Source organism: Streptomyces sp. LMG1-1-1.1 (genome assembly GCF_040815545.1).
Lineage (GTDB): Bacteria > Actinomycetota > Actinomycetes > Streptomycetales > Streptomycetaceae > Streptomyces.
Genome location: NZ_JBFPNH010000028.1, coordinates 55,812 through 112,635, shown reverse-complemented (window position 1 = coordinate 112,635; position 56,824 = coordinate 55,812). Strand labels below are relative to the sequence as shown.

General features: G+C 72.6%; 49 protein-coding genes and 2 tRNA genes (2 of these 51 only partly in view). 42 read left to right on the top strand and 9 right to left on the bottom strand.

Annotation, left to right across the window (positions count from 1 at the left end; all coding sequences use genetic code 11):
• The 4 genes from MRBLMG1_RS16860 to galE all read left to right on the top strand — a co-directional run.
• On the top strand, positions 1-1,417 hold the 3' portion of the coding sequence (locus tag MRBLMG1_RS16860) for a glycosyltransferase (protein WP_367824833.1). 221 nt of this gene lie to the left of the window's left edge; the window shows 1,417 of its 1,638 coding nt (coding positions 222-1,638); its start codon lies off the left edge, out of view; it ends in the stop codon at positions 1,415-1,417.
• A 205-nt stretch (positions 1,418-1,622) separates the two neighbouring features.
• Positions 1,623-4,406, top strand: a complete 2,784-nt coding sequence (locus tag MRBLMG1_RS16855; protein ID WP_367824832.1) for a bifunctional glycosyltransferase/CDP-glycerol:glycerophosphate glycerophosphotransferase — start codon at positions 1,623-1,625, stop codon at positions 4,404-4,406.
• The gene (locus MRBLMG1_RS16850) at positions 4,399-5,556 is read left to right on the top strand and encodes a glycosyltransferase (RefSeq protein WP_367824831.1); all 1,158 of its coding nucleotides are present in this window, start codon (positions 4,399-4,401) and stop codon (positions 5,554-5,556) included. The genes MRBLMG1_RS16855 and MRBLMG1_RS16850 overlap by 8 nt, the downstream gene beginning before the upstream one ends.
• A gap of 133 nt (positions 5,557-5,689) precedes the next feature.
• Positions 5,690-6,682, top strand: a complete 993-nt coding sequence (gene galE, locus MRBLMG1_RS16845; protein ID WP_367824830.1) for a UDP-glucose 4-epimerase GalE — start codon at positions 5,690-5,692, stop codon at positions 6,680-6,682.
• 120 nt (positions 6,683-6,802) lie between these two features.
• Here the strand turns inward: galE and MRBLMG1_RS16840 are convergent, their stop codons facing one another.
• Positions 6,803-8,356 (bottom strand): hypothetical protein, encoded by a 1,554-nt coding sequence (locus MRBLMG1_RS16840; protein ID WP_367824829.1) that lies wholly within the window; start codon positions 8,354-8,356, stop codon positions 6,803-6,805.
• Positions 8,357-8,607: 251 nt separating this feature from the next.
• Here MRBLMG1_RS16840 and MRBLMG1_RS16835 point away from each other — a divergent pair, with 251 nt between their 5' ends.
• From MRBLMG1_RS16835 to MRBLMG1_RS16805, 7 genes are all read left to right on the top strand, one after another.
• The gene (locus MRBLMG1_RS16835) at positions 8,608-9,603 is read left to right on the top strand and encodes a glycosyltransferase family 2 protein (protein WP_367824828.1); all 996 of its coding nucleotides are present in this window, start codon (positions 8,608-8,610) and stop codon (positions 9,601-9,603) included.
• Positions 9,603-10,109 carry a GtrA family protein gene (locus MRBLMG1_RS16830; RefSeq protein WP_367824827.1) on the top strand — a complete coding sequence of 169 codons (507 nt, stop codon included), beginning with the start codon at positions 9,603-9,605 and terminating at the stop codon, positions 10,107-10,109. Before MRBLMG1_RS16835 ends, MRBLMG1_RS16830 begins: the two co-directional genes overlap by 1 nt.
• 124 nt (positions 10,110-10,233) lie before the next feature.
• A complete protein-coding gene (gene proB, locus MRBLMG1_RS16825) occupies positions 10,234-11,337 on the top strand; it encodes a glutamate 5-kinase (protein ID WP_367824840.1) in 1,104 nt (367 codons plus the stop codon).
• A gap of 169 nt (positions 11,338-11,506) precedes the next feature.
• Positions 11,507-12,028, top strand: coding sequence for a hypothetical protein (locus MRBLMG1_RS16820; protein ID WP_367824826.1), 522 nt, complete (start codon positions 11,507-11,509; stop codon positions 12,026-12,028).
• Between the two features lie 219 nt (positions 12,029-12,247).
• Entirely contained in the window at positions 12,248-13,531 is a 1,284-nt protein-coding gene (locus tag MRBLMG1_RS16815; RefSeq protein WP_367824825.1) for a glutamate-5-semialdehyde dehydrogenase, read from the top strand.
• Between the two features lie 76 nt (positions 13,532-13,607).
• Positions 13,608-14,168: a hypothetical protein gene (locus tag MRBLMG1_RS16810; RefSeq protein WP_367824824.1), complete on the top strand. Its 561-nt coding sequence runs from the start codon at positions 13,608-13,610 to the stop codon at positions 14,166-14,168.
• Positions 14,169-14,278: 110 nt separating this feature from the next.
• Positions 14,279-15,367: a hypothetical protein gene (locus MRBLMG1_RS16805; RefSeq protein ID WP_367824823.1), complete on the top strand. Its 1,089-nt coding sequence runs from the start codon at positions 14,279-14,281 to the stop codon at positions 15,365-15,367.
• On the opposite strand, the gene MRBLMG1_RS16800 is transcribed toward MRBLMG1_RS16805, so the two are convergent.
• Positions 15,352-16,455, bottom strand: coding sequence for a M48 family metallopeptidase (locus tag MRBLMG1_RS16800; protein WP_367824822.1), 1,104 nt, complete (start codon positions 16,453-16,455; stop codon positions 15,352-15,354). The two genes, MRBLMG1_RS16805 and MRBLMG1_RS16800, sit on opposite strands and share 16 nt — an antisense overlap.
• A 127-nt stretch (positions 16,456-16,582) precedes the next feature.
• On the opposite strand from MRBLMG1_RS16800, the gene MRBLMG1_RS16795 reads away from it, so the two are divergent.
• The 7 genes from MRBLMG1_RS16795 (at position 16,583) to MRBLMG1_RS16765 (ending at position 20,816) form a co-directional block, all read left to right on the top strand.
• On the top strand, positions 16,583-16,807 hold the full coding sequence (locus tag MRBLMG1_RS16795; protein WP_367824841.1) for a hypothetical protein: 225 nt from the start codon (positions 16,583-16,585) through the stop codon (positions 16,805-16,807).
• 83 nt (positions 16,808-16,890) lie between these two features.
• The gene (locus tag MRBLMG1_RS16790; RefSeq protein ID WP_367824821.1) at positions 16,891-17,055 is read left to right on the top strand and encodes a hypothetical protein; all 165 of its coding nucleotides are present in this window, start codon (positions 16,891-16,893) and stop codon (positions 17,053-17,055) included.
• 52 nt (positions 17,056-17,107) lie between these two features.
• Positions 17,108-17,728 carry a nicotinate-nucleotide adenylyltransferase gene (nadD, locus tag MRBLMG1_RS16785; protein ID WP_367824820.1) on the top strand — a complete coding sequence of 207 codons (621 nt, stop codon included), beginning with the start codon at positions 17,108-17,110 and terminating at the stop codon, positions 17,726-17,728.
• A 19-nt stretch (positions 17,729-17,747) separates the two neighbouring features.
• Complete coding sequence (locus tag MRBLMG1_RS16780; RefSeq protein WP_367824819.1) at positions 17,748-19,439, top strand: LCP family protein; 1,692 nt, start codon at positions 17,748-17,750, stop codon at positions 19,437-19,439.
• An 83-nt stretch (positions 19,440-19,522) separates the two neighbouring features.
• Positions 19,523-19,990 carry a ribosome silencing factor gene (gene rsfS, locus MRBLMG1_RS16775; protein WP_367824818.1) on the top strand — a complete coding sequence of 156 codons (468 nt, stop codon included), beginning with the start codon at positions 19,523-19,525 and terminating at the stop codon, positions 19,988-19,990.
• Positions 19,987-20,640, top strand: a complete 654-nt coding sequence (locus tag MRBLMG1_RS16770) for a histidine phosphatase family protein (protein WP_367824839.1) — start codon at positions 19,987-19,989, stop codon at positions 20,638-20,640. Before rsfS ends, MRBLMG1_RS16770 begins: the two co-directional genes overlap by 4 nt.
• A gap of 103 nt (positions 20,641-20,743) precedes the next feature.
• Positions 20,744-20,816 (top strand) — tRNA-Ala (locus MRBLMG1_RS16765).
• Positions 20,817-20,875: 59 nt separating this feature from the next.
• Here MRBLMG1_RS16765 and MRBLMG1_RS16760 read toward each other — a convergent pair.
• Positions 20,876-21,742, bottom strand: coding sequence for a helix-turn-helix transcriptional regulator (locus MRBLMG1_RS16760; protein WP_367824817.1), 867 nt, complete (start codon positions 21,740-21,742; stop codon positions 20,876-20,878).
• Positions 21,743-21,843: 101 nt separating this feature from the next.
• Here MRBLMG1_RS16760 and MRBLMG1_RS16755 point away from each other — a divergent pair, with 101 nt between their 5' ends.
• Positions 21,844-23,280: an MFS transporter gene (locus tag MRBLMG1_RS16755; protein WP_367824816.1), complete on the top strand. Its 1,437-nt coding sequence runs from the start codon at positions 21,844-21,846 to the stop codon at positions 23,278-23,280.
• 137 nt (positions 23,281-23,417) lie between these two features.
• Positions 23,418-23,651, top strand: coding sequence for a hypothetical protein (locus MRBLMG1_RS16750; protein ID WP_017239283.1), 234 nt, complete (start codon positions 23,418-23,420; stop codon positions 23,649-23,651).
• Here the strand turns inward: MRBLMG1_RS16750 and MRBLMG1_RS16745 are convergent.
• Entirely contained in the window at positions 23,630-24,850 is a 1,221-nt protein-coding gene (locus tag MRBLMG1_RS16745) for a glycosyltransferase 87 family protein (RefSeq protein ID WP_367824815.1), read from the bottom strand. The two genes, MRBLMG1_RS16750 and MRBLMG1_RS16745, sit on opposite strands and share 22 nt — an antisense overlap.
• Positions 24,851-24,974: 124 nt before the next feature.
• On the opposite strand from MRBLMG1_RS16745, the gene MRBLMG1_RS16740 reads away from it, so the two are divergent.
• From MRBLMG1_RS16740 to MRBLMG1_RS16695, 10 genes are all read left to right on the top strand, one after another.
• Positions 24,975-25,047 (top strand) — tRNA-Ala (locus MRBLMG1_RS16740).
• 334 nt (positions 25,048-25,381) lie between these two features.
• Positions 25,382-28,255, top strand: coding sequence for a leucine--tRNA ligase (leuS, locus tag MRBLMG1_RS16735; protein ID WP_367824814.1), 2,874 nt, complete (start codon positions 25,382-25,384; stop codon positions 28,253-28,255).
• 123 nt (positions 28,256-28,378) lie between these two features.
• Positions 28,379-29,095 carry a hypothetical protein gene (locus tag MRBLMG1_RS16730; protein ID WP_367824813.1) on the top strand — a complete coding sequence of 239 codons (717 nt, stop codon included), beginning with the start codon at positions 28,379-28,381 and terminating at the stop codon, positions 29,093-29,095.
• Positions 29,096-29,195: 100 nt separating this feature from the next.
• Positions 29,196-30,041 (top strand): DegV family protein, encoded by an 846-nt coding sequence (locus MRBLMG1_RS16725; protein WP_367824812.1) that lies wholly within the window; start codon positions 29,196-29,198, stop codon positions 30,039-30,041.
• Between the two features lie 807 nt (positions 30,042-30,848).
• Positions 30,849-31,277 carry a helix-hairpin-helix domain-containing protein gene (locus tag MRBLMG1_RS37325; protein ID WP_414721594.1) on the top strand — a complete coding sequence of 143 codons (429 nt, stop codon included), beginning with the start codon at positions 30,849-30,851 and terminating at the stop codon, positions 31,275-31,277.
• Between the two features lie 416 nt (positions 31,278-31,693).
• Positions 31,694-34,153 (top strand): ComEC/Rec2 family competence protein, encoded by a 2,460-nt coding sequence (locus MRBLMG1_RS16715; RefSeq protein WP_367824810.1) that lies wholly within the window; start codon positions 31,694-31,696, stop codon positions 34,151-34,153.
• Between the two features lie 67 nt (positions 34,154-34,220).
• Complete coding sequence (locus MRBLMG1_RS16710; protein ID WP_367824809.1) at positions 34,221-34,841, top strand: winged helix-turn-helix domain-containing protein; 621 nt, start codon at positions 34,221-34,223, stop codon at positions 34,839-34,841.
• A 5-nt stretch (positions 34,842-34,846) separates the two neighbouring features.
• Positions 34,847-36,109: an MFS transporter gene (locus MRBLMG1_RS16705; RefSeq protein ID WP_367824808.1), complete on the top strand. Its 1,263-nt coding sequence runs from the start codon at positions 34,847-34,849 to the stop codon at positions 36,107-36,109.
• A gap of 30 nt (positions 36,110-36,139) precedes the next feature.
• Entirely contained in the window at positions 36,140-37,111 is a 972-nt protein-coding gene (locus tag MRBLMG1_RS16700; protein ID WP_367824807.1) for an arylamine N-acetyltransferase family protein, read from the top strand.
• Positions 37,112-37,199: 88 nt separating this feature from the next.
• A complete protein-coding gene (locus MRBLMG1_RS16695) occupies positions 37,200-38,084 on the top strand; it encodes a YceI family protein (RefSeq protein WP_367824806.1) in 885 nt (294 codons plus the stop codon).
• Positions 38,085-38,113: 29 nt separating this feature from the next.
• Here MRBLMG1_RS16695 and MRBLMG1_RS16690 read toward each other — a convergent pair whose 3' ends face one another.
• Positions 38,114-38,356, bottom strand: a complete 243-nt coding sequence (locus MRBLMG1_RS16690; RefSeq protein ID WP_367824805.1) for a hypothetical protein — start codon at positions 38,354-38,356, stop codon at positions 38,114-38,116.
• A 62-nt stretch (positions 38,357-38,418) separates the two neighbouring features.
• Between MRBLMG1_RS16690 and holA the strand changes: the two genes are divergently transcribed.
• Positions 38,419-39,411: a DNA polymerase III subunit delta gene (holA, locus tag MRBLMG1_RS16685; protein WP_367824804.1), complete on the top strand. Its 993-nt coding sequence runs from the start codon at positions 38,419-38,421 to the stop codon at positions 39,409-39,411.
• Between the two features lie 2,043 nt (positions 39,412-41,454).
• Here the strand turns inward: holA and rpsT are convergent.
• On the bottom strand, positions 41,455-41,721 hold the full coding sequence (gene rpsT, locus MRBLMG1_RS16680) for a 30S ribosomal protein S20 (protein ID WP_367824803.1): 267 nt from the start codon (positions 41,719-41,721) through the stop codon (positions 41,455-41,457).
• A 185-nt stretch (positions 41,722-41,906) separates the two neighbouring features.
• Here rpsT and lepA point away from each other — a divergent pair, with 185 nt between their 5' ends.
• The 3 genes from lepA to hemW all read left to right on the top strand — a co-directional run bounded on the left by lepA (position 41,907) and on the right by hemW (position 47,128).
• The gene (gene lepA / locus MRBLMG1_RS16675; protein WP_367824802.1) at positions 41,907-43,772 is read left to right on the top strand and encodes a translation elongation factor 4; all 1,866 of its coding nucleotides are present in this window, start codon (positions 41,907-41,909) and stop codon (positions 43,770-43,772) included.
• A 197-nt stretch (positions 43,773-43,969) separates the two neighbouring features.
• A complete protein-coding gene (locus MRBLMG1_RS16670; protein ID WP_367824801.1) occupies positions 43,970-45,847 on the top strand; it encodes an AMP-dependent synthetase/ligase in 1,878 nt (625 codons plus the stop codon).
• A 48-nt stretch (positions 45,848-45,895) separates the two neighbouring features.
• Positions 45,896-47,128, top strand: coding sequence for a radical SAM family heme chaperone HemW (hemW, locus tag MRBLMG1_RS16665; protein WP_414721593.1), 1,233 nt, complete (start codon positions 45,896-45,898; stop codon positions 47,126-47,128).
• Between the two features lie 220 nt (positions 47,129-47,348).
• On the opposite strand, the gene MRBLMG1_RS16660 is transcribed toward hemW, so the two are convergent.
• Together MRBLMG1_RS16660 and MRBLMG1_RS16655 are read right to left on the bottom strand one after the other, a co-directional pair.
• On the bottom strand, positions 47,349-48,149 hold the full coding sequence (locus tag MRBLMG1_RS16660) for a DUF3097 domain-containing protein (RefSeq protein ID WP_367824799.1): 801 nt from the start codon (positions 48,147-48,149) through the stop codon (positions 47,349-47,351).
• Positions 48,150-48,159: 10 nt separating this feature from the next.
• Positions 48,160-48,888 (bottom strand): MBL fold metallo-hydrolase, encoded by a 729-nt coding sequence (locus MRBLMG1_RS16655; RefSeq protein WP_367824798.1) that lies wholly within the window; start codon positions 48,886-48,888, stop codon positions 48,160-48,162.
• A gap of 147 nt (positions 48,889-49,035) precedes the next feature.
• Here MRBLMG1_RS16655 and hrcA point away from each other — a divergent pair, with 147 nt between their 5' ends.
• From hrcA to MRBLMG1_RS16635, 4 genes are all read left to right on the top strand, one after another.
• Positions 49,036-50,055, top strand: a complete 1,020-nt coding sequence (gene hrcA / locus MRBLMG1_RS16650) for a heat-inducible transcriptional repressor HrcA (RefSeq protein WP_367824797.1) — start codon at positions 49,036-49,038, stop codon at positions 50,053-50,055.
• Positions 50,056-51,192 carry a molecular chaperone DnaJ gene (gene dnaJ / locus MRBLMG1_RS16645; RefSeq protein WP_056559063.1) on the top strand — a complete coding sequence of 379 codons (1,137 nt, stop codon included), beginning with the start codon at positions 50,056-50,058 and terminating at the stop codon, positions 51,190-51,192. It abuts the gene before it with no gap.
• Positions 51,193-51,326: 134 nt separating this feature from the next.
• Positions 51,327-52,409: a nitronate monooxygenase gene (locus tag MRBLMG1_RS16640; protein ID WP_367824796.1), complete on the top strand. Its 1,083-nt coding sequence runs from the start codon at positions 51,327-51,329 to the stop codon at positions 52,407-52,409.
• Positions 52,406-53,149 carry a 16S rRNA (uracil(1498)-N(3))-methyltransferase gene (locus tag MRBLMG1_RS16635; protein WP_367824795.1) on the top strand — a complete coding sequence of 248 codons (744 nt, stop codon included), beginning with the start codon at positions 52,406-52,408 and terminating at the stop codon, positions 53,147-53,149. Before MRBLMG1_RS16640 ends, MRBLMG1_RS16635 begins: the two co-directional genes overlap by 4 nt.
• Before the next feature lie 53 nt (positions 53,150-53,202).
• On the opposite strand, the gene MRBLMG1_RS16630 is transcribed toward MRBLMG1_RS16635, so the two are convergent.
• A complete protein-coding gene (locus tag MRBLMG1_RS16630; protein WP_367824794.1) occupies positions 53,203-53,580 on the bottom strand; it encodes a hypothetical protein in 378 nt (125 codons plus the stop codon).
• A 74-nt stretch (positions 53,581-53,654) separates the two neighbouring features.
• Between MRBLMG1_RS16630 and MRBLMG1_RS16625 the strand changes: the two genes are divergently transcribed.
• The 4 genes from MRBLMG1_RS16625 to MRBLMG1_RS16610 all read left to right on the top strand — a co-directional run.
• Positions 53,655-55,058, top strand: coding sequence for an ATP-binding protein (locus MRBLMG1_RS16625; RefSeq protein WP_367824793.1), 1,404 nt, complete (start codon positions 53,655-53,657; stop codon positions 55,056-55,058).
• Positions 55,055-56,158, top strand: coding sequence for a tetratricopeptide repeat protein (locus MRBLMG1_RS16620; protein ID WP_367824792.1), 1,104 nt, complete (start codon positions 55,055-55,057; stop codon positions 56,156-56,158). Before MRBLMG1_RS16625 ends, MRBLMG1_RS16620 begins: the two co-directional genes overlap by 4 nt.
• Positions 56,159-56,234: 76 nt before the next feature.
• The gene (locus MRBLMG1_RS16615) at positions 56,235-56,594 is read left to right on the top strand and encodes a histidine triad nucleotide-binding protein (protein WP_367824791.1); all 360 of its coding nucleotides are present in this window, start codon (positions 56,235-56,237) and stop codon (positions 56,592-56,594) included.
• A gap of 3 nt (positions 56,595-56,597) precedes the next feature.
• A protein-coding gene (locus tag MRBLMG1_RS16610; RefSeq protein ID WP_367824790.1) for a ribonuclease Z crosses the window boundary here: on the top strand, positions 56,598-56,824 show its 5' portion. Its footprint extends 676 nt past the window's final position; only the first 227 of its 903 coding nucleotides appear in the window; its start codon is at positions 56,598-56,600; its stop codon lies beyond the right edge, outside the window.

Sequence of the window (56,824 nt, the reverse complement as noted above, 5' to 3'; positions counted from 1 at the left end):
GAACAGCGGCGGCTGCGGGACGCCCCGCAACGACGGTGTCGCCGCCGCCGTCCACCCGTACGTCCTGTTCCTGGACAGCGACGACCTGCTGATGCCCGGCGCCGTCGACGGGCTGCTGGCCGTCGCGACCGCGGAGCGCGCGGACGTCGTCGCCGGCGTGTGCGTGCGGCGGGAGCTGCCCGAGGGCCGCGAGACGGTGTGGGCGCCGTCGCTGTACGACGTCTCGCGGGGGGCGACGCTCCCGGGGACCGTGCTCGAAGGCATCGAGGAGCACCCCGAGTTCGTCCTCGACACGCTGTCGGTCAACAAGCTGTACCGCCGCGACTTCCTCGACGCGCACGCGATCCGCTTCCCCGACGGCGCCTTCCACTACGAGGACTTCGTCTTCAGCGCCCGCGTCCAGGCCGCCGCCCCGCGCCTCGCCGTGACCGACGTGCCGGTGTACGTGTGGCACGTGCGGCGCCAGGCCGCGACCCTGTCCATCTCGCTGCGCCGCGCCTCGCCGGCCAACTGGGAGCACCGGATCGCCGCGCACGCCGCCGTCGTCGACGTGTTCCGCGCCGCGGACCGCCCCGCGCTCGCCGTCGCCGCGCAGACGAAGTTCCTGGACTACGACCTCCCCATGTACCTGCGCGAACTGCCGCAGCGGACCGGCTCCTACCGGACCGACTGGTGGAAGGCGACCCGTGCCCACCTGGCCGGTTTCGACGACGCCGCCGTCGCGGCGGCCCAGGCACCGTCCCGCTGGCTGCACGCCGCGCTCACGGCCCTCGTCGACGCGCCCGAGGGCGGCGAGCTGACCCGGTTCGTCGAACTGGCCTCCCCGACGCCCAGGCTGGTCCCCCCGTACCCGCGCGCCGAGGACGGCACCCCGGTGCTGGCCGCCGCCCCCGCCGACGTACCGCTGGACGGTCTCGCGGAGCTGGCGCCGGCCCAACTGCCGGTCGCCGTGGACGGGGAGGTGGCCGTCGGCGGGACGACCCGGCTGACCCTGACGGTGCACGACCTGTACGGCCGGGTCGCCGCGCTGCGCCCCACCGACCTGAAGGTGGAGTTCACCGAGCGGGTGTCGGCGGAGGAACTGCCGGTCGAGGCGCCGCTGGTGCCCGCCGCCGGGGGCTGGACCGCCACCGTGCGGGTGCCGACCGCGCGGCTGCTCCGGCCGGGCCGGCTCGCCGCGTGGTCGCTCCACGCCGAGCTGCGGTACGCGGACGGCTCGACCGGGCGTGCCGAGGTGCGGGCCCCGCGGGGCTTCGCGGGCCGGCGGGGCGTCGTCGCCGGACGGCTCGGGCGGCCCCTGCTCGTGCAGGTCGTGGCGTCGGCGCGGCGCGGGCTCGTCCTCCGACTCGCCGGAGGCGCGGTCGGCGCCCGGCAGGTGCTGGCCGGGCGGTTCAAGAGGCTTGTTGCGATGCGGTGAACATCACCGAAGGTGCGGCGGAGCAATTATGGAACAATTCATCCCGCCGGTAGTCTTGCCGGTCGCTGGGTGGCGCTGATCGGACAGGCTGGGGCGGCACCCGACACCACCGAAGCCGACACGCGCCGTGACCCGGGGCGCGGGCAGCGCCGTGGCGAGACGGCCAGGCGCCGGATTGGCCGCACGCACTTGTGAGAGGACTTGGATGCCGACTAACGACGTCCCTGATGTGAGCGTCGTCATCATCGTCTACAACGATGAGGAACGGCTCCCGCGAGCGGTCCGGTCGGTGCTCGACCAGACCCTGAACAACCTCGAAGTGATCATCGCCGACGACTGTTCGACCGATGGCACCGAGCGCGTCGCGCGTTCTCTTGAGGCCTCCGACCCGCGCGTGCGCTACGTGCGGCTGGAGCAGAACAGCGGCGGCTGCAGCGCGCCCCGCAACCGCGGCATCGAGGTCGCGCGCGCCGCGCACGTCATGTTCCTGGACAGCGACGACGAGCTGCCCCGGCACGCCTGCAAGAGCCTGCTCCTCGTCGCCGAGGAGACCGGCGTCGACTTCGTGACCGGCGAGGTGACCCGTCTCTTCGAGGAGACGAACACCACCGGCCTCTGGTACCCGCACCTCTTCACCGAGCGCCGGGTCGTGAACGGCATCGCCGAGCGGCCCGAGTACTTCTTCGATCACCTGTCGACGAACAAGCTCTACCGGACGGCCTTCATCCGGGACAACGCCCTCACCTTCCCCGAGGGCATCCACTACGAGGACCAGCTGTTCTCCGCGCAGGCCTTCTCGCTCGCGGAGTCCTTCGCCGTCGTCCCGTGGTCGGTCTACACCTGGCGCCTCGCGCCGGAGAGCGTCTCCATCTCCTCCAGCCGCCACAAGATCCAGAACGTGGTGGACCGCATCGGCGTGGCCCGGCTCATCGACGCCTGGTTCGAGGAGACCGGCCGCGCGGGCCTGCGCGCCGAGAAGGACTACAAGTTCCTCCGGCACGACTTCCGCCTGTACCTGGGCGACCTGGTCTTCCGCGACCTCGACTGGATCGCCGAGTTCGCCGACGTGGTCAACCCGTACCTCGACGAGATCGCGGACGAGACCTTCGCCCGGCTCTCCCGCGAGGAGCGCATCTGCATCCACCTGCTGCGCACCGGCCGCCTGGAGGAGCTCCAGGTCGCCGCCCGCCAGCTGGGCCGTCCGCAGCTCGCCCCCCGCTTCGTGACCGAGGACGGCGAGGCCGCCTACTGGGGCGCCGTCGCCCCCGCCGACGAGGCGAGCCGCACCGAGCTGGACATCAGCGAGTGGCACATGAGCCGCCAGGTCCTCACCAGCGGCCGTCTCCGCCACGAGCTGACCTCGGTGAAGATGCGCGGCCCGGTCCTGTGCCTGGAGATCCGCACGTACGACCCGGCCGGTCTCATCACCGACGGCACCGTGGCGTCGATCAAGCTGGCCGCCCACAAGAAGCCGCTGGCCGTGCCGCTGGTCCTGCGTCCCGACGGTGACGGGCAGTACGTGTCGGCGGCCGAGCTCGACCTGCGCAAGGTGCCGGTCGGCAAGGTCGGCGTGGCGACCCGCAGGCATCCGGTCGTCGCCCTGGAGCGCGACGGCGCCCAGCGCACGGACGTCCTGCTGGCCGAGCACGACCAGCCCGACTACCGCGCCACCGTGACCTACCACAAGTTCGGCATCCACTACCTCCGCGTCAAGGCGGAGCAGAAGGGTGCCGGACGGCTTGAGGTGACCTGGCAGCGGTCCGGCGTCCTCAAGTCGCTCGAACCGCTCGGCCCGTACGCCCGCAAGGCGAAGGCCAAGGTCGGCAAGGTCAAGAAGATCCTGGTCGGCAACGAGGGCAAGGCCACGGCGTACGACGTCGTCTCCAAGCTGCCGCGCAAGCGCAGCCTCGCCGTCTTCGAGGCGATGGAGGGCCGCGGCTACGCGGACAACCCCCGTTACATCTACGAGGAGCTCAAGCGCCGGAACCTCCCGATCGACGTGGTCTGGGTGTACTCCGGCAACCGTGCCTCGTTCCCGAAGGGCGTCCCGCTGGTCCGGCGCGGCAGCTTCGCGTACGGCCGCGCGCTGGCCCGGGCCACGTACTGGGTGGACTCCCACAACCTGCCGTACCTGTACCCGAAGCCGAAGGGCACCCGGTACCTGCAGACCTGGCACGGGCAGACGTTCAAGGCGATGGGCTTCGACGTGCCGTCGCTGCGCCAGGCGTCGGCCGCCGAGCAGGAGCAGTTCCGGGCAGGCGTGGCCCGCTGGGACGCGCTGGTCTGCCCGAGCGCCGAGTTCGAGCGGACCTTCGTGCCGGCCTTCGAGGTCTCGGCCGACCTGATCCGCTCCGGCTACCCGCGCAACGACGTGCTGGTGCGCTGGGCCGAGCCGGAGCAGCAGGCCCGCGTGGCCGCCGCCCGCGAGGCCCTGCACATCCCCGCCGACCGCAAGGTGCTGCTGTACGCCCCGACGTTCCGCGACGCGGCGCGCCGCACGGGCCAGTCGGTCCGGGTGGACTTCGAGGAGCTGGCCCCGTACCTGTCCGACGAGTGGGTGATCGTCGTGCGCACCCACCCGTACGACAACTTCAAGATCGCCCCGGAGCTCGGCCACTTCCTCCGCGACGGGTCCACGTTCGCCGACATCAACGACCTGATGCTGCTGTCGGACGCGGTCCTGACGGACTACTCGTCGCTGATGTTCGACTACGCCAACACCGGCCGTCCGATCCTGCTCTACACGGACGACTACGAGGCCTACCGGGGCGGCGACCGCGGCACGTACTACGACCTCGAAGAGATCGCGCCCGGCCCGATGCTGACGACCACCGAGGACCTCGCGGCGGCCGTGCGGGACCTGGACGGCGTCCAGGAGCGGCACGCGCAGCGGTACGCGCGCTTCCAGGAAATGTTCTGCTCGTACGAGACCGGCCACGCCAGCAAGATGGTGGTCGACGCTTTTTTCGAAGGCGGCACCCATGACTGAGGCCTCCCCTGCCCGCAAGAACGTGTTCTTCGTCGGTATCGACGTCGACTCGATGGGCGGATCCCAGCGGGTGCTGCACACCCTCGCCCAGGGCATGGGGGAGCGCGGTCACCGGGTGGAGCTGATCGGCATCCGTCCGAGCCCCGAGCCCTTCCCGTACAACGCCGAGCGCACGTACCGGCACACGACGCTCTACCCGGCGCCCGTCGAGCCCAAGTCGCCCGTGCGCACGGTCGGGGACCGGCTCAGCCTGGCGCGCCGCGCCGAGACCCGGCGTGCCCGGGCCGAGCGCGACCACGCGCGCGCGGAGCTGGAGCGGAAGCTCGCCGAGGTGCGGGACGGCTACATCGTCTTCGGCTCGCCGTGGGCGGTGGACTGGATCATGCCGCTGAAGTGGCGGCACCTGAAGGGCATCGGGCAGTACCACGAGTCCTTCGCGCAGGCGAAGCGCAGCGCCAACCTGTCGCTGATCCGGCGTCACTACCCGGAGCTCGAGCAGACGCTGGTGCTCTCCGAGGGCGACGCGGTCGAGTTCGTCAACCAGCGCGTGCCGAACGTGCGGGTCATGCCGAACCCGCTGCCGTTCTACCCGGACGAGAAGGCGCCGCTCGACACCCGCAAGATCGGTGCGGTGGGCCGTCTCGACCCGATCAAGCGGTACGACCGGATGATCGAGGCCTTCGCGCAGGCCCACAAGGGCCGCGAGGGCTGGGAGCTGCACCTCTTCGGCGAGGGTCCGCTGGAGAGCGAGCTGCGGATGACCGCCGCCGACCTCGGCGTCGCCGACCAGGTCGTCTTCCGCGGCACGGCCAAGGACATGGCGTCCGCCTACCGCGAGCTGTCCATCGTCGCGATCAGCAGTGAGCGCGAGGGCCGGCCGATGGCGCTGGCCGAGGCCGCCGCCTGCGGTGTGCCGTGTGTGAGCTTCGACGTCTCCGGCGGTGTCCGGGAACTCGTCGCGGACGGCGTCACGGGCACCCTGGTGCCGCCGGCGGACGTGCCGGGCCTGGCCGCCGCGCTCGGCGAGCTCATGGACGACGGCGAGCTGAGGCAGCGGTACGGCAGCGCCGGGCGTGAGCACGTCGCGCACCTGGCACTGCCGCACGTCCTCGACCAGTGGGAGTCGGCGTTCGAGGAGATCGAACGCTAGAGCCGCCCGAAAGCCCCGCCCCCGAGTCCCGCCGGAAGCTCGTCCGGCGGGGCGTCCGGGCGGGGCTTCCGTGTGTCCGAGGCCGCTTCCCCAGCCCCCGGAGGGGCTCGGGGGCTGTGACTACACTGTCCGAATGACCTGGCTCATCACCGGCGGCGCCGGTTACATCGGTTCCCACGTCGTCAAAGCAATGACCGAGGGCGGCGAGCACGTCGTCGTGGTCGACGACCTCAGCACCGGCAACCCCGCGCGCGTCCCCGAGGGCATCGTCCTGGAGCAGGGCACGGTCCTCGACCGCGACTTCCTCGACCGGGTGCTGCGCGAGCACCGGATCAAGGGCATCGTCCACCTGGCCGGCAAGAAGCAGGTCGGCGAGTCCGTCGAGAAGCCGCTGTACTACTACCGCGAGAACGTGACGGGCCTCCAGGTCATCCTCGAAGCGGCGGCGGCCGCGGGTGTGAAGAGCTTCCTCTTCTCCTCCTCCGCCTCCGTCTACGGGATGCCCGACGTGGACCTCGTCACCGAGGACACCGAGTGCCTGCCTCTCAGCCCGTACGGTGAGACCAAGCTCGTCGGCGAGTGGATGGCGCGCGCCGCCGGCCAGGCGAACGGCCTGTCCACCGCCTGCCTGCGGTACTTCAACGTGGCGGGCGCCGCGGCCCCCGAGCTCGCCGACACCGGTGTGTTCAACCTGGTGCCGATGGTCTTCGAGCGCCTCGACGCCGGCGAGTCCCCGCGCATCTTCGGTGACGACTACCCGACGCCGGACGGAACCTGCATCCGCGACTACATCCACGTCGCCGACATCGCGGACGCGCACCTGGCCGCCGCCCGCGCGCTCGTCGCGGCGGGCGAGGCCGGCGAGACCGCCACGCTGACCCTGAACATCGGGCGCGGCGAGGGCGTGTCGGTGCGCGAGATGGTGAACCTCATCAACGAGATCACCGGCCACAGCGTCGAGCCGCTGGTCACCCCGCGCCGTCCGGGCGACCCGGCCCGCGTGGTCGCCTCGGCCGAGCGCATCGAGTCGGAGCTGGGCTGGAAGGCGCAGCACGACGTCCGTTCCATGATCACGTCCGCCTGGGAGGGCTGGGGCGCGAACCGCGCGGCCCGCGCCGCCGGCTGACGCGCGCGATCCACACGCGAGGCGGGGTGCCCCCACGGGGTACCCCGCCTTCGCGTACCCACCGTCCGGGGAGACCCACGGCCTGTCGGCCAGGCCGGGCCCTCTTCGCCGGACACCCGCCTACGGCGTGTCCGGCGGTCGGTGGATGCGGTCCACGCGGTAGTACGTGGCGGTGCACCGCGCCGCCCAGTCCCGCTCGTACGAGGAGGCGAACAGGGGCTCGCTGAGGCCGCCGATGAGGAGCGGCCGGTAGACGACGTCCCGGTCGCCCGCCGCGGCCTCGGCCCGGATCCGGGCGTTCTGGCGGTCCCACGCGACACTCCGCACCACCGTGGCCGTGGTCAGCCCGTACACCGGCTGCACCAGGGCCGCCGCCCCGCCGAGGGCGACCGCGCCCGCCGCGACCAGCGCGGCGGCCCGTCCGGCGGGGCGCGGGACGGGGGCCAGGAGGCGCCGGCCCAGCAGGTACCCGCCCCACGTGCCGTACGCGCAGAGGGCGAGCAGCAGCGGGAACAGGAAGCTCGTCCAGGTGCGGCCGTAGGTCCAGCCGGTGTCGCCGTAACCGCTGCGCAGTCCGTGGACGACGGCCAGGCTCGCGAGGAGGACCAGCGGGACGGGCAGGAGCACCACGACGCGGAGGAGCCGGCGCGGGGGGAGGCCGGCGGGGCGGTCGCGGCCGCCCGTCCGGTCCCGCTCCGGCCGCCCGGCGGCCAGGGCCAGGCCGAGGAGCGCGCCGACGGCGACGGCTCCCGCGTACGCCCCCTGGCCGCCGATCGTCTGCCAGACGCGCCACCAGTCGTGGAACGTCTCGCCGATCCCGGCCATCGACAGCGGCTCCTGGGGGTGCTGCTCGCGCCGCCACCGGGCGCCGGGCGAGGTGTAGAGGAGGGCGAGGCCGGTGGCGAGCCCGAGGCAGGCCGCCGCGCACCAGGTGGAGACGTACCGGTCCCCGGCCCAGCCGAGCCGGGGCAGGCAGAGGACGCCGGTGGTGGCGGCGAGCAGCCCGGCCACCAGGGTGAACGGTTCGCTGAGCATCCCGAGCGCCGCCCCGGTCACCAGCGCGGACCCCACCGCCGCGCCCCGGGCCCACCGCGGCGCGTGGTGCGCGGCCCGGACGGCGGCGAGCACGGCCCAGAGGCCGATCACGCTCGGCAGGGTGTGGGAGATGGTCGCGGGCGCCCACAGCAGCACCTGGTACGAGCGGGTGCCGGCGAAGAACAGCAGCGCCGAGAGGAGCGCCACGGCGGCCACGAGCGGCGCGGCGGGCGGCCGGCGCAGGCCCAGGGAGCGCAGGGCCGCGCGGCCGAGGAAGAACAGCCCGCCGCCGAGCGCGATCACGAGGACGGCGGGCAGCAGCTTCGGCCCCCGCATGTCGCCGGAGTAGATCAGGCCGGTCAGGAAGGCGTTGGTGACGCGCCCGTTCTGGGTGCTGTAGAAGTCGGCGGTGATCCCCAGGACGCCCATGTCCCGGGTCTTCCAGAGGGCGCACCAGTCGTCCGACGTGGGGCGCACGTAGAGGCCGAGGAAAGCCCCCACCGCGAGCAGGGCCGCCGCGCAGGCGGCGACCACGAGGGCGACCCCGGACGACGCCCGTCGCAGGCCGTCCCCGTCGGTGTCCCCGCCGTCCTCCCGCGCCCTCGCGTCACCGTGCTCCGAGATGGTCGTCCTGCTCAACGGTCATCGCTCCAGCCGGCCACGGTCCGTGGCGCGTCGTCCTAATGGGTGACGAATGGGTGAAAATGCCACGTATATCAATATCTTCCCCGCATGCTTTGCTGCATGGACGACATGCCGACCGGGGGCGGTCACTCGGGCGACGCCGGGTCGTCACCGCCGCTCCGTACCGTGGCCGAGCTGCTCGCAGGAGAGCTCGGTGGCGGTCCGTCAGGACGTACTCTTGCCCATCCCTCTGGAGTGACCGTTCCATGACCAGGCTTTCCGTCGTCGTCCCCTGCTACAACGAGGAGGACGTCGTCGAGCGGTTCGACGCCCGCATGCGACAGGTGCTCGACACCCTCCCGGTCGGCTACGAGATCTGTTACGTGGACGACGGCAGCTCCGACGGAACGCTGGGCAAACTGCGCCAGATCGCCGCCCGGCACCCGCACCGCACCCAGTACGCCTCCTTCAGCCGCAACTTCGGCAAGGAGGCCGCCATGCTCGCGGGCCTCCGCAAGTCCACCGGCGACGCCGTGGTGATCATGGACGCCGACCTCCAGCACCCGCCGGAACTGCTCGCCCGGATGCTCGACCTCTACCACCAGGGCCACGACCAGGTCATGGCGCGGCGCACCCGCGAAGGCGACAAGAAGCTCCGCTCGGCGCTCAGCCGCGTGTACTACCGGGCCGTCAACCGCTGGGTCGACGTGGAACTCACCGACGGCGTCGGGGACTTCCGGCTGCTCTCCCGCCCCGCCGTCGACGCCCTGCTCTCGCTGCCCGAGTACAACCGCTTCTCCAAGGGGCTCTTCTCCTGGATCGGCTTCGACACCGTCACCTTCGACTACCAGAACGCCGCACGCGAGGGCGGCGAGACGAAGTGGAAGTTCAGCTCCCTGGTCAACTACGGCATGGACGGGCTGATCTCCTTCAACAACCGGCCCCTGCGCATCGCCCTCTGGCTCGGGATGACGCTCAGCGGCCTCGCCGTCCTCTACGCGGTCTGGGTGACCGCGGCCGCCCTCACCCAGGGCGTCACCGCCCCCGGATACGTCACCCTGGTGGCGATCATCGTGGGGCTCGGCGGCGTGCAGATGGTGATGCTGGGACTGATCGGCGAGTACATCGGCCGCATCTACTACGAGACCAAGCGCCGCCCGCACTTCCTCGTCAAGGAGACCCACCGCTCCTTCGGCCGCGCGGCCGCCGAGCGCGCCGCCGCCGAGCGGATCCGCGTCGTGACCTCCGACCGGGAGCGCTGATGGCCGCGGTCCGGGGAAGCGGTCCGCGACCGGAGACCGGTCCCCGTCCGGAGCCCACTCCGCGGCGGGAGCGGCTCGCGCAGATACTCCGCTTCGCCCTCGTCGGCGGGGTCAACACCGGCACGTTCTTCGGGTGCTACCTGATCCTCCACCCGTGGATGCCGTACTTCGCCGCGTACTCCCTCGCCTTCCTCCTCAGCATGATCGGCTCCTTCTTCCTGAACACGTACTTCACCTACCGCACCCGGCCGACCTGGAAGAAGTTCGCCCTCTTCCCCCTCACCAACGTCACCAACTACCTGGTGCAGAGCGTCGGTCTCTACGCGCTCGTCACCTGGGCCGGCATGGACGACCGGATCGCGCCCCTCGTCGCCGCCGTCGTCGCGATCCCCTTCACCTACCTCGTCTCCCGGCGGATCCTGGTGCCGCGGAACACCGGACGGACCTCCGCCGCGTCCGGTCCAGAGAGCGAAACGGACGAGCGGCGGCCCTCCCGGCTCGCGTAGATTGCCTGGCAGCCGCGGCGGGGAGCGCGCGGCCGTGGACAGCCGGGTGAGGCCGTGAGGCCGAGTGAGGACGACGCAGGTGGCGACGCAGGTGACGGGACAGACGGACGTGACGAGGCAGTACGTGACGGAGGCCCGCAGGATCGTCGTCAAGGTCGGCTCCTCCTCCCTCACCACCGCCTCCGGGGGCCTCGACGCCGACCGCGTCGACGCCCTCGTCGACGTCCTGGCCAAGGTCCGCAGCGGCGGCGAGAAGGAGATCGTCCTCGTCTCCTCCGGCGCCATCGCCGCCGGACTCGCCCCCCTCGGCCTCACCCGCCGCCCCAAGGACCTCGCCCGCCAGCAGGCCGCGGCCAGCGTCGGCCAGGGCCTCCTCGTCGCCCGCTACACCGCCTCCTTCGCCCGCTACGGCGTCCGCGTCGGCCAGGTCCTCCTCACCACCGACGACACCAGCCGCCGCGCGCACTACCGCAACGCCTACCGGACCCTCGACCAGCTCCTCGCGATGGGCGCGCTGCCCGTCGTCAACGAGAACGACACCGTCGCCACGGACGAGATCCGCTTCGGCGACAACGACCGGCTCGCCGCCCTCGTCGCCCACCTCGTCCGCGCCGACCTGCTCGTCCTCCTCTCCGACGTCGACGGGCTGTACGACGGGGACCCGTCCAAGCCCGGCACGTCGAGGATCGCGCAGGTCACCGGCCCCGAGTCGATCGCCCACGTCGAGATCGGCTCGGCCGGGAAGGCGGGCGTCGGCACCGGCGGCATGGTCACCAAGGTCGAGGCCGCCCGCATCGCCGCCGCCGCCGGCATCCCCGTCGTCCTCACCTCCGCGAGCCGCGCCGCCGACGCCCTCGCGGGCCGCGACACCGGCACGTACTTCCACTCCACCGGCCGCCGCTCCGCCGACCGGCTCCTCTGGCTGGCCCACGCCTCCACCCCGCAGGGCTCCGTGACCCTCGACGACGGAGCCGTACGCGCCGTGGTCGAGGGCAAGAAGTCCCTGCTCGCGGCCGGTGTCGCGGCCGTCGAAGGCGACTTCGTGGCCGGTGACCCCGTCGAGCTGCGCGACACCGCCGGCCGGGCCGTCGCCCGCGGCCTCGTCAACTTCGACGCCAAGGAACTCCCCCGCATGCTCGGCCGGTCCACCCACGAGCTGGCCGCGGAGCTCGGACCCGAGTACGAACGCGAGGTCGTGCACCGCGACGACCTGGTCGTCATCGGCTGACCGCACCACACCCCGTTGACCGCCCACGCCGAAACGGCTGAAAGTCCGGCCATCCGGAAGGGACGTTTACCAAAACCGCCCCATGTGCCGCCTCGGGCTGGTCAACTTTGTCTCGGGGGTAAGACCAAGGCGGGGTACAGCACCACACGCATCACACAGGAGGCCGCCGGTGAGACGAGCGCGCCCAGGGGCACCGCCCCGCGGGACCGCCGAACGCGCCCTGACCAGTGTCGAGGCCGGAGCCGACTTCGACGAGGCACGGGACAGGTCAACGGACAGGAAGACCGAGACCACCACCGAGACACGTGAGTCACGCGAGGCGCGTGAGGCACGAGCCAAGGAACAGCCCGAGTCCAAGCTCTGGCACATCACCCTCAGCGTCTCCGGCGTGGAGTCGCCGCTGAAGGAGGTCCGGCGCGGGCTCGAACAGCTCGCCCACGACCACCCCTTCCTGCTGACCAGCCGCTACGCCAACGACCACGCCGAGATCCGGTACTGGGAGGAGGCCCGCGACCTGCACGACGCCGCGGCCGTCGCCCTGCGCCTCTGGGGCGAGCACCGGCAGACCGCCAAACTGCCGCCCTGGGAGATCGTCGGCCTGGAGGTCATCGACCGCGAGACCTACCACCAGCGGATCGCGGAGGGCTACGGCCCGCCGCCGGCCGCCCCGGTCGGCGTCCACCCCTACTGAGCACCGGTGGCACGGCCTGCTCAGCACCGGGGCACGGCCCGCCGAGCACTGGGGGCACGGCCCGCTGAGCACCGGGGCACGGCCTGCTGAGCACCGGGGCACGGTCCGCCGAGCGCCGGAGGCACGGGCCCGGAAACCGGGCCCGTCCCCCCGCCGGGGCGCGTCTCGGAGTGCGGGATACGTGAGGGATGTCCGCAGGGGGCCAAGTACCCTGCGGGCATGACCTCGCTCACGCCCCTCGACAACCTCTCCCCGGTCGCCCGGGCCGCCTACCGGGCCCGTGGCGCCGCCGCCGAAATCGCGCCACTCCCGCGCGCGGCCAAGGACGACGCCCTGCTGGCGATCGCGGACGCCCTCGAAGTCCGCACCGCCGAGATCGTCGAGGCCAACGCCGAGGACATCGCCAAGGCCCGCGAAGCCGGGACCAGCGAGGCCATCATCGACCGGCTCACCCTCACGCCGGAGCGCGTCCGGGCCATCGCCGCCGACGTCCGCGACGTCGCCGCCCTGCCCGACCCCGTCGGCGAGGTCGTCCGCGGCTCGACCCTCCCCAACGGCATCGACCTGCGCCAGGTCCGCGTCCCGCTCGGCGTCGTCGGCATCATCTACGAGGCCCGCCCCAACGTCACCGTCGACGCCGCCGCCCTCTGCCTCAAGTCCGGCAACGCCGTCCTGCTCCGCGGCTCCTCCTCCGCGTACGCCTCCAACACCGCCCTGGTGACCGTCCTGCGCGACGCCATCGGCGGCGCCGGACTGCCCGCCGACGCCATCCAGCTCGTCCCCGGCGAGTCCCGCGAGTCGGTCCGCGAGCTGATGCGCGCCCGCGGCCTCGTCGACGTGCTCATCCCGCGCGGCGGCGCCTCCCTCATCCGGACGGTCGTCGAGGAGTCCACCGTCCCGGTGATCGAGACCGGCACCGGCAACTGCCACGTCTACGTCGACGCCCAGACCGACCTCGACATGGCCGTCGACATCCTGATCAACTCCAAGGCCTCGCGGGTCAGCGTCTGCAACGCCGCCGAGACCCTCCTCGTCCACCGGGACGTCGCCGAGGCCTTCCTGCCCAAGGCGCTCGCCGCCCTCGCCGAGGCCGGCGTCACCGTCCACGCCGACGAGCGCGTCCTCGCCCTCTCCGAGGGCTCCAAGGCCACCGTCGTACCGGCCACCGCCGACGACTGGGAGACCGAGTACCTCTCGTACGACATCGCCGCCGCGGTCGTCGACTCCCTCGACAAGGCCGTGGAGCACATCCGGATGTGGTCCTCCGGCCACACCGAGGCGATCGTCACCACCTCGCAGGCCGCGGCCCGCCGCTTCACCCAGCTGGTCGACTCGACCACGGTCGCCGTGAACGCCTCCACCCGGTTCACGGACGGCGGACAGTTCGGCTTCGGCGCCGAGATCGGCATCTCCACCCAGAAGCTGCACGCCCGGGGCCCCATGGGCCTTCCCGAACTGACCTCGACCAAGTACATCGTCACCGGCGACGGCCACGTGCGGTAACACCTCCTTTCAGGACGGGCGGGGAGGGTTCGCACTCTCCCTGCCCAAAACCCCCTCGCGGGTCTACTCTGAATCCGTGCCGGACGACGTGGGGGGCACGCCGTTCCAGGACGGCGGGGACCCCGAGGACCGTGTCGACCGCGGAGGCGCCGACGAGGTCTACGCCGCCGTGGTGTTCGACGAGGAGTTCGTACGGGCCGCCCCCGTCCACGAGCCGACGGCGGTGGAACGCCTCCTCGCCGCCGCCCAGGCCCGCGCGGAGGCCGAGGCCGCCCGCGCCCGGGCCGGCATCGGAGGGGCCGACGACGACCCCTACGAGGACGGCCGCGACCCCGTAGGCCACACCTACGAGCCCGACGACGTCGGCGACGACGCCAGCCCCTACGGGCGCCACGGAGGCGCCCTGCGCCCCTACCGGGGCAGCGCGCGCTGGCACCGGCCGGTGGCCTGGCTCCTCGCCCTCGTCATGGGCATCGGCATGGTCGCGCTGGCCTTCAGCGCCGTCTACCGGGGCGCCGCCGCCCACCGCGACGAACCGGTCCCGCCGCCGGCCACCACCGGCGTCGACACGCCGAAGCCGCTCCCCGCTCCGCCCGCGGCCGTCGCGCCCGCGCTCCGGTCCGCCGTGCCCGAATAGCGGTCGCCGCCCCGTCCCCCCAGGGCCCGTACACCCCGACGGCGGAATTCTTCCGAACTTGTCGTGTACCTGGGCGTTTACCGAAGCCCCCGCGGACCTACCCTGAAGGTATGGCAGGGCGTGGCGACCCGCCTGAGGGGACGCCCGAGGGGTTCCCCGGCGGTGGTGAGGACGAGTACCGATCCGTCGTCTTCGACGAGGCGTTCGTCCGTGCTGCCCGCCTCCAGGAGTTTTCGGCCCAGGAACGGATGGGCGAGCACGCCCAGGCCGTCCGCAGCCGCCCCTCCGCCTGGGAGGGCCGCACCGGCTCCCGCCAGGCGCTCCTGCTGGTCCTGCTGATCCTCCTCGCCTTCGGCACCGCCATCTACCTGGGCGTCCGCAACCCGTACCAGCCCCCCGTCGACCAGCGGGCCGAGCCGCTGCGCACCACGGTGGTCCCGCTCGCCCCCCAGGGCACCGTCCCCGGCGGCGAGCCCGCGCGGCTCTTCGCCCGCAGCCCGGCCGCCGAGTACCGCACCGGGGCCGCCGGCATCAACCTGCCCGTCACCGGGCGCACCTCCCACTTCGCCGAGAGCCAGGTCGTCACCGCCCTCGGCATCGCCAAGGAGTACCTGGTGGCCTCCTCCCTGGAGCCCGCCGTCCTGTCCGGGTCGACCGTCCGGCCCGCCCGGCTGCTGCTCGACCCGGACCAGTTGGAGCAGTTCGACCGGAGCGTCGAGTCACCGGTCGACGACGGCCGCCACGCCCTCGCCGGCTGGCTCGTCCGCTTCGACCCCGAGCGGGCCGTCCTCGCCGATCCCGCCGCCCGCGTGCAGGGCACCCTCCGCTTCGAGGAGACCGGCCCCGACACCCTGGACGTCACCGCGGACCACACGTACACCTACGCGCTGCGCCCGGCCGTCCAGGGCGCCGGACCGGTCGCCGCGGCGTCCCTCTTCACGGTCCACCGCCAGGTGCACTTCCGATTCGACCGCGACGACCTGCGCATGCACCGGGTCGAGCTGCTGACCAGCACCGTGGAGGCCGGCCCGCAGGCGTGCGGCGCCGACACCACCGGCTCGCTGAAGCCGCTCCTGGCCGGGTCCCGGGTCCCCGACACGGGCGGCGGCCCGGCGGTCACCGACCCGTACGCCACGGACCGGCCCGCCGCACCCTCGCTGTGCGGAGCCCTCGCGCCGCGCGCTCAGCCCTCGCTCTGACCGTCCGGGGCGCCGCCCTCCCCGTCCTTCCCGGCGTCCGGCTTCTGGGGCCCCTGACCCGACCCGAAGCGGCTGCGCAGCCGGCCGCCCAGGTCGCCCGCCAGGTCGCCGGCGCCGCCGGCTATGTCCCCGACCAGCTTCATCAGCGGATCCTTGCTGGTCCGCACGGTGTCGGCGTAGTGCCCAGCCGACTCCCGGAAGGAGTCCGTGACCGAGGTGTCCTTGTCCTCCGAGCGCTTCGGGTAGTGCCCGTCCATGATCCGCTGGAAGTCGCGGTTCTCCGACCACTTCTTCAGCTCCGCCGCCCGCACGGTGGTGAAGGGGTGCGTGCGCGGCAGCACGTTGAGGATCTTCAGGACCGAGTCCCGCAGGTCCCCGGACTTCTCGTACTCGTCGGCCTGGGCGAGGAACGCGTCCACGTTCATCTCGTGCAGGTGGTTGCCGCCGGCGATCTTCATCAGACCGCGCATCGACGCCTGGACGTCCTGCCCGACCAGCAGACCGGCCCGGTCCGCGGAGAGCTCCGACTTGCGGAACCACTCGCGCAGCGCCGTCACGATGGCCATGATCGCCACGTTCCCCAGCGGGATCCAGGCGACCTTGAGGGCCAGACCCGTGAGGAAGAGCAGGATCGTGCGGTAGACAGCGTGGCCGGAGAGGGCGTGACCGACCTCGTGGCCGACGACGGCCCGCATCTCCTCCTCGTCGAGGAGCTCCACCAGACCGGTGGTGACGACGATGATCGGCTCGTCCAGGCCGATGCACATCGCGTTGGGCTTCGGGTCCTGCGCCACGTACATCGGCGGGACCTTCTCCAGGTCCAGGATGTAGCAGGCGTCCCTCAGCATGTCGTTGAGATGGCTGAACTGCGCGTCGCTCACCCGGACGGAGTCCGAGAGGAAGAGGAGCCGCAGGCTGCGCTCGGGCAGCAGGGCGCTGAGCGCCTTGAAGACCGTGTCGAAGCCGCTCAGCTTCCGCAGGGCCACCAGGGCCGATCGGTCCGCCGGATGTTCGTAGGCCCGCGAGGAGATGCCCGGGAACCGCTTCCGCTGCCTGCTCGGCACGTTCCCCTGGTCGTTCTCGGTCATGGATGCCCCCTGTTCGTACGAGTCGGTGCTCGTCCCCCTGACTGAACCCAGCGTAGGGGCTGGCGTTACCGTGTGCCGGGGCCTGTGGATAACTCGGGCACGAGGACTACCTAGGAGCACGACCGACATGCCGGACACCGCCGACGCCGCTGCCGCCCTGCTCGCGGAGGCCGCCGCACAAGGGCCGGGCAACACGATCCGGATCGTGCTGATCGTCTCGCTCGTGGGCGGCGCCCTGCTCGCCTGGTTCCTGCTGCGCGGCTACCGAGCCGACGACACGGACGCCGCCGACGAGGCCGGCGGACCGGCGAGCCGCACGGACGGCGGGACGGACCGCGACGCCAACGCCTGAGTCGGCGTGAGCGCGTCGGGACGGCCCGCATACGATGTGCGCGAAGTCTCCGCTCCCATCCCCGATCGATAGGTCTGCTGAAGATGAGCCTCCACAGCACCGCCGCCAACCTGGTCACCCTTGCCGAGGGCGCCGAGCACGGCGGCGGCAACCACGAAAGCCTCAGCCCCTACCTCACCGGCTTCGGCGCCTTCGGTGCCCTGCTCCTGCTGCTGTGGATCACCACCCGCTTCAACCGCGACCGCTGATCCGGCGACCACTGATCAGGCGTCCGCCGCCGTGCCAGTAGGCTCTGCACGCATGGGAGAGCAGGAAGTGCCTACTGGCGGGCGTGGCAAGCGCCGAGTCGGCGTGATGGGCGGAACCTTCGACCCGATCCACCACGGACACCTGGTGGCGGCGAGCGAGGTGGCCGCCCTGTTCCACCTGGACGAGGTGGTGTTCGTACCGACCGGGGAGCCGTGGCAGAAGAGCCACAAGGCGGTCTCCGCGGCCGAGGACCGGTATCTGATGACCGTCATCGCCACGGCGTCCAACCCGCAGTTCTCGGTCAGCCGCATCGACATCGACCGCGGCGGCGCGACGTACACCATCGACACCCTGCGGGACCTGCGCTCTCTCAACAGCGACTCGGACCTCTTCTTCATCACCGGGGCCGACGCGCTGTCGCAGATCCTCACCTGGCGCGACGCCGAGGAGCTCTTCTCGCTCGCCCACTTCATCGGCGTCACCCGGCCGGGCCACGACCTCACCGACGACGGACTGCCCAAGGGCGGCGTCTCGCTGGTCGAGGTCCCCGCCCTGGCCATCTCCTCCACCGACTGCCGGGCGAGGGTCGCGCAGGGCGATCCCGTCTGGTACCTGGTTCCGGACGGCGTGGTGCGCTACATCGACAAACGCCAGCTGTACCGCGGCGAGTGAGCTTCGGGGAGGGGCACCGGTGAACGACCAGCAGCATCCGTACGACCCGTACTATCCGCAGCAGCCGCAGATCATCGGCTACGACGAGTACGGGCAGCCGGTGTACCAGCAGCCCGCGCAGCACTACGACCCGTACGCCGGCCAACAGCAGCAGCACCAGCCCCAGCAGCCCCCGCAGGCGTACGGCTACGACCCGTACGCCCAGCAGCCGCAGGCGCAGCAACCCCAGGCCCAGCAGCCGCAGTACGACCCCTACGGACAGCAGGGCTACGCCTACCCGTCCGCCTACGACACCGGGCAGCAGTGGGCCGCCCAGGCCGAGCCCGCCCCGCCGCAGGCCGCCCCCGCGCCGCCCGCCCCGCCTGCGCCCGTCGCGGCCCCGGCCGGCGTCCCCGGCCAGCGGCCCGCCCCCGAGCGGCCCGCCCCGTCACGGCAGGGCGACGACGACCGGGAGTACCGCACCGAGCAGTTCTCCTTCATCGAGGAGCCCGACGAGGACTCCGAGGACGTCATCGACTGGCTCAAGTTCACCGAGAGCCGCTCCGAGCGGCGCGAGGAGGCCAGGCGCCGGGGCCGCAACCGGATCATCGCGCTCGTCGTCGTCCTCGTGCTCGCCGCCGTGGGCGGCGTCGGCTACCTCTGGTCCGCCGGCCTGCTCCCCGGGACGTCAGCCCCGGAGCAGAAGGGGAACACCGCGACCGGTCCGCAGAAGCGCGACACGATCGTCGTCCACCTCCACGACCTCAAGAGCGGCGGCACCTCCACCGCCCTCCTCGTGGACAACACGACCACCCGCCAGGGCACCACGATCCTGCTTCCCAACTCCGTCGTCGTCGCCGACGACGAGGGCGCCGCGACCACCCTCGGCAAGTCGGTCGAGGACGACGGCTCCGGCGGCACCCGGGAGGCGATCGACAACCTCCTCGGCACGAAGATCACCGGCACCTGGCGCCTGGACACCCCGTACCTCGAGAACCTCGTCGAGGCCGTCAGCAGCATCGAGACGGACACCGACACGGACGTGCCGGACACCAAGAAGGGCGCGGAGCCGCTCGTCAGGAAGGGCGAGAAGCAGACGCTGAACGGCCGCGCCGCCGTCGCCTACGCCACCTACCGGGCGCCCGGCGAGGCCGAGGCCAAGCAGCTCCAGCGCTTCGGGCAGGTCATGTACGGGGTGCTGCGCAAGATCTCCTCCGACCCCGAGGCCGCCACGGTCACCGTCGAGACCCTCCAGCAGATCCTCGACCCCTCGCTCCCGGAGAAGGACCTCGCCGCCTCCCTCGCCAAGCTCGCCGAGCACGCCAAGATCGGCGACTACAAGACCGCCCTGCTCCCGGTCGGGCAGGACGGCACGCTGACCGAGGGCGCGAGCGACAGTGTGGTGAAGGACATCCTCGGCGGAAAGGTCACCGCTCCCGAGGCGGGCGACGTGGCCCGCGTCTCGGTGCGGGACGGTTCCGGCAAGAAGGCCACCGAGGCCGCCCGGGTCGTCCTGATCAACGGCGGCTACGCCTTCGTGGGCGGCGGCACGGGGGACACCCAGGCGAAGTCGCAGGTCGTCTACGGCGACGAGGCGCAGAAGCCGACGGCGGTCGAGGTGGCCAAGACACTCGGTCTGCCGGCCGGCGCGGTCACCAGGGGCAAGCCGGTGGGAGCGGCCGCGGTCACCGTGATCCTCGGCCAGGACTACAAGGTCCCGGGGGCCTCGTAGCGGCGCTCCGGAAAACGTTGGCGGGGGCGTCGGCGGTCCGTGAGACCCTGGAGGGGTACTGGACCGCCGACGAAAGCCTGCTTGTGACCGCTACGGACCGTTCCATCGAGCTCGTCAACGCCGCCGCCCAGGCGGCCGCAGACCGGCTCGCGCACGACATCATCGCGTACGACGTCAGCGACGTGCTGTCGATCACCGACGCCTTCCTGCTCGCCTCCGCGCCCAACGACCGCCAGGTCAAGTCGATCGTCGACGAGATCGAGGAGCGCCTGAACAAGGACCTCGGCGCCAAGCCGGTCCGCCGTGAGGGCGACCGCGACGCGCGCTGGATCCTGCTGGACTACGTCGACATCGTCGTCCACGTCCAGCACAGCGAGGAGCGCGTCTTCTACGCGCTGGAGCGCCTCTGGAAGGACTGCCCCGAGCTCTCGCTGCCCGAGGACGCCCAGAAGACCCGGGGCAAGGGCGCCGAGCACGCCGCCCTGACCGGTGTCGACCTCTCCGACCACGCCGCCGGTCTGCCCGACGAGGTGGACGGTGAGCTGAGCTGAGCACCACCAAGGGCGGCAGCGGCCGCCGCATCGTGCTCTGGCGCCACGGCCAGACCTCCTGGAACCTGGAGCGCCGTTTCCAGGGCTCGACCGACATCGAGCTGACGGAGGCCGGCGTCGCCCAGGCGCGCCGTGCCGCCCGGCTGCTGGCCGCGCTGAAGCCGGACGCCATCGTGGCCTCCGACCTGAAGCGCGCGTCGGCCACCGCCGCCGAGCTCGCCGCGCTGACCGGCCACACCGTCGTCCACGACTCCGCGCTGCGCGAGACGTACGCGGGGGAGTGGCAGGGGCTGACCCACCACGAGATCGTGGCGCGGTACGGCGAGCAGTACGCCGCCTGGAAGCGCGGCGAGCCCGTGCGCAGGGGCGGCGGCGAGCTGGAGACCGAGGTGGCCGACCGGGCCGCTCCGGTGGTCCTGGGGCACGCGGACAAGCTGCCCGACGACGGCACCCTCGTCGTGGTCAGCCACGGCGGCACCATCCGCACCACCATCGGCCGGCTCCTGGGTCTGGAGGCGCGGCACTGGGAGAGCCTGGGCGGCCTCTCCAACTGCTGCTGGTCCGTCCTCGGCGAGGGCGCGCGCGGGTGGCGCCTGACGGAGCACAACGCCGGCACGCTGCCCGAGCCGGTCCTCGGCGACGACGACTGACGCCGGAGGCCTGCCTGCCGGACCCGGATTTCACTTTCCGGCAGGTCACAGGCTAGAGTTCTTCTTGTTCGCAGCGCAGAGCGCGAAGAACGGAAGAACACGAGGGGCTATAGCTCAGTTGGTAGAGCGCCTGCATGGCATGCAGGAGGTCAGGAGTTCAATTCTCCTTAGCTCCACAATCACCGGATCCCGTCCCCGCAAGGGGGCGGGATTCGTCGTTGTGGCCGCCTTGCCGTCACGGCCCTTCGCGCAGGGACTCGATCCCGAGGCGGCTCTCCTCGTCGTTCGGCGTGTAGGCGACGATCCGGCACTCCGGCATCCCGTTGACGGAGAGGGAGACCGAGGTCAACCGCACCTCGCCCACCCGCTCGTGACGGAAGGTCTTCACCCGGGTCCCCGGCGGGACCACGTCACCGCTCCGCCAGAGCCGGGCGAACTCCGGACTGGCGTCGGCGAGGCGCCGCACGAACTCCTCCCAGGCGGGCTCGCCCACATGGCGTCCGTACGCGCCGCGCAGCTGGGCCACCATCAGCGGCAGCTCCCGCTTCCGGTCGACGATGGGGCAACGGGGTCCGGGCACGCTGAAGAGCGCCCACAGGACGTTGCGTATGCCGAACGGGCCGGTGTCCATGCCCTGCCCGCCCTGCATCAGGAGCCGCTCGTACATGACGTTGGTCGCGAGCACGTCGTACCGCGCGTTGTAGAGCACGGCGGGGTGCGGGTCCAGGGCGTCGAGGATGCCCTGGATCTCCGGGCTGACCACCTCGGAGGCCGCGGCGGGCCGGTCCGGGGCGTAGGGCACCTCGGCGAGGTGGTAGAGGTGCTCGCGCTCGGGCCGGTCGAGGCGCAGCGTGCGGGCGACCGCGTCGAGGACCTGCGCGGAGGCGTTGATGGGCCGGCCCTGTTCCAGCCAGGTGTACCAGGTGACGCCGACCCCGGAGAGGTGCGCGACCTCCTCGCGGCGCAGCCCCGGCGTGCGGCGGCGCAGGCCCGGTGGCATGCCGACGTCCTCAGGTGTCACCCTGGCCCGGCGGCTGCGCAGGAACGCGGCCAGTTCCGGCCGTCGGCGCCGCTGTGTCGGTACTGCTGCCACGATCGTCACACCCCCATGGTCGAGTCCCCGTGCCGCCGCTGCCAGGTGCTGTCAGTACCAGCATCAGCGGGCTCTCGTTACCCGTATCCGATCGCCGTCACGCTCGTCGCATGACCCCGACCACGACACGTCCCGTACTCAGTAAAGACCGTGGCACCGACAACCGCCCCGGAGTACTGCTCGGCGTGGTGCTCGCCGCCCAGTTCATGGCGCTCCTCGACGTCTTCATCGTCAACGTCGCCGCCCCCACCATCCGTACCGAACTCGACGCGTCCGGAGCCGCGCTCCAGCTCGTCATCGCCGGATACACCATCGCCTACGCGGTGTTGCTGATCACGGGAGCCCGCCTGGGCGACCTGCTGGGGCACCGGCGCATGTACCTCGGCGGCCTCGCCCTCTTCACCGCCGCCTCCCTCGCCTGCGGACTCGCGGCGGGAACAAGCCAGTTGATCGCCTTCCGGCTCGCGCAGGGCGCGGGATCGGCCCTGATGATCCCGCAGGTGCTGAGCCTCATCCAGCGCAACTTCACCGGCGAGCACCGGGTCCGCGCCCTCAGCGCCTACTCCGCGGTCCTGGCCACCGGCGCCGCCGCCGGCCAGGTCGTCGGCGGCATCCTGGTGAGCGCCGACCTCTTCGGCACCGGCTGGCGGCCGGTCTTCCTCGTCAACGTCCCGATCGGGCTCGTCCTGCTCGTCCTCGGCGCCAGGATCCTGCCCCGGGACGCCCACGGCGGGCCCACGCGTGCGCGTGGCCTCGACCTGCCGGGCCTGCTCCTGCTCGCGGCCGCCGTGTCCCTGCTGACCGTCCCCCTGGTCCTCGGCCAAGAGCAGGACTGGCCGCTGTGGTCCTGGCTCTCCCTCGGCGCCTCCCTGGTGTTCCTGGTGGCGTTCGGCGCGTACGAGTCGGGGCTCGCCCGCCGCGGCGGCGCGCCGCTCATCGCCCCGCGGGTCCTGCGCATCCCCGGCATGGGGCGGGCCGTCCTGTGGATCACCGTGGCGATGGGCGTCAACGCGGGTTTCCTGTTCACCCTCACCCTGCACCTCCAGGGCGGGCTCGGTCACAGCGCCCTGCGTGCCGGACTCACGTTCGGTCCCGCCGCCGTGGTGTTCGGCGTCGTCGGGCTCACCTGGCGGCGCTGGCCGGCCCGGCTGCAGCGCGTGCTCGTCCCGGGCGGGTTCCTGCTCGCGGCCGTCGCCGCCGTCGCCGTCGGCGGGCTGCTCGGGGACGGCGGCTCGGGCGGCTGGGGGCTCTACCCGGCCCTGGGCGCGCTCGGCGCGGGCATCGCACTGGCCTTCAGCCCGGCGCTGACCGGTGCGCTGGCCACCGTACGGGCCGAGGACGCGGCCGACGCCAGCGGTCTGCTCGCCACCGTCACCCAGCTCGGCCAGCTCATCGGGGTCGCCACCTTCGGCACGCTCTTCCTCGGTCGCCTGACCGCTCCCGGAGCGCAGAGTTCCGCCGACGCGCTGTGGGCCACCGCCCTCGCTCTGGCCGCCGCCTCGGTCGTGGGCGCCGCCTCGGCGGGGCTGCCGCGCCGAGCACGCTGACCCTCTTGCGGGGCCATGGCAGAATCGGACGGCCGGAGGGGGACGAGGCTCCGGACGGGAGGGTGACCCAAGTGCTCGGCGACAACGGCGGGGCGTCCTGTGGGTGCACGGCCTGCGGCCACGGCTGGAGCTGATCGATGGGTGCACACAGGCGGAAGTGCGACTGGTGCGGCAGCGGCACGCCCATCGTGCGCGACATGGATCCCGTCAACACCGGTTTCCAGTACTGGTGCGAGGAATGCGCGCGGGCGCTGATCATAAAAGGCGACCCGATCGAGACGTACCGCGAGCTGGAGGGCGAGCCGATCTACGGTCGGCTCCTCGACGAGCACTGCACCCTCAAGCGGTTCTACTCCTTCGCCACGGCCTGACGCCGCAGCGTCAGCGCGTACCCCACGAGCAGCGCCGTCGTCGTCAGCGGGTAGATCGCCGAGAGGAGCATCTGCCCGGCGTTCTGGTCCAGTTCGGGACGGCCCGGGTCGTGCGGCACCCACCAGAGCGCGAACGAGGCGAAGGCGAGGGCGACCGCCCCCGTCACCGGCCACGCGCGCGTGGCGCGGTCCGCGAGCAGGATCAGCAGCGGCACGCACCAGACCCAGTGGTGGGACCACGAGATCGGGCTGATCATCAGGGCCGTGAACGCGCAGACGACCACGGCCACCGCCTTGTCGCCCCGCACCGCGGCACGTACCGCGAGGACCATCGCCGCACCGCCCAGGACGGCCGCGGCCACCGCCCACCACATGCCCGGGTCGTCGGTGTGCATCAGCCGCGCCAGGACGCCGCGGATGGACTGGTTGCCGGTCTCCTCGGCGAAGCCGACCCGGCCCGTCTCGAACAGGGTCTGGGTCCAGAACCGCTTCGAGTCCGCCGGCAGGACCAGCGCCACGGCCAGCGTGGTCCCCAGGAACACCCCGGTCGCCGTGACCGCCGTGCGCAGCCACTGGTTCCAGGACCGGTCCCGGCGCCACAGCAGCAGCCCCGCGGCCAGCAGCAGGACCACGAAGAGTCCCGGTGTGAGCTTCACCGCGGTCGCCAGACCGATGCCCAGACCGGCCCAGCGGCTGCCCTCGCGGCGGGTGAGGTCCCAGAGCACCGCCACCGCTATCAGCAGGTTGATCTGGCCGTACCGCAGCGTCGTCCACACCGGCTCGCACCAGACCGCCACCGCGGCGACCCAGAGCGTCGTGCGCCACAGGTCCGTGCGGGACAGCGACGGGCGGACCAGCTGGAGCGAGAGCTGGACCAGGGCGACGACCAGGAGCAGGTTGCCCGCGGTGCTGAGCGTCCGCATCAGCGGGACGCCCACCAGGGTCAGCGGGACGAACAGCAGGGCCGCGAAGGGCGGGTAGGTCATGCCGAGGTTCGCCGAGGTGGCGCGCATCGCGTACAGGTCGCCGCCGGCGCGGACCGTCTCGCCCTCGGCCCGGTAGACCATCACGTCGAGCATGTTCACGTGGGCGAGGCGTTGCGCCACCCAGAAGGCCGCGAACGAGAGCAGGCAGACCGCCGCGGCGGTGGCCAGGGGCCACGGCCGGGCGCGGGTTTTCGAGAGCACGGAGACGGACACAGTCGGCGACCCTACCCGCCTGGTCAGAGGGGTCCGGAGAATGGATTTGGAGATCTGCCCGAGGGCCGGTTAATGTTCTGTCTGTCGCCGCGAGGGAAACCGAAACGGAGACGGGAAACAGCAAGGGGCTATAGCTCAGTTGGTAGAGCGCCTGCATGGCATGCAGGAGGTCAGGAGTTCAATTCTCCTTAGCTCCACAGAAGAGAAAGCGGGCCACCCGGACAGGGTGGCCCGCTTCTTTGTCATCACCCCGCTTCTCCGTCACCACCCCTTCCACGTCATCCCCTCCGTTACCCCGCCTCGTGATCACCCCCGCCATCCCCGGAACGCCGGTGCGGCCCGTGCGGGCCCTGCGGTACCCTGGCGCCATGCGTGCCGTACGCCTCCTGCTTACCGAGCCGCGCTGACCAGTCCCGGCGGAAACAGACACTCCGTCGGAGTCGGCGCGGCATCCCCTCCTGTGCGAGGGGATTTTTCATTTCGGGCAGTCAGTGGCCGTGGGCAGAGACGATCGATGGAGCTTCAAGGACCATGACCGAGATCAATACGGCCGCCGAGACGGCGGCCCCGCATCGCTACACGGCAGCCATGGCCGCCGACATCGAGGCACGCTGGCAGGACTTCTGGGACGCCGAGGGCACCTACGAGGCGCCGAACCCCACCGGTGACCTGGCGGGCGATCCCGCGGTCGCCGCCCGGCCCAAGAAGTTCATCATGGACATGTTCCCGTACCCCTCGGGTGCGGGACTGCACGTCGGCCACCCGCTCGGCTACATCGCCACGGACGTCTTCGCCCGCCACGCGCGCATGACGGGGCACAACGTGCTGCACACCCTGGGCTTCGACGCCTTCGGTCTGCCCGCCGAGCAGTACGCCGTGCAGACGGGCACGCACCCGCGTGTGTCCACCGAGGCCAACATGGAGAACATGAAGGTCCAGCTGCGCCGGCTGGGCCTGGGCCACGACAAGCGCCGGTCGTTCGCCACGATCGACCCGGAGTACTACAAGTGGACCCAGTGGATCTTCCTGCAGATCTTCAACTCCTGGTACGACGACGAGGCCCGCAAGGCACGTCCGATCGCCGAGCTGATCGAGCAGTTCGAGAACGGCACGCGTGAGATCCCCGGCTCCACGCGCGCGTGGAGCGAGCTGACCGCCGCCGAGCGCTCCGACGTCCTGGGCGAGTACCGCCTGGCGTACGCCTCCGAGGCACCCGTCAACTGGTGTCCCGGCCTGGGCACCGTCCTGGCCAACGAGGAGGTCACCGCCGACGGACGCTCCGAGCGCGGCAACTTCCCCGTCTTCAAGTCCAAGCTGCGCCAGTGGAACATGCGGATCACCGCCTACGCGGACCGCCTGCTGGACGACCTGGACGGGCTGGACTGGCCCGAGGCCATCAAGCTGCAGCAGCGGAACTGGATCGGCCGCTCCGAGGGCGCCCGCGTCGACTTCCAGGTCGGCGACACCGGCGCGATCACCGTCTTCACCACCCGCCAGGACACCCTGTTCGGCGCCACCTACATGGTCCTGGCGCCCGAGCACGACCTGGTCGAGAAGATCGTCCCGGCGGCCTGGCCCGAGGGCACCCACGACGTGTGGACCGGCGGACACGCCACCCCGTCCGAGGCCGTCGACGCCTACCGCAAGCAGGCCGCCTCCAAGTCCGACGTCGAGCGCCAGGCCGAGGCCAAGGACAAGACCGGCGTCTTCACCGGCGCGTACGCGACCAACCCGGTCAGCGGCGAGCAGGTCCCCGTCTTCATCGCCGACTACGTCCTGATGGGCTACGGCACCGGCGCCATCATGGCCGTCCCGGCGCACGACACCCGCGACTTCGCCTTCGCGCGCGCCTTCGAGCTGCCGATGCGCTGCGTCGTCGAGCCGAGCGACGACCGCGGCACCGACCCGTCGACCTGGGACGACGCCTTCGCCTCCTACGAGGCGAAGCTGGTCAACTCCGCCAACGACGCGATCTCCCTGGACGGCCTGGGCGTCGTCGACGCCAAGGCGAAGATCACCGCCTGGCTGGCCGACCGCGGCATCGGCGAGGGCACCGTCAACTTCCGGCTGCGTGACTGGCTGTTCAGCCGCCAGCGGTACTGGGGCGAGCCCTTCCCGATCGTCTACGACGAGGACGGCGTCGCCCACTCGCTGCCCGAGTCGATGCTGCCGCTGGAGCTGCCCGAGGTCGAGGACTACTCGCCGCGCACCTTCGACCCGGACGACGCCGACACCCGGCCCGAGACCCCGCTGTCCCGCAACGAGGACTGGGTCAACGTCACCCTGGACCTGGGTGACGGCGCCGGTCCGCGCCGCTACCGCCGCGAGACCAACACCATGCCCAACTGGGCCGGCTCCTGCTGGTACGAGCTGCGCTACCTGGACCCGCACAACTCCGAGAAGCTGGTCGACCCGGAGGTCGAGCAGTACTGGATGGGCCCGCGCGAGGGCATGCCGACCGGTGGCGTCGACCTGTACGTCGGCGGCGCCGAGCACGCCGTGCTGCACCTGCTGTACGCGCGCTTCTGGTCCAAGATGCTCTTCGACCTGGGCCACGTCTCGTCGGCCGAGCCGTTCCACAAGCTGTACAACCAGGGCATGATCCAGGCCTTCGTCTACCGGGACGCGCGCGGGATCGCCGTGCCGGCGGCCGAGGTCGAGGAGCGCGACGGCGGCTTCTGGTACCAGGGCGAGAAGGTCAGCCGCGTCCTGGGCAAGATGGGCAAGTCCCTGAAGAACGCGGTCACGCCCGACGAGATCTGCGCCGAGTACGGCGCCGACACGTTGCGCCTGTACGAGATGGCGATGGGCCCGCTGGACGTGTCCCGCCCCTGGGACACGCGCGCGGTCATCGGCCAGTACCGGCTGCTGCAGCGCCTGTGGCGCAACATCGTCGACGAGTCGACCGGCGAGGTCACCGTCGTCGACACCGCGCCCGACGAGGACACGCTGCGTGCCCTGCACAAGGCGATCGACGGCGTGTCGCAGGACATGGCGGGGATGCGCTTCAACACCGCCATCGCCAAGATCACCGAGCTGAACAACCACCTGACGAAGGCCGGCGGTGCGATCTCCCGCCCGGTCGCCGAGCAGCTGGTCCTGCTGGTCGCCCCGCTGGCCCCGCACATCTCCGAGGAGCTGTGGCGCAGGCTGGGCCACGCCGACTCGGTCGTCCACCAGGACTTCCCGGTCGCCGACCCGGCGTACGTCGTCGACGAGACCGTGACCTGCGTCGTGCAGATCAAGGGCAAGGTCAAGGCCCGCCTGGAGGTCTCCCCGTCGATCACCGACGCGGAGCTGGAGACGCTGGCGCTGGCCGACCCGCACGTGGTCGCGGCGCTGGGCGGCGCGGAGATCCGCAAGGTGATCGTGCGCGCGCCGAAGCTGGTCAACATCGTCGCCTAGCGACGCATAGGGGTTTCCCCTACGGGCAGGTTGGGGGTTCGATTGGAACCCCCGGCCTGCCTGATCCGTTTACGGTGGAGATACCACAGCCGTGGGGACTCGACGGATGCCGGAGGGGCACACATGGAAGCCACGATTATCACGATCATGGCGCTGCTCTTCTTGTCCTTCGTGGCACTCGGGGTGTTCGTCACCGTGAAGGTCGCGAAGGCCGCCAAGCGCGGTGTCGACCGCACCATCGACCAGGCCCGGCGCACGGTCGAGGACACCACGCTGCGGGCCAAGAGCTTCGGCCAGGCCGGGGTCGCGAGCGAGCTGGCCCGGCTGCGCCTCACGCTGCGCACCTCCATGCGGGCCACCCAGGAGGCACTGCAGGCGGGCGCCGTCGAGGACGCCTCCCTCAAGGAGTCGCTCGAACTGTTCCACCGGCTCAGCGCACACGGGCTCGAACTGGACGGCGACCTCAAGCGTCTGGAGCGGGAGCCCGACCGGTCCTGGGTGGCCGGACAGCTCCCCGATCTCACCGCGCGGACCGAGCGGATCACCGGCTCGGCCGACGCGCTGCGGCGCGCGGCCCGGGACCGGGCCGTCAGGTTCGCCGAGGACGACCTGTCGACGCTCAGCGCGCAGATCGACGTCGAGGCGGGCGCCCTGCGCCACTGGACCGGACCGGAGGCCACGCCGCGGACGGCGCCCGGCACCGCTCCCGGTGCCGGAGCCGCGCGCGGCGGTGCTCCCGGGACGGCGCCCGGAGCGGAGCCGTCCGCGATCACGGCGCCCGACCCCCGGCGGACCGCCTACCCCTGGGAGAAGAGCGCCCGGCCGGAGACCACCACCTGAACCGGAGACCACCCCCTGACGGAGCGGCCGCCCACGGGCGGGACGTCCCCCAGGGGGGTCGGGCTCCCGAGCGGCGGCCCCGGCGGGTAACCTCCCGCTCATGTCCCGGCATGTCGCGATCGTCACCGATTCCACGGCCTATCTGCCACGCCAGACGAGGGAGCGGCACGAGATCACCACGGTCCCGCTGACCGTCGTCATCGGCGACCGGGCCCTCGAGGAGGGCACCGAGATCTCCGCCGTGGCCCTCGCCGAGGCCCTGCAGAAGCGGCGGCCCGTCACCACGTCGCGCCCGAGTCCCGAGGTGTTCGCCGCCGCGTACCGCGAGGCGGCCGCGGCCGGGGCGACCGGCGTCGTCTCGCTCCACCTCTCCGCCGAGGTCTCCGGAACCTATGACGCCGCCGTCCTCGCGGCGAAGGAAGCGCCCCTGCCCGTACGGGTGGTCGACACCCGCATGATGGGCATGGCACTGGGCTTCTGCGCCCTGGCGGCGGCGCGGGTCGCCGAGTCGGGCGGCTCCCTCGACGAGGCGGTCGCCGCGGCCGAGAAGCGCGCCGCGGGAACCTCCGCCTACTTCTACGTCGACACCCTGGACTACCTGCGCAGGGGCGGGCGCATCGGCACCGCGCAGGCGCTCCTCGGATCGGCCCTCGCCGTCAAGCCCCTCCTCGAACTCGACGGCGGGCGCATCGAACTCCGGGAGAAGGTGCGCACCGCCTCCAAGGCCGTCGCACGCCTGGAGGAGATCGCCGCCGAGCGCGCCGGATCAGGCCCCGTCGACATCGCCGTGCACCACCTCTCCGCACCCGAACGCGCCGCCGCCCTGGCGGACCGGCTCAGGGAGCGCGTACCGGGAGTCGGAGAGCTCCAGGTCAGCGAGGTGGGCGCGGTCATCGGCGCGCACACGGGCCCCGGACTCCTCGCGGTGGTCGTCTCGCCGCGCTGACACCGCCCGTCGTCACCGCCCCCGTCCCCCGGGAGAGTGACGGAGTTTTCCACAACGGCCACCCCTTCCACGGAACGAAGGTGAGCCCCGCACGGCGGGTTCGTGACTCCTACCGTCACGACCATGACTCTTCGTACACGCATCGCATCGACCGCTCCCCGGACCACGGGCTCCACGGGTCCTTCGACGAGTGGGCCCGGCCGGCCGCCGGGCTCGGACGGACGGAGCCGCACCGGCGGACGCGGCAGCTCCCCGGGCAGGGCCGGGAGGCGCGCCCGGGTGCGGCGCGTCGTCGCCGTGCCGGGCGCCGCCGCGCGGCAGCGGGGGGAGGCCATGTTCCCTGCGGCGGCGCCGCCGGTGGAGCCCGAGACATGGGAGCCGCCCCCGGAGGTACGGGAGGAACCGGCGGCGCCGGAGCGCGGTTCGCCGCCCGGAGTGCGGGCGCGACTGGCGGCGGTCGTCCGCGAGCGGACGCCGGTCTGGGTGCAGACGAGGTGTGGCCTGGAGCCGAGGACGCTGGCCGCGCTGACGGTGCTCCTCGTCGTGGCCGCGGGACTCGCGGGCGCGCACTTCTGGACGGGGCGGCCGGAGCCGGTGGGTGCCCCCGAGCTCATCCGGGCCGCCCGTGAGGCGACGGCACCCGAGGCGCCCGGCGTACCGGGCCTGCGGGCAGGGCCTGGGTCTGGGGCTGCGGCTGCGGCTGGGGGTGGGCCGGGTTTGGGGCCGGGGCCGACGGTGGGGTCGGTGGCGGCCGCGGCTTCGGGGGCGTCCGGTGCTTCCGCTGCTCTCGGAGGTTCCGGGGCGAAGGTGGTCGTCGACGTGGGCGGGAAGGTGCTCAGGCCCGGAGTGCTGACCCTGCCGGCGGGCTCGCGGGTGGCGGACGCCCTGCGGGCCGCCGGCGGGGTGCGTCCGGGCGCCGATCTCACCGGACTCAACCGGGCCCGCGTCCTGTCCGACGGCGAGCAAGTGCTCGTCGGTGTACCAGGGATGCCGTCCGGCGGAGCCGGTTCGGGCGCCGGGAGTCCGGGTGGTGGTGCGCCCGCGGTGCCGCTGAGCCTCAACACGGCCACGGTGGAGCAGCTGGACACCCTTCCCGGCGTCGGCCCGGTCCTCGCCCAGCACATCGTCGACCATCGCGTCGAGCACGGCGGATTCCGGTCGGTCACCGAACTGCGGGAGGTCAACGGCATCGGCGAACGCAGGTTCGCCGACCTCGAACCGCTGGTCCGGCCATGAGGCGCGGCACGGTGCCCGGGGACGAGGGGCCGGTGGATCTCCGGCTCGTTCCGCTCGCGGTCGCGGCCTGGGCGGCCGCCGCGTGTGCGCTGGGGGCCACGGGGTGGTGGACGGTGGCCGGTGTCGTCGGCTGTCTCGTGGGGGCCGCGGTCCTGCTGGTCCCCGCGTCGGCCCGGCGGCTCGGGGGCGGTGGCGGTGCTTCGGGCGTCTCCGGGGAGTGCGCCGCTGGGGAGCGTGCCGACGGGGGGTGTGCCGTGGGGTGGGCGACGGAGGGGGTTGCGGAAGCGGAGGGGGCTGCGGAAGCGGCGGGCGCGGCGGAGGCGGCGGGCGCGGCGGGTGAGGTGTCCGGGTCCGGGGTGCCGGTGCTGTCTGTGCTCCCGGGGCTGTCAGCCGTCCCGGTGGCGTCCGCGGTGCGCATGGGGGACACCCCGTCTGTGGTGGATGCCTCGTCCGTGGTGGATGCGGTGCCTCCGGTGGATGCGCGCCGGGCGGCGCGGGCCTCGTCCGTGGTGGACGCCGTGCCTCCGTCGGGCGCGCGTGGGGCGGGGCGGGCCTCGCCCGGGTGGCGGCTGCGGGCGACGGCGTGTGCCGGGGTGCTGCTGTGCGCGGCGGCCGGGGCCGCCTCGGCGGGGCTGCATGCGGCGGATCTGCGGCGCGGGCCCGTGCCGGCGCTGGCGGAGGAGTACGCGCGGGTTCGGACGGAGGTGACGGTGACCTCCGATCCACGGCTGACCAGGCCCCGGGTGCGGGGCGACGCGATGGCTCCGGTCTCGGTCGTCATGGACGGCGAGGTGACCCGGGTCGAGCGGTTGAACGGATCGGTCCATCGGACCCGCGCGCCGGTGCTGGTGATCGTGCCGCCGGGCGAGGAGCGGGCGGAATGGCTGCGCCTCCTTCCCTCCACGCGGCTGCGGGTCGGCGGCAGGCTGGCGCCACCGCTGCGTGCCGGTGAGCCGTTCGCCGCGGTGCTGAAGGCCGACGGGGCGGGACCGCCGACGATCGTGGGCCCGCCGAGCGGGCCGCAACGGACGGCGGGGGAGCTGCGCGCCGGGCTGCGGAGGGCGACCGACGGGCTCGACCCGGACGCGCGGGCCCTGCTGCCGGGCCTGGTCGTCGGGGACACGTCCCGGATCGGCCCCGAGCTGCGGGACGCCTTCGAAGCGGCCGATCTCACCCATCTGCTGGCGGTCTCCGGCAGCAACCTCTCGATCGTCCTGCTACTGCTCGTGGGGCGTCCCGGGCGGGCGCACCATGTGGAGAGGGGCGGGCTCGCACCCCGGCTCGGTATGTCGCTGCGGGCGACCGCGCTGGCCGGGGGAGCGCTGACCGTGGCCTTCGTGGTCGTCTGCCGGCCCGATCCGAGCGTGTTGCGCGCCGCGGCCTGCGGGTTCGTCGTGCTGCTCGCGATCGGCACCGGCCGCCGGAGATCACTGCTGCCCGCACTGGCCGCCGCCGTCCTCGTCCTGGTGCTCTACGACCCCTGGCTCGCGCGGAGTTACGGATTCCTGCTCTCGGTCCTGGCCACCGGATCCCTGCTGACGCTCGCCCCGCGGTGGAGCGAGGCGCTGCGGCGGTGCCGGGTGCCAGGCCGGCCGGCGGAGGCGCTGGCCGCCGCGCTGGCCGCGCAGGCGGTGTGTGCTCCGGTCGTGGTGGTGTTCGCCGCCCGGGTGAGCCTGGTCGCGATTCCGGCGAACCTGTTCGCCGAGCTCGCGGTCGCGCCGGCGACCGTGCTCGGATTCGCCACGCTCGCCCTCGCGCCGGTATGGACGCCGGGCGCGGAGGGCCTGGCGTGGGTGGCGGGATGGCCGGCCGCGTGGATCGCGTGGGTGGCCCGCAGGGGTGCCGCGCTGCCGGGGGCGGAGCTGGAGTGGCCCGGAGGGTGGTGGGGTGGTCTGGCCCTCGCGCTACTCACGGCCCTGGTGGTGTTCGGGGCGCGCAGGCTGCCGCACCGGGGGCCGGTCGCCGTGCTCCTGGTTGTGCTGCTCCTGGTCGTGGTGGTACGACCGGCGCCGCTGCCCCGATGGGTCAGCGGGTGGCCGCCGCCGGGGTGGGTGTTCGCGATGTGCCAGGTGGGGCAGGGGGACGCGACGGTGCTCGCGGCGGGCGGGGACGCCGCGGTGGTGGTGGACGCGGGACCCGACCCCGTGGCGGTGGACCGGTGCCTGCGGGAACTCGGGGTGAGGCGGGTGCCGTTGCTGGTGCTCACCCACTTCCACGCGGACCACGTGGCAGGGCTGCCGGGTGTGCTGCGGGGTCGGTCCGTGGGGGCGATCCAGACGACGGGGCTCGAAGAGCCGCCGGCCCAGGCGGCGTTCGTGCGGCGGACGGCCGCCGCCGCGCGGGTGCCGCTGATCCCGGCGGGTCCGGGGGAGGAACGGCGGGTGGGGGCCCTGGAGTGGCGGGTGCTCTGGCCTCCGGCGGATTCCGGGAGTGCCTCGGGACGGACGGCGGCTTCCGGGGGTCCGGACGCTTCGGGGCGGTCGGGCGTTTCCGGGGTGTCGTCCGCCGGGCCGAACGATGCGAGCGTCACGCTGCTCGTCCGTACCGGGGGAGGGGTGACTCTGCTGCTCCTCGGTGATCTGGAACCGCCGTCGCAGCGGGAGTTGTTGCGGGCCCATCCCGGTCTTGAGCCGGTGGACGTGCTCAAGGTCGCGCACCACGGATCCGCGCACCAGGACCCCGGGCTGATGGACGCGGTACGGCCGAGGCTCGCGCTGGTGTCGACGGGGCGGGACAACCCGTACGGGCATCCGTCGCCCCGGACGGTGGAGGCGCTGCGGGCGGGCGGCGCCCGGGTGCTGCGGACGGATCTGGACGGGGCGATCGCGGTGGTGGGGGCGGGACGGGGGCTCGTGGCCGTGCCGAGGGGATGGTGAGGGCTTGTAGAGGAATCTTTGTAAAGAAATCCTTGTAAAGAAGTCTTTCTAAAGATAGGTTTTCAACATGCCGGAGACCAGTGAGCCGCCCCCCGGAGGCGAGCAGCCCCGCAGCATCCGTCTGACCGACCCCCGCGCCCTGCGGGCCTATGCCCACCCCCTGCGAATGTCCCTCGTGGGGCTGCTGCGCAGCAGTGGACCCTTCACCGCCACCCGGGCCGCCGAGCTGACCGGCGAATCCGTGGCCAGTTGCTCCTACCACCTGCGCATACTCGCCAAGTACGGGCTCGTGGAGGAGGCGCCGGGCGGGCGGGGGCGGGAGAAGCCCTGGCAGGCCACGGCCCGGTACACGGAGTGGCCCGACTACAGCGAGGACGCGACCATCGCGGAGGCCGCCGACGCGCTGAGTGCCGCGGTCGCCGAGCGCTACTTCGAGCGGGTCACCCGTGCCATGGAGAACCGCCACCGGCTGCCGAGGGAGTGGCGGGAGGCCGAGCAGTTCGGCGACTCCCTGCTCCACCTCACCCCCGAGGAGCTGATCGGGCTCGGAGAGCGGATCGACGCCCTGCTCCGGCCCTACGAGGCACGCGAGTCCGACCCGTCCCTCAGGCCCGAGGGCGCGCGGCAGGTCAGCATCCTGCGGGTCGCCTACCTGGACCAGGACGTCCCCGACAGTGAAGAGGAGTGAGGGGAATGGCCCTCGTGGAACGTGTACCGGCACTGCTGCGCGAGCGTGCCTTCCGGCGCTACTGGACCGGCCAGACCGTCTCCCTCACCGGCGACCAGATCTCGCTGATCGCCATCCCGCTCGCCGCCGTCCTGATCCTCGGCGCCGACGCCGCCGCGATGGGCTGGCTCAAGACCGCCGAACTGCTGCCCACCCTCCTGTTCAACCTGCCGCTCGGCGCCTGGGCCGACCGGCAGGCGCACCGCAGACGCGCGATGATCGCGGCCGACCTCGGCCGGGCCGCGCTGATGCTGACCCTCCCCGTGGCCTACGCCCTCGACGCCTTGACGCTCGGTCAGCTGTACGCGGTGGCCTTCGGGGTCGGCGCGCTCACCGTGCTCTTCGAGGTCTGCAACACCACGCTCCTCGTCGCGCTCGTGCCCACCGAGAGCTACGTTCAGGCGAACGCCCTGGTCAACGGCAGTCGCTCGATGTCTTGGCTCGCCGGGCCCGGGATCGGCGGCGTCCTCGTGCAGGTGCTCACCGCTCCGTTCGCCCTGGTCGCGGACGCCCTCACCTACGTCGTGTCGGCCGGCTACCTGGCCCGGATCAAGCCCGTCGAACCCCCGCCGGCCCCCGTGGCCAAGGGGCACTTCACCGAGGGGCTGCGCTGGGTGTTCCGGGAGCGCTCGATGCGCGCGCTGTTCGCGGCCTCCGGCACCGTCCAGTTCTTCAACTACATGTTCCACACCCTCTTCGTGCTCTACGCGTCGACCGAACTCGGCATCGGCGCGGGCCTGCTCGGCCTCATCCTCGGAGCCGGAGCGGTAGGCGGGCTCATCGGCGCGGCGTGCGCCGGATCGGTCGTCCGGCGGATCGGCGTCGGACCCTCACTCGTCGTCGGCTTCCTCGGATTCACGCTGCCGCTCCTGCTGATACCCCTGGCAGGCGGGCCGCTCCCGCTGGTGGTGGCCGTGATGTTCGCCGCGGAGTTCCTCTCCTGCGTCGGGGTGATGATCGCGGACATCGCCGGGGGCTCGTTCCAGATGGCGCTGATACCCGACGCCGTACGGGCACGGGTCATGGGCGCCTACCGGACGCTCAACCACGGCTTCCGCCCGCTCGGCGCGCTCGTCGGCGGCCTGCTCGGCACCGCGATCGGCCTGCGTCCGACGCTGTGGATCGGCACCGCCGGCGCCGTGCTCGCCGCGCTGTGGCTGCTGCCCTCGCCGCTGCCGCGGATGCGCGAACTGCCCACGAGGGAAGAGGAGTCGGTACCCGTCGGCTAGGGGGCGTCCGACGACCGGCAGACTGCCGGTATGACGACACCACCGACGCTGCCCGTCCCGCCCGAACCCCTCCCCGAGCCCCTCGTCTCCGAGCCCTTCGTCTCCGAGCCATTCGTTCCCGAGCCCTTCGTGCCTGAGCCGTCCGACGTGGACGCCTACCTGCGGCGCATCGGCGCGGAGCGTCCGGCCCGGGCCGACGCCGCCGCGCTGCGCGACCTGCACCTGAGGCACCTGCGGACCGTGCCCTTCGAGAACCTTTCGATCCACCTCGGCGAGGACATCGTCCTGGACGAGAAGGCGCTGCTCGACAAGGTGGTCGGCGCCGGCAGGGGCGGCTTCTGCTACGAGGTGAACACCGCGTTCGCCGTCCTGCTCCGCGGCCTCGGATACCGGGCGTCGCTGCTCCAGGGGCGGGTCATCGGGCCGGAGGGGAAGCCGGGCATCCCGTACGACCACATGGCGTTGCTGGTGGAGACGGCCGAGGGGGAGCGGTGGCTGGCCGACGTCGGGTTCGGCGACCACGGGCACTTTCCGCTGGCCTTCGACGAGCGGGCCGACCAGGAGGACCCCGGCGGTGTCTTCCGGATCGTGGCGACCGCGGACGGCGACCTGGACGTGCTGCGGGACGGGAAGCCGCAGTACCGGCTGGAGCCCCGGCCGCGCGAACTCGCCGACTTCACGGCCGGGGCCTGGTACCACCGGACCTCGCCCGACTCGCACTTCACGCGGTCCCTCATCTGCTCCCTGCTGACCGAGGACGGCCGGATCACGCTCAGCGACCGGAAGCTGATCACCCGCGCCCACGACGAGCGGTCCGAGCGGGAGCTCGAAGGGGAGGCGGAGGTGCGCGACGCGTACCGGGACCTGTTCGGGATCGTGCTGGACGCCCTGCCGGTCGTACGCGGGGTGAAGTCGATGGACGGGGAGAAGCCGATGGGTGGGGAGAAGCCGATGAGCGGCGAGAAGCCGGAAAGCGGAATCCACAATTCGGACCCTCGGTAACACTTGTCCCGTTTGCCTCGAACCCCCCAACGGTGATCGAATGCGAATTCGTTGCACAGTGAACGAGTCGCACGGGGGTGCGTGAAGAATGTTCGACCGTCTCTTCGGGAAGCGTGCGGCGGGGGCAGCGCGGGGCGGACCGCTCGCCGGAGTCCCCGTCCCCGCCACGGCGGGAGTACTGAGCTGCCGGGTACTCGACCCCGTCCACGAGCCCGTCCGCCAGGCCGAGTTCGTCGTCAGTGATGCCGCCGGCCGCAAGGTGCTCGCCGCGGAGACGGACCCGTACGGCACCGCGCTCGCGACCGTGCCCGCGGGCGAGTACCGGCTCGCCGTCACCGCCGAGGGCTACACGCCGCACCACGGCACCGCCGTCGTCGCCGAGGGCGTCCACACCGGCCTCGGCGACGTCCTGCTCCAGGTCGCCCCGCAGCCCCAGCTGCCGGAGCCGGGCGACTGGGAGATCGACCCGATGCACTCGCAGATCGGCTTCACCGCGCGCCACATCGGCCTCGCCCGGATCCACGGCCGGTTCAACAGCTTCGCGGGCGCGGTGCGGATCGCCGACCGCATGGAGAACTCGGCGATGCACGTCGTCATCGACGCGGCCTCCATCGACACCGGGGTCCAGATGCGCGACGACCACCTGCGTTCGGGCGACTTCCTCGACATCGGCGCCTACCCGACGCTGGAGTTCTTCAGCGAACGCTTCACTCACCGCGGCGGCAACCGGTGGGCCGTCACCGGAGCCCTCACCCTCCACGGCGTCAGCCGCACGGTGACGCTCGACACCCAGTACCTCGGCCTCGGGAACGGCCTGGAAGGCGAGACACGCGGCGCCTGCCGCGCCAGCACCGAGCTGCACCGCGAGGACTTCACCCTCACCTGGCAGACGCTGCTCGCGCGCGGGATCGCGGCCGTCGGATCCAGCATCAGCATCGACCTCGACATCCAGATCGTGCCGAAGAAGGCCTGACGGGGCGGCGGGGTGGCGGTGCCCCGGGTCTACGGGGCTTCCAGCCAGCCCTCGTACTCGGCCGCCAGCGCGTCGAGGGCCGTCGGGTCGAGGCGCCCGTCCGGGTCCTCCACGACCACCAGCCACTGCGCGTCCTCGGCGTCGTCCTCCCCGGCCAGGGAGTCCCGTACGAGCTGGGGCTCCTCGGCGACTCCGAAACGGTCGGGGAGTTCCCCCGCGAGGTCCTCGGCGGAGTCGCGGTCGGGGAGTACCAGTACGTGTCGTTCGCTCACCCCGCCATTCTCGCGCGGCGCCGGGAACGGGCTGTCAGTGGCCCGTGGGATGCTGGATCGCGATGGCCACCAGAAAGACTTCCCCCGACGACCTCCTCGGCCCCGTGACGCTCGCGGTGGGGCAGGAGGACCTGCTCCTCGACCGTGTCGTCCACGAGGTGGTGGCCGCAGCGCGGGCCGCCGACGCCGACACGGACGTCCGTGACCTCAACCCCGACCAGCTCCAGCCCGGAGCGCTCGTCGAACTCACCAGCCCCTCGCTCTTCGCCGAGCGCAAGGTGCTGATCGTGCGGAACGCGCAGGACCTCTCCGCCGACACGGTCAAGGACGTCAAGGCCTACCTCGCCGATCCCATCGAGGACATCTCCCTCGTTCTCCTCCACGCCGGCGGCGCCAAGGGCAAGGCCCTGCTCGACGCCGCACGCAAAGCCGGCGCGCGGGAGGTGGCCTGTCCCAAGACGACGAAACCGGCGGAGCGGCTGACGTTCGTACGGCAGGAGTTCCGCGCCCTCGGGCGTTCCGCCACGCCCGAGGCCTGCCAGGCACTCGTCGACTCGATCGGCAGCGACCTCCGCGAGCTCGCCTCCGCGGTCGCGCAGCTGACCTCCGACGTCGACGGCACGATCGACGAGGCCGTCGTCGGTCGGTACTACACCGGCCGCGCCGAAGCCTCCTCCTTCAACGTCGCCGACCGCGCCGTCGAGGGGCGCGCCGCGGAAGCCCTCGAAGCCCTCCGCTGGTCCCTCTCGACCGGGGTCGCTCCCGTCCTCATCACCAGCGCCCTGGCCCAAGGCGTCCGGGCGATCGGCAAGCTCTCCTCCGCCCGCGGCGGCCGGCCCGCCGACCTCGCCCGTGAGCTCGGCATGCCGCCCTGGAAGATCGACCGCGTCCGGCAGCAGATGCGCGGCTGGACCCCCGACGGCGTCTCCCTCGCCCTCCGCGCCATCGCCGACGCCGACGCGGGCGTCAAGGGCGGCGGCGACGACCCCGAATACGCCCTCGAAAAAGCGGTGGTCGCGGTGGCGCGGGCGGCGCGGATGGGGCGCGGGGGGTAGGGGGGCGGGCGTGTCGGTGGCGGTGGCGGTGGCGGTGGCGGTGGCGGTGCCTGTGTAGGTGGTGGCGCCTGTGCCGGTGGCGGTGCCTGTGTAGGTGGTGGCGCCTGTGCCGGTGGCGGTGCCTGTGTAGGTGGTGGCGCCTGTGCTGATGGCTGGTGCGGGCCGGTGGCGGCGGCGCCTGGGCCGATGGCTGTGCGGGCCGGTTGTGGCTGGCGCCCGGGCTGATGCCCCCACCCCACCCCTTCCCGAAACCCTGCCGGGAGCTGTCGGTGCCGAGGTGACTCCCAGCGGTTCCCCGGGCCCCTGGCGGGGCCAGCGGCAGCCTTGCGCCGTGAGTGTCGTCCAGGGCCATTGGCCGGGCTGACGGCGGCTGCGCGCCGACGGGCGCTGGTCTCGCGCTCCTGGCGCACTCGGCGGCGGCTTCGCGCCGCGGGGCGTTGTTCCCGGACCATGCGAGACGCCGCAAGGAATGGGGGCGGGCCTTGGTGGCGGCGGCTTTGCGCCGCGGGTTGTTTGGTCTCGAGCCCTTGGCGGGACCGACGGCGGCTTCGCGCCCCGGGTTATCGGTGCTTCTGGTGGCGGCGGCTGCGCGCCGTCGGTGCTGGTCTCGGGCCTCTGGCGCACCCGATGGCGGCTCCGCGCCACGGGGGCGTGCCCCCCGGAGCAATGGTGACGCCACGAGGGATGGGGCTCTTGGCGGCGGCGGCTGGGCTTCGCGGGTCGCTGGTCTCGGGCGTCTGGCTCGCCCGACGGCAGCTTCGTGCTGCGAGGCGTTGTGCCCGGATCACTGGAGAAAGCGGCGGCAGCCTCGCGCCGCGAGGTACCGGACCCTCGGGCCCCCGGACCCCCGACCCTCGAGCCCCCGGGCGGGCCGCCGACAGCGTCGGCCTGCACGCCTGCGCCTGCGCGCGCCGGCCTGTTGGGTCGCGGCCTGGTGCCCCCGGCCCTCCGGTCGTCCGCCCGGCTGTCCTGGCTGCGAGCTGCCGCCTCGGCTGTTCCGGCCCCGGTCATGAGCTGCCCGCTCGGCTGTCCTCGGCCCTCGCTAGGAGCTGCCTGCTCGGCTGTCCCCGGGCCCTGGGCTACGAGCTGCTGGCTCGGCTCTCGCCAGGAGCTGCCCGCCCGGCTGTCCTCGGCTCTCGCCAGGAGCTGCCCGCCCGCTCGGCTGTCTTCGGCTCTCGCCAGGAGCTGCCCGCCCGCTCGGCTGTCCTCGGCCCTCGCAGGAGCTGCCCGCCCGCCCGGCTGTCCCCGGCCCTCGCAGGAGCTGCCCGCCCGCCTGTCCCCGGCCCTCGCTAGGACCTGCCCGCCCGGCTGTCCCGGGCCCTGGGCTACGAGCTGCTGGCTCAGCCCTCCGGGGCCCCGGCCATGAGCTGCTCGTACGGCTACTCGCGGCCTGCTCTACGAGCTGCTCGCCCGGCTACTCGCGGCCTGCTCTACGAGCTGCTCGTGCGGCTACTCGCGGCCTGCTCTCCGAGCTGCTCGTGCGGCTACTCGCGGCCTGCTCTACGAGCTGCTCGCCCGGCTACTCGCGGCCTGCTCTACGAGCTGCTCGCCCGGCTACTCGCGGCCTGCTCTACGAGCCGCTCGCCCCGCTACCCGAGGCCCGCTCAACGAGCCGCTCGCCCCGCTACCCGAGGCCCGCTCAACGAGCCGCCCGCCCGGCTACCCGCGGCCCGCCCGGCTACCCCAGCCCCCGCCACGAGCCGCCCGCCCGGCTACCCCAGCCCGCTCTACAAGCCACCCGCCCGGCTGTCCCCGGACTCGGACGCGACGCGCTACGAGCTGCACGCTCGGCGGCCGGTAGGCCATGCGGGTAAGCGGGGGTGGGCGCGGGAGTGGGGCCGTGAGTGAGGGGTGGGGGCGTGAGGGGGTGAGTGGGGGAACGGCGAAGGCCCCGGGCTCCTGGGGAAGGAGGGGGCGGGGCCTTCGGCGTAAAGGGGTGGGCTCGCACCCGCGTGGCGAACGCGTCCGCGTGCGAGTCCGGGTGGTCGGGTGGGAGCGGGAGAGAGGGCCCGCTGGGTCCCGTGCGACCGGTTAGATCAGAGCTCAGCCCTGGAGAGCGGCAACCTTGGTGGCCAGCGCCGACTTCTTGTTGGCGGCGGCGTTCTTGTGGATGACACCCTTCGAGACAGCCTTGTCGAGCTGACGCGAGGCGGCGCGAGAGGCGATGGTGGCCTTCTCGAGGTCGCCGGCGGCGACAGCCTCACGGGCCTTGCGGATCGCGGTCTTGAGCGACGACTTGACGGCCTTGTTGCGCAGGCGCGCCTTCTCGTTGGTCTTGTTCCGCTTGATCTGGGACTTGATGTTCGCCACTGAAAGAGCCTTTACAGGTTCGATGTTCCTTCTGGATGGTGACTCGCAGGCTGAGAGGGCACACGAGACACAGCTGTCCACGTTACCAGTCACTCTCGGGGCCGCCCAAACCGGGCGCCGGGCGACGGGCATGGGACCATGGAGCCTACGTATCGATCCGACATCGCCCCGAGACGAGACCCTGCGTGCCCGCGACTCCTACCAACGTGCCCGAGCCGAGCCGTACCGACCCGGCTCTGATCCGCAACTTCTGCATCATCGCGCACATCGACCACGGCAAGTCCACGCTCGCCGACCGGATGCTCCAGCTGACCGGTGTGGTCGACCAGCGGCAGATGCGTGCCCAGTACCTCGACCGGATGGACATCGAGCGGGAGCGCGGCATCACGATCAAGTCCCAGGCGGTCCGGCTGCCGTGGGCGCCCACCGACGGGCAGGGTGAAGGTCGGACCCACATCCTGAACATGATCGACACGCCCGGGCACGTCGACTTCACCTATGAGGTCTCGCGCTCGCTGGCGGCCTGTGAGGGCACGGTCCTGCTCGTGGACGCGGCGCAGGGCATCGAGGCGCAGACCCTCGCCAACCTGTACCTGGCGATGGAGAACGACCTCACGATCGTTCCGGTCCTGAACAAGATCGACCTGCCGGCCGCCCAGCCGGAGAAGTTCTCCGAGGAGCTGGCGAACCTCATCGGCTGCCAGCCGGAGGACGTCCTCAAGGTCTCCGCGAAGACCGGCATGGGCGTCGAGGCGCTGCTGGACCGGGTGGTCCGGGACGTGCCGGCCCCGGTCGGTGTCGCCGACGCCCCGGCCCGCGCGATGATCTTCGACTCCGTGTACGACTCGTACCGGGGCGTCGTGACGTACGTCCGTGTCGTCGACGGGCAGCTCAACAAGCGCGAGCGCATCAAGATGATGTCGACGGGCGCCACGCACGAGCTGCTGGAGATCGGTGTCTCGTCGCCGGAGATGACGGCGTCCGACGGTCTCGGCGTCGGCGAGGTCGGCTACCTGATCACCGGTGTGAAGGACGTCCGCCAGTCCAAGGTCGGTGACACGATCACCTCCCTGAACAAGGGGGCGACCGAGGCGCTCGGCGGCTACAAGGACCCGAAGCCGATGGTGTTCTCGGGCCTCTACCCGCTGGACGGCTCGGAGTACCCGGACCTCCGCGAGGCCCTGGACAAGCTCCAGCTGAACGACGCCGCGCTCGTCTACGAGCCGGAGACGTCCGCCGCGCTCGGCTTCGGCTTCCGCGTCGGCTTCCTCGGCCTGCTCCACCTGGACGTGATCCGCGAGCGCCTGGAGCGCGAGTTCGGGCTCGACCTGATCGCCACCGCCCCCAACGTGGTCTACCGCGTGGTCATGGAGGACGGCAGCGAGCACACGGTCACGAACCCGAGCGAGTTCCCCGAAGGCAAGATCGACGACGTCTTCGAGCCCGTCGTGCGTGCGACGATCCTCGCCCCGAGCGAGTTCATCGGCGCGATCATGGAGCTGTGCCAGACGCGTCGCGGCACGCTGATCGGCATGGACTACCTGTCCGAGGACCGGGTGGAGATCCGCTACACCCTGCCCCTCGCGGAGATCGTCTTCGACTTCTTCGACCAGCTGAAGTCCAAGACGCGCGGTTACGCCTCGCTGGACTACGAGCCCACCGGCGAGCAGGCGTCCAGCCTGGTCAAGGTGGACATCCTGCTGCACGGCGACAAGGTGGACGCGTTCTCCGCCGTCACCCACAAGGACGCCGCGTACGCCTACGGTGTGCGGCTCGTCGCCAAGCTGCGCGAGCTGATCCCGCGGCAGGCCTTCGAGGTGCCGATCCAGGCCGCGATCGGCTCCCGGGTGATCGCCCGCGAGACCATCCGCGCCATCCGGAAGGACGTCCTCGCCAAGTGCTACGGCGGTGACATCTCCCGTAAGCGGAAGCTGCTGGAGAAGCAGAAGGAAGGCAAGAAGCGCATGAAGATGGTCGGCTCGGTGGAGGTGCCGCAGGAGGCCTTCATCGCCGTCCTGTCGAGCGACGAGTCGTCCGGCAAGAAGAAGTAGCAAGGGCGCCGCACATAGCTGTCCTGTGCAACCAACGGGTCCACGCGCCGGGTGCGCGTGGGCCCGTTCGTTATGAAGCGACGCCCTGTAGCCCCTTACGCGCCGGTCCTCGGCCGCTTACTCTGATCCCGGCTCGAAGGTTACTCGCCAGTTAGTTACGAACCACCAGAAGGCACCGCCGCCGCCCGGAGGACGTCGTGAGCGACACACAGACCCAGATCGAGAACCGGCCGCCCTCCGTGGCGTCCCTCTTCCTTACGCGCGTCGAGCGGACTCCGGATGCGGAGGCGTACCGCTATCCGGTGCCCGCCGCGTCGGGCGCCGGCCCGGACGCGTGGAAGTCGCTCAGCTGGGGGCAGGCCGCCGAGCGGGTCTTCGCGATCGCCGCCGGTCTCGTCGACCTCGGCGTGCAGGCCGAGGAGCGGGTCGCCCTCGCGTCCTCCACCCGGGTCGAGTGGATCCTCTCGGACCTCGGCGTGATGTGCGCGGGCGCCGCGACCACCACGATCTACCCGCAGACCAACGCCGAGGAGTCGGCGTTCATCCTCTCGGACTCCGAGTCGAAGGTCCTCATCGCCGAGGACGCGGCCCAGCTGGCCAAGGCGGTCGAGCGCCGCGCCGAGCTGCCGAACCTCCACCACGTGGTCGTCGTCGACGCCACCGGCGTGGAGAGCGACGGCGAGTTCGTGCTGTCCCTCGCCGAGCTGGAGGCGCGCGGCAAGGCCTATCTGGAGAAGCACCCCGAGGCGGTCAAGGAGCGGGTCGGCGCGATCGCCTCCACCCAGCTCGCCACGCTCATCTACACCTCGGGCACCACCGGCCGCCCCAAGGGCGTCCGCCTCCCGCACGACAACTGGTCGTACATGGCCAAGGCCATCGCCGCGACCGGCCTCGTCACCCAGGACGACGTCCAGTACCTGTGGCTGCCGCTCGCCCACGTCTTCGGCAAGGTCCTCACCTCGGGCCAGATCGAGGTCGGGCACGTCACCGCCGTCGACGGCCGCGTCGACAAGATCATCGAGAACCTGCCGGTGGTCCAGCCGACCTACATGGCGGCCGTCCCCCGCATCTTCGAGAAGGTCTACAACGGGGTCGCCGCCAAGGCCCGCGCCGGCGGCGGCGCCAAGTACAAGATCTTCCAGTGGGCGGCCGGCGTCGCCCGCGAGTACGCCAAGGCCACCCAGGACAACTTCCGCCGCACCGGCACCGCCTCCGCGCCCTTCGGCCTCACGGCGAAGCACAAGGTCGCCGACGCGCTCGTCTACGGCAAGATCCGCGAGGCCTTCGGCGGCAACCTGCGCGCCTGCGTCTCCGGCTCCGCCGCGCTCGCCCCCGAGATCGGCTACTTCTTCGCCGGCGCCGGCATCCACGTCCTGGAGGGGTACGGCCTCACCGAGTCCTCCGCCGCCTCCTTCGTCAACCCCGGCGAGGCCTACCGCACCGGCACCGTCGGCAAGCCGCTCCCCGGCACCGAGGTCCGCATCGCCGACGACGGCGAGATCCTGCTGCGCGGCCCCGGCATCATGGAGGGCTACCACGGCCTGCCCGAGAAGACGGCCGAGGTCCTGGAGTCCGACGGCTGGTTCCACACCGGCGACATCGGCGAGCTGTCCGCCGACGGCTACCTCCGCATCACCGACCGCAAGAAGGACCTGATCAAGACGTCCGGCGGCAAGTACATCGCGCCGGCCGAGGTCGAGGGCCAGTTCAAGGCCGTCTGCCCGTTCGTCTCGAACATCCTCGTCCACGGCGCCGACCGGAACTTCTGCACCGCCCTGATCGCCCTCGACGAGCCCGCCATCCTCGGCTGGGCCGCCGAGCACGACCTCGCGGGCAAGCCGTACGCCGAGGTCGTCGCCGACGCGCGCACCCAGAAGCTGATCCAGGGCTACGTCGACCGCCTCAACGAGGGCCTCCAGCGCTGGCAGACGATCAAGAAGTTCCGGCTCCTGCCGCGCGACCTCGACATCGAGCACGGCGAGCTCACCCCGTCGCTCAAGCTGAAGCGGCCGGTCGTCGAGCGCGAGTACAAGGACCTCATCGAGGAGATGTACGCGGGCTCCCGCGAGTCCTGATCTCCGCCGCACGACGGCCACCCCGGGCAGTACGGGACAATGGGGCTCATGCCTTCCGTACTGCCCGATGGTGAACCCGTGCCCGACGACGGGGCGCTGCCCCCGCACGCCCTCGAAGGGGCGGGGGAGCGGCCGCTCGGGTTCTACCTGCACGTGCCGTACTGCGCCACGCGGTGCGGCTACTGCGACTTCAACACGTACACGGCGAGCGAGCTGCGCGGTACGGGCGGGGTGCTGGCCTCCCGGGACAACTACGCCGAGCAGGTCGCCGAGGAGATCCGGCTCGCCCGGAAGGTCCTCGGCGACGACCCGAGGCCGGTGCGGACCGTCTTCGTCGGCGGCGGCACGCCGACGCTGCTCGCCGCCGGGGACCTCGTACGGATGCTGGGGGCGATCCGCGACGAGTTCGGGCTCGCGGACGACGCCGAGGTGACGACGGAGGCCAATCCGGAGTCCGTGAACCCGGCGTACCTGGCTGAGCTCCGGGAGGGCGGCTTCAACCGGATCTCCTTCGGCATGCAGAGCGCCAAGCAGCACGTCCTGAAGATCCTCGACCGTACGCACACCCCCGGGCGCCCCGAGGCGTGCGTCGCCGAGGCGCGGGCGGCCGGCTTCGAGCACGTCAACCTCGACCTGATCTACGGCACGCCCGGCGAGACCGACGACGACTGGCGGGCCTCCCTCGACGCGGCGATCGGCGCGGGCCCCGACCACGTCAGCGCCTACGCCCTGATCGTCGAGGAGGGTACGCAGCTCGCCCGGCGCATCCGGCGCGGCGAGGTGCCCATGACCGACGACGACGTGCACGCCGACCGCTACCTGATCGCCGACGAGGCCTTCGAGGCGGCGGGCTTCTCCTGGTACGAGGTGTCCAACTGGGCCACCTCCGAGGCCGGCCGCTGCCTCCACAACGAGCTCTACTGGCGCGGCGCCGACTGGTGGGGCGCGGGCCCCGGCGCCCACTCCCACGTGGGCGGCGTCCGGTGGTGGAACGTCAAGCACCCCGGCGCCTACGCTGCCGCGCTGGCCGCCGGCACGTCGCCGGGCGCCGGACGCGAGCTCCTCTCCGAGGAGGACCGCCGGGTGGAGCGCATCCTCCTCGAGCTGCGGCTCAGGGACGGCGTCGACCTGTCCCTGCTCAAGCCCGCCGGGCTCGCCTCGGCCGGCAAGGCTCTCGCCGACGGGCTCCTCGACCCCGCGCCGTACGAGGCGGGCCGTGCCGTGCTGACCCTGCGGGGTCGGCTGCTCGCGGACGCGGTGGTGCGGGACCTGGTGGACTGACGTACCCCTTGGGGGCCTCGCCCCCACCCCTCACGGCAGTGCGGGGCCCTGGTCGTGCGGTGTGCGGCGCGTCGTGGGTGCGGGTTCGGGGGCGGGTTCGGGCGCGGGGGCGGAGGCGCCGCCGAGGGCGCCGTCCCGTGTGCCCACCCGTCCCGCCCTGCGGGACGATTGCCCACACGGGGGGGGGTGGGGCGGGCGGGACGATTGCCCCCACGCGGGGCTACGGGGCGGTGACGAAGTCGATCAGTTCTTCGACGCGGCCGAGCAGGGAGGGTTCGAGGTCCTTGTAGGAAGTGACCTTGGAGAGGATGTGCTGCCAGGCGGCGCCGGTGTGGTCGGGCCAGCCGAGGGCGCGGCAGACGCCGGTCTTCCAGTCCTGGCCGCGGGGGACGTGGGGCCAGGCGGGGATGCCGAGGGAGGAGGGCTTCACCGCTTCCCAGACGTCGATGTAGGGGTGGCCGACGACCAGGACGTCGGGGGACGTCACCTGGGCGGCGATCTTCGACTCCTTCGAACCCGGGACCAGGTGGTCCACGAGGACGCCGAGCCGGGCGTCGGGGGCCGGGGCGAAGTCCGCGACGATGGACGGGAGGTCGTCGACGCCCTCCAGGTACTCGACGACGACGCCCTCGACGCGCAGGTCGTCACCCCAGACCCGCTCCACCAGCTCGGCGTCGTGGCGGCCCTCGACGTAGATCCGGCCGGCGCGGGCCACGCGTGCCCGGGCGCCCGGCACGGCCACCGAGCCGGAGGCGGTGCGGGTGGGGCGGGCCGGGGCGGCGGAGGGGCGGACCAGGGTCACCACGCGGCCTTCCAGGAGGAAGCCCCGCGGGTCGAGCGGGAACACCCGGTGCTTGCCGAAGCGGTCCTCCAGGGTCACCGTGCCCGCCTCGCAGCGGATGACCGCCCCGCAGAAGCCCGTCGTGACCTCCTCGACGACGAGGTCGCGGTCGGCGGGCACCTCGGGCACGGGCGCCGAGCGCTTCCAAGGGGGCGTCAGATCCGGGTTGTAGCTGCGCATTCGGGCGACGTTATGCGACGGAGAAGCGCCTCGCCAGTTCCTCCCGCTGGAGTCGTACGAACGTGGCGTCGACCACCGCACCGTGCCCCGGCACGTACAGGGCGTCCTCGCCGCCGAGGTCCAGCAGTCGGTCGAGCGCGTCCGGCCAGCGGGCCGGGATCGCGTCCGGGCCCGCCTGCGGCTCGCCGGACTCCTCGACCAGGTCGCCGCAGAACACCACCTCGCGCGCGCCCGGCACGCAGAGTGCGAGGTCGTGGCCGGAGTGGCCGGGGCCCACGTTCGCGAGGAGGACCTGCCGGCCGCCCAGGTCGAGGGTCCACTCGCCGGAGACGACGTGCCGCGGGGCCACCAGGACGTCCGCGGCCTCCGCTGCGGCCGCCGCGTCCAGGCCGTGCCGTACCGCGTCGGTGCGCAGCTCCTCCCGCTCCCGCGCCCGGCCGAGGAGGTCGTCGGCACCCACCGCGCCGAAGACCTCGGCGCCCGCGAAGGCGGCGGTGCCGAAGACGTGGTCGAAGTGGGGGTGGCTGAGTGCGATGTGCGTCACCTTGCGGCCGGCTGTGAGTGCCGTCACCTGGGCCCGCAGTTCGGCGCCCTCGGCGAGGGAGGATCCCGTGTCGTACAGGAGCACCGCCCGTTCCCCCAGTACCAGTCCGGCCGTGGCGTCCCATCGGGGCAGTCGTCGCCGGCCCACCCCGTCCGCGAGGCGTTCCCATCCGTGCGCTTCCCAATCCACGTCCATGGGGCGACGCTAGCCGGTGGGGGCGCCGCCTCCTTGCCAGGAGCGATGCCGGCCGCCGTACACTGACCGGGGACCGCTGGCACTCGGACCAGGTGAGTGCCAAAAGCGGAGCAACCGGAACGACGTCGACAGCTGGAGGTGCGCACGATGCTCAGCGAACGCAGACTCGAGGTGCTGCGCGCCATCGTCCAGGACTACGTCGGGACGGAGGAGCCCGTCGGCTCCAAGGCGCTCACCGAGCGGCACAAGCTCGGCGTCTCGCCGGCCACGGTGCGCAACGACATGGCGGTCCTCGAGGACGAGGGCTACATCGCGCAGCCCCACACCAGCGCGGGCCGCATCCCGACCGACAAGGGCTACCGGCTCTTCGTCGACCGGCTGGCCGGCGTCAAGCCGCTGTCGACGCCCGAGCGGCGCGCCATCCACAACTTCCTCGACGGCGCGGTGGACCTGGACGACGTCGTCGGCCGCACGGTCCGGCTGCTCGCCCAGCTGACCCGTCAGGTCGCCGTCGTCCAGTACCCCTCGCTGACCCGTTCGACCGTCCGGCACGTGGAGCTGCTCTCGCTGGCCCCGGCCCGCCTGATGCTGGTGCTCATCACGGACACCGGACGGGTCGAGCAGCGGGTCATCGACTGCCCGGTGCCCTTCGGCGAGGCCTCGCTGGCCGACCTGCGGGCCCGGCTCAACAGCCGGGTCGTCGGCCGCCGGTTCGCCGACGTGCCGCAGCTGGTGCAGGACCTTCCCGATTCCTTCGAGGAGCTCGAGGACCGCGCCACGGTCTCCACCGTGCTCGCGACCCTCCTGGAGACGCTCGTGGAGGAGCACGAGGAGCGGTTGATGATCGGCGGCACCGCCAATCTGACCCGCTTCGGACCCGACTTTCCCCTGATGATCAGGCCCGTCCTGGAAGCTCTGGAGGAGCAGGTCGTGCTCCTCAAGCTGCTCGGCGAGGCCAAGGAATCGGGCATGACCGTACGCATCGGGCACGAGAACGCCCACGAGGGGCTGAGCTCCACGTCCGTGGTCTCGGTCGGCTACGGTTCGGGCGGCGAGGCAGTCGCCAAACTCGGCGTGGTCGGACCGACCCGCATGGACTACCCCGGAACGATGGGAGCGGTACGCGCAGTGGCACGTTACGTCGGACAGATCCTGGCGGAGTCGTAAGTGGCCACGGACTACTACGCCGTACTCGGCGTGCGCCGCGACGCGTCCCAGGACGAGATCAAGAAGGCGTTCCGGAGGCTCGCCCGCGAGCTGCACCCGGACGTCAATCCCGATCCGAAGACGCAGGAACGCTTCAAGGAGATCAACGCCGCCTACGAGGTCCTGTCGGACCCGCAGAAGAAGCAGGTCTACGACCTCGGCGGCGACCCGCTCTCGGCCTCCGGCGGAGGCGGCGCGGGCGGCTTCGGTGCCGGTGGCTTCGGCAACTTCTCCGACATCATGGACGCCTTCTTCGGCACGGCCTCGCAGCGCGGCCCGCGCTCGCGGACCCGCCGCGGCCAGGACGCCATGATCCGCCTGGAGATCGACCTCAACGAGGCGGCCTTCGGCACCACCAAGGACATCCAGGTCGACACGGCGGTCGTCTGCACGACCTGCTCGGGCGAGGGCGCCGCTCCCGGCACCTCCGCGCAGACCTGTGACATGTGCCGTGGCCGCGGCGAGGTCTCCCAGGTCACCCGGTCCTTCCTGGGCCAGGTCATGACCTCCCGGCCCTGCCCGCAGTGCCAGGGCTTCGGCACCGTCGTCCCGACGCCGTGCCCGGAGTGCGCGGGCGACGGCCGGGTCCGGTCCCGCCGGACCCTCACGGTCAAGATCCCGGCCGGTGTCGACAACGGCACCCGCATCCAGCTCGCGGGCGAGGGCGAGGTCGGCCCCGGCGGCGGCCCGGCCGGCGACCTGTACGTCGAGATCCACGAGACCCCGCACGAGACGTTCCAGCGGCGCGGCGACGACCTGCACTGCACGGTCACCCTGCCGATGACGGCGGCCGCGCTCGGCACCAAGGTGCAGCTGCAGACCCTCGACGGCCTGGAGGAGATCGACGTCCGGCCGGGCACGCAGTCCGGCCAGTCGATCCCGCTGCACGGCCGTGGTGTGACGCACCTGCGCGGCAACGGCCGGGGTGACCTCATCGTGCACGTCGAGGTCCAGACGCCGGGCAAGCTCGACGCGGAGCAGGAGCGGCTGCTGCGCGAGCTCGCCAAGCTGCGCGGCGAGGAGCGGCCGACCGGCCAGTTCCAGCCGGGCCAGCAGGGCTTGTTCTCGCGCCTGAAGGACGCCTTCAACGGGCGGTAGGACCGAGCTGTACGGAGGGAGGGGCGGCACCCGCGGATCGCGGGTGCCGCCCCTCCCTCCGCTTGCGGAGCGGGTGCTTCCATGACCTGACGTACGGATTCGGCCGGGAAGCAGGGGCATGGCACGATGCCCATATGTCCACCACCGCACTGAACGATCTCTCTCGGTTTCCGATCGTGCAGGCCCCCATGGCGGGTGGAGCCTCCTGTCCCGAGCTCGTCGGAGCCGTCTGCGAGGCCGGGGCGCTCGGCTTCCTGGCCGGCGGGTACAAGACGGCCGGAGGCCTGTACCAGGAGATCAAGCAGGTACGCCGACTCACCTCGAGTCCCTTCGGCGTCAACCTCTTCATGCCGCAGGACGGGCGGCCCGCCGACCCCGCCGCGGTGGAGGTCTACCGCCACCAGCTCGCGGGCGAGGCCACCTGGTACGAGACCCCGCTCGGCGAGGCCGACGACAGCCGTGACGACGCCTACGACGCCAAGCTGGCGATCCTCCGCGAGGACCCGGTCCGGGTCGTCTCCTTCACGTTCGGCTGCCCGGAGCCCGAGGTCCTCGCCTCGTTCGCCCGGATCGGCACGTTCACGATCGTCACCGTCACCTCCGCCGACGAGGCCGTCGCCGCCGAGCGGGCGGGCGCCGACGCCGTGTGCGTCCAGGGCGTCGAGGCCGGCGGGCACCAGGGCACGTACCGCGACGACCCGGCCGACGAGGGCGTGCCGGGCACCGGGCTGCTCGCCCTCGTCACCCAGGTCCGCGAGCGCGTCGGACTGCCGATCGTCGCCGCCGGCGGGATCATGCGCGGCGCGCAGATCGCCGCCGTCCTCGCCGCCGGTGCCGACGCCGCACAGCTCGGCACCGCCTTCCTCGGCTGCCCCGAGTCGGGCGCCCACCCGCTGCACAAGGGGGCCCTGACCGACCCGCTGTTCACCAGGACCGCCCTCACCCGGGCCTTCTCCGGGCGTCCGGCGCGGGGACTGGTCAACCGCTTCATGCGCGAGCACGGGCCGTACGCCCCCGCCGCCTACCCGGAGATCCACCACCTCACCGCCCCGATCCGCAAGGCGGCCGCCACCGCCGGCGACGCCCAGGGCATGGCCCTGTGGGCCGGGCAGGGCCACCGGCTCGCCCGGGCGCTCCCCGCCGGGGAGCTGGTCGAGGTGCTGGCCGCCGAACTCGACACCGCCCTCTCCGAGATCGCCCACAGGAGCGCCTCATGACCGCACCCGTCTTCGTCGTCGACGTCCTCCCCGACACCCGGCGCTTCGTCCTGGACGGGCCCGAGGGCCGGCACGCCGTCTCCGTGAAGCGGCTGAACCCGGGCGAGAGCGTCGTCCTGACCGACGGCCGGGGCCGCTGGGCCGATTGCGTGGTGGTCGCCGCGGAGGGCAAGGACCGGCTGACCGTGGAGTTCTCGTCCGTGTCCGAGGATCCCGAGGAGGAGCCGCGCATCACGGTCGTCCAGGCGCTCCCCAAGGGCGACCGGGGCGAACTCGCCGTCGAGACCATGACGGAGACCGGCGTGGACGCGATCGTGCCGTGGGCCGCGTCCCGCTGCATCACCCAGTGGAAGGGCGACCGCGGCCTCAAGGCCCTCGCCAAGTGGCGTTCCACCGCCCGCGAGGCGGGCAAGCAGTCGCGCCGCACCCGCTTCCCCGAGGTCGCCGACCCGATGAGCACGAAGCAGGTCGCCGCGCTCCTCGCGGGCGCCGACTTCGCGGCCGTCCTGCACGAGGACCGCGACCACTCGAGCGGCGCGCTCGCCACCGCCGCACTCCCGGAGAAGGGCTCGATCGTCCTGGTCGTCGGCCCCGAGGGCGGGGTCTCGCCGGACGAGCTCGCCGCCTTCGAGGCGGCCGGCGCGAAGCCCTACCGCTTGGGCCGCAGCGTCCTGCGCACCTCCACGGCGGGCACGGCGGCGACCGCCCTCGTCCTGGGCCGCACCTGCCGCTGGAGCTAGGGATTCTCCTGTCCTTCAGGCCCGCGAGCCCGGCTTGAACGGCAAGCCACCCCCTAGGCCCCGTCCGTGAGTCCCGCCCGGTCCGTGGCCGTCAGGGCGTCGTAGAGGGGCCAGGCGTCCTCCTCGTGGACGCCGTGGGCGGTGGGGAGGAGGCCGCGGGTCGCGGCCTCCGCCAGGAAGCGGCGTACGACACCGGGCTGGTTCAGGTTCAGGATGTCGCCGCCGGTGGAGGCGACGTCGCCGAGGCCGAAGGGGTAGCCGGCCACGATGCGGCCCGGGCCGTCGCGGAACACCAGCCGGAGCTGGGCGTGCCGGTGCTCGGCGCGCCGCAGGGAGAGCACGGTCCGGCAGTCGGGGTGCCGGTGCCGGACGTTCCAGAGCCACACGGTCCCGTCCACGGTCAGCCTGCGCGGCGCGCCTTCCCGTCTCATGCCGGGCACCCTACGCCCCGCGCCCTGCCGCACCCGGTGGACAACGGCCCCCCGCCGCTCCTTAGGCTGGCCGCATGGCCGACGAGTCCCCTCTGATCCGCAGTCTGCGCGCCGCCGTGGGCGCCGCCCCGGGTGACGTACCCCTGCGTCTTCACTTCGCCGAACTCCTCCTCGCCGAGGGGCGGAACGACGAGGCCGTCGCGGAGGCGGCGGTCGCGCTCCAGCACGCGCCGGGGGACGCGGCCGTGCGGGCGCTGATGGTGCGGGCGATGGGCCTGCCCCCGGCCGCCGCGCCCGCCCCCTCGTCGGCGCCGGGGCCCGATGCGGCGCCGACGCCCGCTCCGACGCCGACGACCACGACGGCGGCGGCGCCGACGACCGGTCCGGCTCCGGACGAGCCGCCCGCGCCCGCGGCCGCCCCGGCTCCCGAAGAGCCGCCCGCGCCCGCCCCGGCTCACGAAGGGCCCGCGGGGCCCGCACCCGCCTTCGACTGGGACGCCGCCGAGCAGCAGGTGCGGGACCTGGTCGGGCCCCGGTTCCTGGACGCGCCGCAGGCCGACGGCGGCGAGGGGACCGCGGGGGACGCGGCCGCCTGGGACGTCGACGCGCCCGGGGCCGTGCGGCTGGCGGACGTCGGCGGCATGGAGGAGGTCAAGGACCGCCTGGAGGCCGCCTTCCTCGCGCCGATGCGCAACCCCGAACTGCGCAGGCTGTACGGGAAGTCGCTGCGCGGCGGGCTGCTGCTCTACGGGCCGCCCGGCTGCGGCAAGACGTTCGTCGCGCGGGCCGTCGCGGGCGAGCTGGGCGCGAACTTCCTCACGGTGTCGCTCTCCGACGTCCTCGACATGTGGATCGGGGCCTCGGAGAAGAACATCCACGACATCTTCGAGACCGCCCGCCGCCAGGCGCCCTGCGTCGTCTTCCTCGACGAGCTGGACGCCCTCGGCGCCAAGCGCTCGCGCACCCACCACAGCGGTCTGCGCAACGTCGTCAACCAGCTGCTCACCGAGCTCGACGGCATCGCGAGCGGCGCCGGCAACGAGGGCGTCTTCGTGCTCGCCGCCACCAACGTGCCCTGGGACGTGGACATCGCGCTGCGCCGCCCCGGCCGCCTCGACCGCACCCTGCTCGTGCTGCCGCCGGACGCCGGCGCCCGGGAGTCGATCCTCCGCTACCACCTGCGGGACCGCCCGATCGAGGCCGTCGACCTCGGCAAGCTCGTCAAGGTCACCGAGGACTTCTCCGGCGCCGACCTCGCGCACGTGTGCGAGACGGCCGCAGAGGCGGCGCTCCTCGACTCGGCCCGCACCGGCTCCGTACGGCTGATCACCACCAAGGACCTGCTCGGCGCGGCCAAGCAGATCAAGCCGTCGACGGAGCCGTGGTTCGCCGCGGCCCGGAACGTCGCCATGTTCGCCAACGAGGGCGGCCTGTACGACGACCTCCTCGCCCACCTCAAGCGGAAGCGCAAGCTGTGACCGCCCCGGGCGGACCGACCGCGCTGCTGCGCGCCGAGGCGCTGTACGACACCGGGCGGTACGCGCAGGCGGGGCAGCTCGTCGCCCAGCACCTGGCGACCGATCCGGAGGACGCCGAGGCCCTGGTGCTGCTCGCCCGCTGCCACCACCGGAGCGGGGCAGGGCCCGCCGCCCTGGCCGCGGTGGACCAGGCCCTGCGGGCCCGGCCCGAACTGCTCGGGGGCTGGCTCATGCGCGTCCACATCCTGCTCGCCGCCAAGCGGTACCCGGAGGCGGAGGCCTCCGCCCGGCACGCCGTCGAACTCGCCCCGCAGTACTGGGGCACGCACTACGCGCTCGGCACCGCCCTCGCGGAGCACGGCGAGCACGCCCGCACGCCCGGCCGGACCGTCGAGGCGTACGAGGCGGCCAGGGCCGCCGTCGCCCTCGCCCCCGAGGAGGACGCGGCCCACTTCCTGGTCGGTCTGACCGCCCAGCGCCGGGGCGACCGGGTCACCGCGCAGCGGGCGTACGAGACGACGCTGCGGCTCAACCCGCAGAGCAGCGAGGCCCACAACAACCTGTCGCTGCTGCGGCTGCGCCGCCGCTGGTTCCGCCGCGGCGCGTGGACCCAGGCCGCCGAGGGCTTCGTCGCCTCCGCCGCGCTCGACCTCCACGACCGCAAGGCCCGCTACAACCTGGAGGCCATGGCCTGGAACACCGTCGCCGGGGCCCGCTGGGTGGCCCTGCTCGGCTTCGTGGCCTCCGCCGTCGCCCTCGCCTGGGTCCCCGACGGCGCGGGCTGGGCCGACGCGGCCGTCCCGCTCCTCGCGGGCGAGGCCGTGGTCGTCGGCTCGTGGACCGGGTGGGCGGTGTGGATGGCCCGCCGGGTGCCGCCCCGGCTGCGCCGGCCCCTGCTCCTCGTGGCGCGCAACTGCCGGCCCGTGCTGTTCATGGCCGGGGCGGTCGGGCTCCTCGGTCTCTACTCGCTCGCCGCGCCGGCCCTGTGGTCCTTCGACTCGGGGGTGGTGAGCGGTCTCGGCACGCCCCTGTTCTGGGCCGTGATCATCACGTACTGGGTGAGCCGCTCGGCCCTGAACCGGCGCGCGCCGAAGGACTGACCGGGGACGCGTCGGCGACGGGGGCGGCCGATAGCATGCGCGTGTACTGACCGACGGAGGCGAGGAGGCCCGGGCCATGGCCGGAGAGCCGCAGAGCGACTGCCTGTTCTGCAAGATCGTGGCGGGGGAGGTGCCGGCGACGATCGTCCGCGAGACCGAGACGACCCTGGCGTTCCGCGACATCAACCCGCAGGCGCCGACGCACGTCCTCGTGATCCCGCGCGTCCACTACCCGGACGCCGCGTCGCTGGCCGCCGCCGCGCCGACGGTGGCCGCCGACATACTGCGCGAGGCCGGCGAGGTCGCCGCCCAGGAGAAGGTCGACGGCCACGGCTTCCGGATCGTCTTCAACACCGGCGCGGGCGCCGGCCAGACGGTCTTCCACGCCCACGCGCACGTGCTGGGCGGCCGCGGCCTCAACTGGCCCCCCGGATAAGCCGTGTCCGTACGCGAACTGGTCGTCCTCGGCACCGCGAGCCAGGTCCCGACCCGGCACCGCAACCACAACGGCTACCTGCTGCGCTGGGACGGCCAGGGCATCCTCTTCGACCCCGGCGAGGGCACCCAGCGCCAGATGCTGCGGGCCGGGGTCGCCGCGCACGACCTCGACCGGATCTGCGTGACGCACTTCCACGGCGACCACTCGCTCGGCCTGGCCGGGGTGAT

What these genes read in the sequence shown, in the direction of transcription:
- MRBLMG1_RS16855 (WP_367824832.1), top strand. Translation starts at nt 1,623, where the DNA reads ATGCCGACTAACGACGTCCCTGATGTGAGCGTCGTCATCATCGTCTAC.
- MRBLMG1_RS16850 (WP_367824831.1), top strand. Translation starts at nt 4,399, where the DNA reads ATGACTGAGGCCTCCCCTGCCCGCAAGAACGTGTTCTTCGTCGGTATC.
- galE (WP_367824830.1), top strand. Translation starts at nt 5,690, where the DNA reads ATGACCTGGCTCATCACCGGCGGCGCCGGTTACATCGGTTCCCACGTC.
- MRBLMG1_RS16835 (WP_367824828.1), top strand. Translation starts at nt 8,608, where the DNA reads ATGACCAGGCTTTCCGTCGTCGTCCCCTGCTACAACGAGGAGGACGTC.
- MRBLMG1_RS16830 (WP_367824827.1), top strand. Translation starts at nt 9,603, where the DNA reads ATGGCCGCGGTCCGGGGAAGCGGTCCGCGACCGGAGACCGGTCCCCGT.
- MRBLMG1_RS16815 (WP_367824825.1), top strand. Translation starts at nt 12,248, where the DNA reads ATGACCTCGCTCACGCCCCTCGACAACCTCTCCCCGGTCGCCCGGGCC.
- MRBLMG1_RS16805 (WP_367824823.1), top strand. Translation starts at nt 14,279, where the DNA reads ATGGCAGGGCGTGGCGACCCGCCTGAGGGGACGCCCGAGGGGTTCCCC.
- MRBLMG1_RS16800 (WP_367824822.1), bottom strand. Translation starts at nt 16,455, where the DNA reads ATGACCGAGAACGACCAGGGGAACGTGCCGAGCAGGCAGCGGAAGCGG.
- MRBLMG1_RS16795 (WP_367824841.1), top strand. Translation starts at nt 16,583, where the DNA reads ATGCCGGACACCGCCGACGCCGCTGCCGCCCTGCTCGCGGAGGCCGCC.
- MRBLMG1_RS16790 (WP_367824821.1), top strand. Translation starts at nt 16,891, where the DNA reads ATGAGCCTCCACAGCACCGCCGCCAACCTGGTCACCCTTGCCGAGGGC.
- nadD (WP_367824820.1), top strand. Translation starts at nt 17,108, where the DNA reads ATGGGAGAGCAGGAAGTGCCTACTGGCGGGCGTGGCAAGCGCCGAGTC.
- MRBLMG1_RS16755 (WP_367824816.1), top strand. Translation starts at nt 21,844, where the DNA reads ATGACCCCGACCACGACACGTCCCGTACTCAGTAAAGACCGTGGCACC.
- MRBLMG1_RS16750 (WP_017239283.1), top strand. Translation starts at nt 23,418, where the DNA reads ATGGGTGCACACAGGCGGAAGTGCGACTGGTGCGGCAGCGGCACGCCC.
- leuS (WP_367824814.1), top strand. Translation starts at nt 25,382, where the DNA reads ATGACCGAGATCAATACGGCCGCCGAGACGGCGGCCCCGCATCGCTAC.
- MRBLMG1_RS16730 (WP_367824813.1), top strand. Translation starts at nt 28,379, where the DNA reads ATGGAAGCCACGATTATCACGATCATGGCGCTGCTCTTCTTGTCCTTC.
- MRBLMG1_RS16725 (WP_367824812.1), top strand. Translation starts at nt 29,196, where the DNA reads ATGTCCCGGCATGTCGCGATCGTCACCGATTCCACGGCCTATCTGCCA.
- MRBLMG1_RS16715 (WP_367824810.1), top strand. Translation starts at nt 31,694, where the DNA reads ATGGGGGACACCCCGTCTGTGGTGGATGCCTCGTCCGTGGTGGATGCG.
- MRBLMG1_RS16710 (WP_367824809.1), top strand. Translation starts at nt 34,221, where the DNA reads ATGCCGGAGACCAGTGAGCCGCCCCCCGGAGGCGAGCAGCCCCGCAGC.
- MRBLMG1_RS16705 (WP_367824808.1), top strand. Translation starts at nt 34,847, where the DNA reads ATGGCCCTCGTGGAACGTGTACCGGCACTGCTGCGCGAGCGTGCCTTC.
- MRBLMG1_RS16700 (WP_367824807.1), top strand. Translation starts at nt 36,140, where the DNA reads ATGACGACACCACCGACGCTGCCCGTCCCGCCCGAACCCCTCCCCGAG.
- MRBLMG1_RS16695 (WP_367824806.1), top strand. Translation starts at nt 37,200, where the DNA reads ATGTTCGACCGTCTCTTCGGGAAGCGTGCGGCGGGGGCAGCGCGGGGC.
- holA (WP_367824804.1), top strand. Translation starts at nt 38,419, where the DNA reads ATGGCCACCAGAAAGACTTCCCCCGACGACCTCCTCGGCCCCGTGACG.
- hemW (WP_414721593.1), top strand. Translation starts at nt 45,896, where the DNA reads ATGCCTTCCGTACTGCCCGATGGTGAACCCGTGCCCGACGACGGGGCG.
- MRBLMG1_RS16660 (WP_367824799.1), bottom strand. Translation starts at nt 48,149, where the DNA reads ATGCGCAGCTACAACCCGGATCTGACGCCCCCTTGGAAGCGCTCGGCG.
- MRBLMG1_RS16655 (WP_367824798.1), bottom strand. Translation starts at nt 48,888, where the DNA reads ATGGACGTGGATTGGGAAGCGCACGGATGGGAACGCCTCGCGGACGGG.
- hrcA (WP_367824797.1), top strand. Translation starts at nt 49,036, where the DNA reads ATGCTCAGCGAACGCAGACTCGAGGTGCTGCGCGCCATCGTCCAGGAC.
- MRBLMG1_RS16640 (WP_367824796.1), top strand. Translation starts at nt 51,327, where the DNA reads ATGTCCACCACCGCACTGAACGATCTCTCTCGGTTTCCGATCGTGCAG.
- MRBLMG1_RS16635 (WP_367824795.1), top strand. Translation starts at nt 52,406, where the DNA reads ATGACCGCACCCGTCTTCGTCGTCGACGTCCTCCCCGACACCCGGCGC.
- MRBLMG1_RS16630 (WP_367824794.1), bottom strand. Translation starts at nt 53,580, where the DNA reads ATGAGACGGGAAGGCGCGCCGCGCAGGCTGACCGTGGACGGGACCGTG.
- MRBLMG1_RS16625 (WP_367824793.1), top strand. Translation starts at nt 53,655, where the DNA reads ATGGCCGACGAGTCCCCTCTGATCCGCAGTCTGCGCGCCGCCGTGGGC.
- MRBLMG1_RS16615 (WP_367824791.1), top strand. Translation starts at nt 56,235, where the DNA reads ATGGCCGGAGAGCCGCAGAGCGACTGCCTGTTCTGCAAGATCGTGGCG.